A 57,671-nucleotide genomic window follows, 5' to 3' on the forward strand; every position below is an offset into this window, starting at 1 on the left:
AACTTAGCGAGTTAACAATTACAAAAAAAGGGAAAATTGGTTACATTTAATTTGTACTTTTTCTTGACATAGGACCAGTTTAACCGATTTGTGATGGAGGACGTATCGGATCCGTTTGATTTTTATTATTCTGAAAACTGGTTTTTCGTAAAGGAAGTATATGTTCCGCGAAAAATTGTTTTAGATATTATTGCAGTCAATAAGTCTCTCTTTTCTCCTTTTACGGTAATAGGAATTATCACCGAAAATGGAGAAGCTGTTTTTTGGCACAGGTTAAAAAAGAAGAGGCAGATCAGGTGACTATAAAGTTAAAGAAAGAATTCCCGGAGTTTCGATGTGATGTACAGATTCTGAGAGAAGCTATATATAAACGGTTTTATAAGGAAAAGAAGAGGCAGTTCGCTGATAAAATTCCGGATAAAATGGAGTTTATCAATTATTGCAGACTTTAAGAAGTTGAACATGAAAGAATAAAAAAGAGGAGATGAAAGATTCAGGGGAAATAATCGATGATCTTTGTGCAATTATTTGACACAAGAGGGGATTGTGCGCCATCCGGATTTTGATGACAGAATTGTTGCGTTTGCAGACATGCTGCATGGCAGAACGGAACTTTACGATGACAATTCGCATGGGACGCATGTTAGTTCAATCATTGGCGGCAGTGGAAGAATGTCCGGGGGCAGATATGAGGGAATGGCGCCGAAGTGTCAGCTGGTAGTTGTGAAAGTATTGGATGAGAAAGGAAATGGAAATATCGGAAATGTTCTGCATGGGATCCAGTGGGTGCTGGAAAATCGGGCTCGTTTTCAAATCCGCATTGTAAATATTTCTGTGGGGACATTGCCGAGTGTCAATGAAGAGGGGGCAGAAAAGCTGGTGCAGGCAGTGGAGGCACTTTGGGACGTGGGAATAGTAGTAGTGACTGCAGCAGGCAATTATGGACCGCGTCCAGGCAGTATTACCTCGCCGGGAATCAGCAAGAAAGTGATCACGGTCGGTTCCTGCGATGATCAGTTTTATATGGAAGAGGGAAAGAAAAAGAGAAAAAGTTATTCGGGCAGAGGTCCTACTGCGGAGTGTGTGGTGAAGCCGGATCTTCTTGCTCCGGGAAGCTACATCACATCCTGCAATGCAAGATACAGAGAAAAAGGACAGAAACCGTATACAATGAAGAGCGGAACCTCCATGTCCACGCCAGTCGTGAGTGGTGCTATCGCGCTTTTGTTATCAAAATATCCGGATATGTCTAATGTAGAAGTGAAACTACGGCTTCGGGAGAGCAGTATTGATATTGGAAGACCTCAGAATGAACAAGGATGGGGACTGCTGAATGTAGAGAAGTTGTTGAAGGAATAAGACAGCGCTGTAAAAAATCAGCGCTGTAAAAAGACGAATTCGGAGTCAGAGGAGAGGGAAGGCTCATAGAAGTAGCCGTCAGTGTCGAACTCTTTTAATTTTTCAAAATCAGAAATCCGGTTTGTGATGATATAGTGAACCATTTGACCGCGTGCCATCTTGGCGGCAGTGGCGAGTGTCTTGTACACTCCATTTTTCCGGACTTTGAAAGAGCAGGTGAGAAAACGAACCGGAGCTTTGACGTATTTTCGGATACATTTTGCATATTCCTCAGAGGCAAGATTGACGATCCGGTCATCGGATGCAGTGAGATCCTGATAGAGAAGGTCAGACCAGTATTCATAAAGGTTCTTCGTGCCGGCAACATTTAGTTTTGTGAGCATTTCCAATCGGTATTCGTAAATACTGTCGTAAGGCTTTAATATTCCATAAGCGCCGCTTAAAATGCGGATCGTCTTTTGAGCATACTCTTTGTCAGAGTCAGAAAAGGTGAGTGGTTTCATATATTTATACTGGATTCCATCATAAGTTTCGATGGCGGCAGTACCGTTCTGATCAAATTTCATTGTCTGGATCCGGTCGGCGCCATCCAGTGCCAAGGATGGATTGATCCGCATAAGAATCTCAAGATCCATCGGGGAATAGGTACGCAGCACCTTGATGATCTCCTGTGTATGGGAAAGATAAGCGGGCAGCGAACGCGGTATCGTTTCGGATTGGGCCGGTTTCATGTTCTTTGCCGGGGAAATGATGATTTTCATAGAAATAAATCCTCCATAGATATCGATTTCAAGTAATGTTTGTAAATGTTCTTCGTCTGGATTGTAGCACAAAAAAAGAGGGCGGTGCAAGAACTTCTCTGCTATGAAAGGTGCTGATTTTGCAGAAAATCATCAGTGTCAAGAAAAAATACTTGACACCACATTTTTTTTGTTATATGATACCAAAGGTGATAAAAATGAATGAGATCTTAGAACAGGCATTGCTGTATGATTTTTATGGAGAGCTTTTGACAGCACATCAGAAAAATATATATGAGCAGTTCGTGCTGGAGGATTTATCTTTGAGTGAAATCGCAGAAGATGCGGGAATCAGCAGGCAGGGCGTACACGATTTGATCAAACGGTGCAACAAGACACTGGAGGGATATGAGTCGAAGCTCCATCTTGTAGAGAGATTTCTTTCCGTTAAGGAAAAAGTTCACCGCATGAATACATTGTTAGAAGAGCAAGAAAAGATCAGTACAGAAGAGCTGATCCGAGAGATTAAAGGGATTTCTTCGGAAATCTTAGAGGAGTTGTAGTATGGCATTTGACAGTTTAACTGAAAAACTTCAAAATGTATTTAAGAACCTGAGAAGCAAGGGACGTCTGACCGAGGAGGATGTTAAGCTTGCACTGCGGGAAGTGAAGATGGCGCTTTTAGAGGCGGATGTTAACTTCAAAGTTGTCAAAGGGTTTGTGAAAGATGTGCAGGAGCGTGCAGTCGGTCAGGACGTGATGAACGGTTTGAATCCGGGACAGATGGTGATCAAGATTGTAAATGAAGAGTTGATCCGTCTGATGGGATCTGAGACGACTGAGATTCAGCTGCAGCCGGGACAGGCGACCACTGTTATTATGATGGCGGGTCTTCAGGGAGCCGGTAAGACGACGACAACAGCGAAGATTGCAGGAAAGCTGAAGCTGAAAGGGAAGAAGCCACTTCTTGTTGCGTGTGATGTATATCGTCCGGCAGCGATTAAGCAGTTACAGGTGAACGGTGAGAAGCAGGGCGTGGAAGTATTCTCGATGGGTGAGAATCATAAGCCGGTTAATATCGCCAAAGCAGCGATGGAACATGCTGCAAAAAATGGAAACAATGTCGTGATCCTCGATACGGCAGGACGTCTTCATATCGATGAGGAGATGATGGAAGAACTTCAGGAAATCAAAGAACATGTGGAAGTTCATCAGACAATCCTTGTAGTCGATGCGATGACAGGACAGGATGCGGTTAATGTGGCAAATGATTTCAATCAGAAGATTGGAATTGATGGTGTCATTGTGACAAAGCTTGACGGAGATACAAGAGGCGGTGCTGCACTTTCCATTCGTGCAGTCACAGGAAAGCCGATTCTTTATGTCGGAATGGGTGAGAAACTTTCTGATTTGGAGCAGTTTTATCCAGATCGTATGGCATCCCGTATTCTTGGTATGGGAGATGTACTCAGCCTGATCGAGAAGGTCGGAGAAGACATTGACGAAGACAAAGCAAGAGAGATGGGCAAGAAGATTAAGAAGGCCCAGTTTGATTTTGAAGATTATCTGGAAAGTATGAATCAGATGAAAAAAATGGGCGGTCTGTCCAGTATCCTCAGTATGATGCCGGGAATGAACATGGCACAGATGAAGGGATTTGATTCTGAGGAAGGCGAGAAGAAGATGGCACAGATGGAAGCGATCATTTATTCTATGACTGTGAAAGAACGCCGGAATCCAGAGATTTTAAACCCATCAAGGAAGCATAGAATTGCGAAGGGTGCGGGAGTAGATATCAGTGAAGTCAACCGCATGATCAAGCAGTTTGAACAGTCCAAGAAGATGATGAAGCAGCTTCCGAATTTAATGGGCGGCAAAGGTGGTAAAAAAGGCAGATTCAAGCTTCCTTTTTAGCACATAGATAACAAATTTTAAGAGAAAGATGAAGAGGTGAATGAAATGGCAGTAAAAATCAGATTAAAAAGAATGGGACAGAAGAAAGCACCATTTTATAGAATCGTTGTAGCAGATGCAAGATCTCCAAGAGACGGAAGATTTATCGAGGAAATCGGAACATATGATCCGAATCAGGAGCCAAGCGCTTTCAAAGTAGACGAGGAAGCAGCTAAGAAATGGTTAAACAACGGAGCTCAGCCAACAGAAGTAGTTGGAAAGATTTTCAAAGCAGCTGGAATCGAAAAATAATCTGAGCCGCGGAGGTGCGCGTGATGAAAGAATTAGTCGAAGTAATTGCGAAAGCATTAGTAGATGATCCGAGCGGTGTTGTAGTTACAGAGAAAACAGAGGGAAAGACAACTGTGATCGAGTTACATGTTTCTGATGCAGATATGGGAAAAGTAATTGGAAAGCAGGGAAGAATTGCAAAGGCGATCCGTTCTGTTGTAAAGGCAGCAGCTGCGAAGGAAGATAAGAAAGTAGTTGTAGATATCGCTCAGTAGAGCGGTATCTATTTTTTTAAAAGGATTCATTGGAAGCAGGAAAGGAGCATCTGCCGGGTGGAAATAAGAAAGCACAGGCAGAGAAAGATCTTATGGAACAACAATTTCAGGTCGGAGTGATCTCAAGCACGCACGGTGTCAGGGGAGAAGTAAAAGTATTTCCTACCACAGATGATGTGAAGCGCTTCAAGAAGCTGAAGCATGTGTTATTAGATACAGGAAAAGAGCAGTTGCCTTTGGAAGTGGAGCAGGTGAAGTTTTTTAAACAGTTTGCGATTTTGAAATTCAAAGGGATTGATAATATAAATGACATCGAGAAGTATAAGGGGAAAAGTCTTCTCGTAGACAGAAAAGATGCGGTAAAATTAAAAAAAGATGAATATTTTATTGCTGATATGATTGGAATGCATGTATTTACCGAAGATGGAGCTGAATTCGGAACGCTCCGTGACGTGCTGGAAACCGGGGCAAACGATGTGTATATCATCGACACGACGGATGGAAAAGAAGTCCTTGTGCCGGCAATCAAACAGTGCATTCTTAATGTGGATATCGAAGAGCAGAAGATGACAATTCATCTGTTAGAAGGGCTGGTATAAAAGATGCATTTTCATATACTGACATTATTTCCGGAGATGGTCTTAAATGGACTTGGGACAAGTATTACTGGAAGAGCAATGGCAAATAATCTGCTTTCGGTAGAGGCTGTTAATATCCGGGATTATGCGAATAATAAACATAATCGGGTGGATGATTATCCATATGGAGGCGGAGCGGGTATGCTGATGCAGGCAGAGCCGGTGTACGGCGCATACCGCGCGGTGGAAGATTCTATCCAAGAACGCACTGGAAAAGAAGGGCGTACACGTGTCGTATATCTTTCACCGCAGGGGGGGACTTTCTCCCAGAGTATGGCAGAGGAGTTTGCGAAAGAAGAAGATCTGATTCTCTTGTGCGGTCATTATGAAGGAATTGACGAGCGAGTGTTGGAAGAAATCGTGACAGATTATGTCTCCATCGGAGACTATGTACTGACCGGAGGAGAACTTCCAGCTATGGTAATTGTTGATGCGGTATCCCGTCTGATCCCGGGAGTTCTGCACAATGATACTTCGGCAGAATTTGAGAGTTTTCAGGATAATCTGTTGGAATATCCGCATTATACAAGACCAGAAATCTGGCATGACAAGCAAGTGCCGCCGATCCTTCTGTCCGGACATCATGCCAACGTGGAAAAGTGGAGAAGAGAACAGTCGATCTTGAGAACATGGCAACGAAGGCCGGATTTGCTGGATAAGGCAGAACTTACAGAAAAAGAGAAAAAAACTTGCAAAATATAATAGAGCATGATAAAATGTAACGTGTTGTGAAGTAAAGAGATGGTCCTCTGATACAAATCATGTATTAGGAACGTCCAAATAATAAGGAGGTCACACAAGATGAACGATATTATTAAGAAAATTGAAGCTGAGCAGTTAAAGGCAGAAGTACCTGAATTTAACGTAGGTGATACTGTAAAAGTATACGCAAAAATTAAAGAAGGTAACCGTGAAAGAATCCAGGTTTTTGAAGGAACAGTTCTGAAGAAACAGGGTGGAAGCACAAGAGCAACATTTACAGTTAGAAAGAATTCTAACGGAATCGGTGTTGAGAAAACTTGGCCATTACACTCACCAAACGTAGAGAGAGTAGAAGTTGTTCGCAGAGGTAAAGTAAGAAGAGCGAAACTGAACTACTTAAGAGACCGCGTTGGTAAGAAAGCAAAAGTAAAAGAATTAGTAAAATAGTAACAAGAGGAAGGGACAAAGTACGGAATGTATGTTGTCCCTTTTGTTCTATCATCAAGAAAGACAGACACAGAGGTGCGAATGAAAAGATACGGAATCAGAAGAAGCAGGAAGAGAGAATATATAAAGAAAATCCGCAATGGTCTGGTATGGAGTATGCAGATCGCGATTGTATGTATCATCGCCTTTGTGCTTGTATGGTACTGGGGACAGCGGGTCAGCAATATTGGCGATTCGATGAATCCGGTGCTGCATAATGGGGACATTGTGCTTGTCAATCGACTGATTTATGACACAAGCACACCGAAGCGGAATGATATTATTGTGTTCCGGCCAAATGGGAATGAAAATGCCCATGCTTCGATCAAGCGCATTGTAGGACTTCCCGGGGAAACGATCCAATTGAAGGATAATGCTGTTTATATTAATGGAGAGAAGTTAAAAGAGGATTTCCAGACAACAGAGATCAGAGATGCCGGGATTGCCGGGGAAGAGCTGGTGCTTGGAGGCGATGAGTATTTTGTACTTGGAGATAACCGGGCGGCGAGTGAAGATAGCAGAGAGGCGGATATCGGTACAGTGAAACGCTCTGAGATAGAAGGAAAAGCATGGTTTGTCATGTTGCCGACACAACATTTTGGATTGATAAAAGACTGATAGAAAGATAGAGGTAAAAGAGATGCATTTTCAATGGTATCCGGGTCATATGACGAAAGCAAAACGTATGATGCAGGAAAATATAAAATTGATCGATCTTGTGATCGAATTGGTTGATGCCAGAATTCCGGTGAGCAGCCGGAATCCAGACATTGATGAGCTTGGAAAAAATAAGGCGAGGCTGATTCTTTTGAATAAGTCAGACCTTGCGGAAGAAAAACAGAATGATGCCTGGGCAGAATACTTTAAGGAAAAAGGCTTTTCAGTTGTAAAAGTAAACTCGAAAAGAGGAGGCGGAATCAAGTCGATTCAAGGCGTAATTCAGGAGGCATGTAAAGAAAAAATTGAGCGTGACAGAAAGCGCGGTATCTTAAATCGTCCGGTGCGGGCAATGGTTGTCGGGATTCCAAATGTCGGAAAGTCGACATTTATCAATGCTCTTGCAGGCAAAGCATGCGCGAAGACTGGAAATAAGCCAGGCGTCACAAAAGGAAAACAGTGGATCCGTCTTAATAAAAACGTAGAACTTCTCGATACACCGGGAATTCTCTGGCCGAAATTTGAAGATCAGACAGTGGGACTTCGGCTCGCGTTTATCGGTTCGATTAAGGATGAGATTTTAAATACAGAAGAACTTGCGATGGAGATGATCACTTTTCTGACAGAGAAATATCCGGGCGTTCTGGAAGAAAAATATAGCGTAGAGATCAGTGAAGACTCCTATGAGTGCCTGAGAAGAATTGCAGAAAGCAGACATTGTCTTGTGAAAGGAAATGAACTTGACACAAATAAGGCCGCAATCCTGCTGATTGACGACTTCCGGAGTGGAAAGCTTGGAAGGATCACGCTGGAATTTCCGGAAGACTATGAGTAGAAAAAGCGGAAGGAAGAAGGCGGTAAGAAATGAAAAGCGATGAAGAAAAGTATTTAGCAGAAGAAAAAAATATTTTTAAGGAACTTCTTGGCTGGCTGGTATATATACTGATTATTTTTGGTCTGACATATCTTGTGATTACATTTGTTGGACAGCGTACGCGTGTTACCGGTTCCTCGATGGAAACGACCTTGAGTGATGGTGACAATCTCATTGTGGACAAAATCTCTTACCGGTTCCGGAATCCGGAGCGGTATGACATTATTGTCTTTCCGTATCAGTATCAGGAAAATACATACTATATTAAGCGGATTATCGGAATGCCGGGGGAAACCATACAGATTATCGATGGGGAAGTCTACATTGACGGACAGATACTCGGTGAGGAGTATGGAGCAGAAGTGATGCAGGATGCAGGGATCGCCGAAGTGCCGGTGACACTTGGAGAAGATGAATATTTTGTACTGGGCGACAACCGGAACCACAGCATGGACAGCAGAGATTCCAGAGTTGGTATTTTAAAGAGAGAAGATCTTGTTGGAAGAGCGTGGGTACGGATCTGGCCATTTTCAGAGTTTGGAGTGATAAAACATGAGTAAGAGCATTCGGGAAATACAGCAGGAATTTTCTCAGGCAGATGATTGTGAAAGAAAGGTACTGTATGAACAATATGCAGATGATCCGAGGGCAGGCGTGACTGCTCTGATCGCAAAATACAAAAAGCAGGAAGAAAAGCTTGCGGCGGAGATTGCCCGCATTGAGGCGATGAAATCTTATGAGAACAAATACCGGGACGCAGCATTTATCTGCGGGATCGATGAAGTTGGAAGAGGTCCGCTTGCAGGTCCGGTCGTGGCAGGGGCTGTAATCCTTCCAAAAGACAGCCAGATTCTTTATCTCAATGATTCCAAAAAATTGACGGAGAAACGCAGGGAAGAACTCTATGAGGTGATCATGCGGGAGGCAGTAGCTGTTGGGATTGGAATTGTAAGTCCTGCACGGATTGACGAGATCAATATTCTTCAGGCAACGTATGAGGCAATGCGGGAGGCTGTAGGGAAGCTTTGTGTGGAGCCGAATGTCCTTCTAAATGATGCAGTTACAATTCCGATGATTCCTCCGCATATTGTCCAGGTGCCGATCATCAAAGGAGATGCCAAAAGTGTTTCGATTGCCGCGGCAAGTATTGTGGCGAAGGTGACAAGAGACCGGCTGATGACAGAATATGAGGAGGTACTTCCTGGATATGGATTTGCATCGAACAAAGGGTATGGCTCGTCAGAGCATATCGCAGCATTGAAAAAATATGGACCGACACCGATCCATCGTCGTAGTTTTATCCACAATTTCATCTAAAGAGAGGAAAGCATTTTATGGGGAATCAGCGACAGATCGGAAGGGAGTATGAGAAAATGGCAGCAGAGTATCTGGAAGCATGTGGCTTTCAGATACTTTCCTGTAATTATCGGTGCAGATACGGGGAGATTGACCTAATTGCGAAAGACGGAGAGGTGCTTGTATTCTGTGAGGTTAAGTATCGCTCGGATACGAGAAAAGGAGAACCGGCGGAGGCAGTCGGAATCAAGAAGCAGCAAACAATCTACAAATGTGCGGCAGCATACTTGCAGGAGTATGGGATAGGAGAAATGCCTTGTCGCTTCGATGTGATTAGTATTTTAGGACGGGAGATCTGTCTGATCCGGGATGCATTTTGAGAACCAGGATAAATATGGTGCACAGATGTTTAACAAAAAATAAAGGGAGGAGAGAGCATTGGAGAATCGTTGGAAGAAAACAGACGAAAGAAATGTATTGGAAGTAAAAGAAAAAGCGGGCGTAACCTATCTGTCCTACCCGCTTTTAGAACATACGAAGTGTGTGAGACACGCATTTTCTACAAGACTTGGAGGAGTCAGTGAGGGAATCTATGCCTCGATGAACTTAAGTTTTTCCCGGGGAGATGATCCGGAAGCAGTGCGGGAGAATTTTTACCGGATGGCAGAAGTGCTTGAGATTTCGCCAGAGCAGTATGTCTTTTCTGCGCAGACACATACAACGAATGTTCGGAAAGTAACAAAAGACGATGCAGGAAAAGGATTTTTATTTCCGCAGGCATGTATTACGGGATGCGCGGGAGGGCTTAAGGATGTGGATGGGCTTGTGACAAATGAGCCCGGACTTTGCCTTGCTACTTTTTATGCAGACTGTGTGCCGCTTTTTTTCGTGGATCCGGTAAAAAAAGCGATTGGGCTCAGCCATTCTGGATGGAGGGGCACGGTTGGAAAGATCGGAAAAGTGACGGTGGAGAAAATGACAGAACTGTATGGAACAGATCCAAAGGATGTTGTCGCGGCAGTCGGACCGTCGATTTGTCAGGATTGCTATGAGGTCAGCAAAGATGTTGTTGAGCAGTTTTGGGAAAACTATGATGAGAAATACTGGGAAAAATTATTTTATGAAAAAGAAAACGGCAAATACCAGTTAAATCTCTGGGAGGCAAATCGCATTGTGCTGCAGGAGGCAGGAATCCCGAAGGAGCAGATTGCAGTGACAAATATCTGTACTTGCTGCAACAGTGAACTCCTGTTTTCGCATCGGGCATCACAGGGGAAGAGAGGAAACCTTGGGGCATTTCTTATGTTAGAATAAACAGTGGAAGATAAACTAAATTTACAGCGCGAAAGAGGAGGTCATCTATGGATATGGAAACAGCAGCAGAAAATGTAGAAGAAGCAGCAAAAGATGTAAACCGGTTGGTCGAATATGTCAATTCTCAGATTCCGAACATCATTAATTTTGGTCTGAAAGTAGTGTTGTCATTGATCTGCTTTTTTATCGGAAGAAAGCTGATCCGGTGGGTACAGAAATTAGTCAGAGCATCTTTAAATCGGGCAAACGTAGATAAAGGGGTAGAGCAGTTTGTAGATTCAATGTTAAAAGTGGTGCTTTATTGTATTCTGATCTTTAGTCTTGTGGCAAATTTCGGAGTAGATACGACATCGATCGCAGCGCTCTTTGCTTCCGGAGGTGTTGCTATCGGTCTGGCGCTCCAAGGAAGTCTTTCAAACTTTGCGGGAGGAGTTTTGATCCTTCTTTTGAAACCGTTTGTAGTGGGAGATTATATTATTGAAAGTGGAACTGGAAATGAAGGAACGGTAAAGGAAATTCAAATTTTCTATACAAAGTTATCAACGGTTGACAATCGGATGATCGTTATTCCAAACGGTGCGCTGTCTAATAATAGTCTGACAAATGTGACAGCAAAAGAGAAGAGGCGCTTGGAGATTAAAGTAGGGATTTCCTACGAGTCAGATTTGCGGAAGGCAAAGGAAGTGATCGAATCTCTTCTTCTTGAAGATGAGAGTATTTTAAAAGATGAAGAAATCATAGTGTATGTTGATGAACTGGCAGAAAGTTCTGTTGTGATCGGGTCAAAGTCCTGGGTGAAAACCGATGATTATTGGCCGACCAGATGGAGATTGTTGGAGGAAATCAAACTGACGATGGATGAACAGGGGATCAACATTCCTTATCCGCAAATGGATGTTCATATTCAAAAAGAAAGCTAATAGAAAAGCAGTATAAGAAAGGCGGCAAAAAGTTCCCAATCTCTTCCACTTTTTGCCGTTTTTTAATAAAAAAACTTGACTTTTCAGAAAATTTTTATTATACTATAGTTCGTAGCAACTTGCAGAGAAAAGTAAGTTTGCAGAAAATAAATACAATATATCATATCGTGCTGAAATAGCTCAGTCGGTAGAGCACTTCACTCGTAATGAAGGGGTCGTCGGTTCAAGTCCGATTTTCAGCTGAATGGCAGGCAGATATAGGTGAGAGTCTATATCTGCTTTTTTATTACAGAACAAAACGAAAGAGGGAGTGAGGGAAATGAAACAAATGTGGAAAAAATTGTTTACACCGACAGACATGACAGAAGGAACACCATGGAAAAAGATTGTCCTGTTTACGATTCCGATGTTGATCGGAAATATTGCGCAGCAATTATACAATACGGTGGATAGTATTATTGTGGGACGCTATGTCGGAGATAATGCTCTGGCAGCCGTGGGAAGTGCCAGCCCGATTTTGAACTTGCTGATCGTACTGTTTATTGGAATTTCAGTTGGGGTGAGTATTATGGTTGCCCAGTATTTTGGGGCGAAAGAAAGGGAAGAATTATCATCTACAATCGGAGGATGTGTGACGCTGACAGCGATTGTTGCAATAGCTCTGATGATTGTTTCTCCATTTGTCGTGCGACCGATGTTGGAAATGCTCCACACACCGGCAAGCATTATCGACTGGTGTACTTCCTATCTGATCATTATGATGGTCGGGATTGCAGGCATGGCTTATTATAATATATTAAGTGGTGTGCTGAGGGGTCTTGGAGATTCTGTGTCGGCACTCGTTTATCTGCTTGTTGCAACGGTATTGAATATTGGTCTGGATCTTTTATTTGTTGCAGTGTTTGATATGGGAGTAGCGGGGGTTGCCCTCGCGACAGTGATCGCTCAGTTTGTCTCTGCGGTGCTTTGTTTATGGAAATTAATGCATATGAAGGAAATTTTTGAGTTTAGAAAACATCACTTAAAAATGAGCAGAGAACATACGGCACAGATTATCCGCCTGGGACTTCCTTCCGGCTTGACACAGGCAATTTTTTCAATGGCAATGATTATTGTGCAGTCATTGACAAATAGTTTCGGGGAGATGTTCATTGCAGCAAATGTAATCATTATGCGCGTTGATGGGTTTGCGATGATGCCAAACTTTTCTTTTGGAACAGCGATGACGACTTATGCCGGACAGAATGCAGGAGCAAAACAATATGATAGAATCAACCGGGGAGCAAAGCAGGGAACTCTGATTGCAATGGGAGTATCGGCGACTATTACCGGGCTGATTTTGATCTTTGGGAAATATCTGATGGGAATTTTTACAGAGACTGAGGAGCTTGTTGATCTCAGCATGCGGATGATGCGTATTCTTGCGGTTGGATATATTGCGATGGGGGCAACTCAGTGCTTGTCCGGAGTGATGCGTGGGGCAGGTGATACGATGACGCCGATGTGGATCTCGCTTGTGACGACAGTGCTAATCCGTGTACCGGTTGCCTATGGAATTTCCTGGATCACAAGAACACCAGAATTGCCAAATGGACGGTCTGAGTGCGTTTTCATTTCGTTGCTTTGCTCTTGGGTGCTGGGTGCGTTGATTACATTTTACTTTTACAAACGTGGAAAATGGAAGAAAAAAGCATTGGGAAGTATGGAGAAATAACAAAAATATCCAATGATGTTTGAAAAAAAGAGGGAACTTTCTCGAAAGGCGAGAGGTTCCCTCTTTTTCGTATTGAAAAGGGGCTCTTTGCAATAGTAGTGATCAAGAGTGGCGTTTTCCGAGGTATAGCTTTTCAAGCAGGTTGATGCAGGCATATAGGAACATTGCGAGAATGCAAAGGAGGACGATAGCCATCAGGAGCCAGTCGAGCTTAAAGACCTGGCTGGAGTAAATGATCAAGTAACCAAGCCCGTTTCGTGCTGCAAGGAATTCTCCGATGATCACTCCGACGAGGCAGAGTCCGATGTTGACCTTCATATTGCTGATGATTGCCGGAATGGAATGAGGGATTACAACTTTTGTGAGAGCGTGGAATCTGGTACCGTGCAGCGTATAGATGAGTTTGATTTTCTCTTGATCGACAGTATGAAAGCTTGTATATAGGCTTAAAATACTTCCAAAGATTGCAACAGACATTCCAGAGACAATGATCGTTGTTTGAGTGGCGCCGAGCCATACGATCAGAAGGGGTGCCAGTGCAGATTTTGGAAGGCTGTTCAGCACGACAAGGTAAGGTTCCATAATCTCGGAAAGCTTCGGACTGAACCAGAGAAGAACGGCACAGAGCAGAGCAATGAAGATAACAAGAAGGAAGCTTACGATTGTCTCATATACGGTGACACCAACGTGGAGGAAGATGCTTCGATCGCACACCATATTCCAGAAGCAGCGGACAATTTTTGAAGGACTGCTGAAGATAAACGAGTCGATCAGTCCAGTTGCAGAGGAAATCTCCCAGAGGATAAAAAAGAGAAGCAAGATCAGAACCCGGAAGACAGAGACGATGGTCCGGTGCTTCTGTCTGCCTTTTAAAAATTCCTGTTGTTTTACGGACATCTCATTCACTTCCATTTAGTTCCCTCCAGACAAGATTGAAATATGTTTTAAATTCCGGTGTATTTCTGCGAAGAAGAGGAGTATCTTCCTGCATATCAAAGTGAAGCGGGATCGTCTGTTGAATAGAGGCGGGACGGGCAGAAAGGACGATGACGCGATCTCCAAGGCTGACTGCTTCTGATAAGTCGTGAGTGACAAGAATCGCTGTCTTTTTTTCTTTTCGGATAATTTGTCCGATATCATCTCCAACCGTCAGACGAGTCTGATAATCCAGAGCAGAGAATGGTTCGTCGAGAAGGAGAAGATCTGGATCAAGGACCAGTGTGCGGATAAGGGCAGCGCGCTGCCGCATACCTCCGGAGAGCTCAGAAGGTTTTGCTTTGGCAAAGTTTTGCAGTCCATAAGTGGCTAGCAGTTCGTTTGCTTTCTCTTTTGTCTGGCTGTTCAATTTGTGCTGGATCTCCAGGCCAAGGATGATATTCCGATAGATGGAGCGCCACTCAAACAGGTGATCTTTCTGAAGCATATACCCAATGTTGGCATTGCGCAGCTCTACGGATTTTCCATGGATCAGAATCTGCCCTTCCTCCGGTTGGAGCAGCCCTGCGATCAGTGATAAGAGTGTGGATTTTCCGCAGCCAGATGGACCGACGATAGCAATAAATTCTCCCTTTTTTACCGAAAAGGAGATGTGGCTTAAAGCAGGTGTCTCGCCATCCAGCGTGTGGTAGGCATAACTGACATTTTGAAATTCTAATATAGTTTCCATAAAAGCCTCCAGTCTGTTTCTATCCAATTTATGCAAAAGAAAGAAAATGGTGCGGCGATAGAGCAATCAGAAAAACGCGGATTGTTTTTTTTGATCAGTTGTGTATAATATCAGCAGGAGAAATAAAAGAAAAAGGGCAAAGGGTGAAGAAAATGAAAGAAAGAACAGATGGTGGGAGGATGAATCAAAAGGAAGAAAACCGGAAGATATCGGGACAGCCAAAGAGAAATTATCAGAAAGAGTTGGAGAACTTGTTAAAACAGTTTGAAAAAGATGGCAGAGTCCCATCTTTGTTACTTCATAGCTGTTGTGCACCTTGCAGTAGTTATGTGCTGGAGTATTTGTCTCAGTATTTTCATATTACAGTGTTCTATTACAATCCGAATATTTATCCGGATACCGAATATGACAAGCGGGTACAGGAACAAAAGGAACTGATTGAGAAACTCCCGGCGAAATATCCAATCTCTTTTCTGGCGGGAGAATATGATAAACAGCTGTTTTATGATGCGGTAAAAGGGATGGAGAGAGAAAAAGAAGGCGGCAGGCGATGTTTTCGCTGCTATGAACTGAGACTTTTGGAGGCGGCAAGGGAAGCGAAAAAGGGCAATTTTGATTATTTTACAACGACACTTAGTATCAGCCCGATGAAAAATGCTGCAAAGTTAAATGAAATTGGAGAGCGGATCGGAGAAGAGATAGGGGTTCCTTATCTTCTGTCTGATTTTAAGAAGAAGAATGGATACCGTCGCTCGGTGGAATTATCGGGATTGTATGGACTTTACCGGCAGGATTACTGTGGCTGTATCTTCTCAAAACAAGAGCGAGAAGCTCAGAAGAAAGAAATGCTAAAAAGTGAAAATATGTAAAAAAATCCTAAAAGAGAAAGAAAAAATATGTAAAAAGAGAAGATAATATTGGAAAATTATACAAAAATATGATAGACTATGAAAAATAAGCAACAGAAAAGAGGAACAAATATGGCACAATTGTGGGGAGGACGATTTACAAAAGAAACAGATCAGATGGTATATCAGTTCAATGCATCGATTTCTTTTGACAAAAGGTTTTATGCACAGGATATTAGAGGCAGCATCGCGCATGTGATGATGTTGGCAAAGCAAGGGATTCTGACAGAAGAAGAACAACGGAAAATGATTTCCGGTCTGGAAGGAATTTTGAGGGATATAGAAGACGGTTCTCTTGCGATTTCAGAGAAATATGAAGATATTCATAGTTTTGTGGAGGCGACTTTGATCGAGCGGATCGGAGAACCTGGCAAGAAATTACATACTGGAAGAAGCAGAAATGATCAGGTTGCCCTCGATATGAAGCTTTATATCAGAGATGAAGTGTATGCGACGGATCATCTTTTGAAGGAGTTGTTAGAGGTACTGCTTGGAATCATGGAAGAACATATCGATACGTTCATGCCGGGATTTACTCATCTGCAGAAAGCACAGCCAATCACATTGGCACACCATATGGGTGCTTATTTTGAAATGTTTAAGCGAGATCGAGCCCGTATGAAGGATGTTTACCGGAGAATGAATTACTGTCCGCTTGGCTCTGGAGCTCTGGCTGGTACCACATATCCGTTGGATAGAGAGTATACAGCGGAACTGTTAGGGTTTGCAGGTGCCACATGGAACAGTATGGATTCTGTGGCAGACAGAGATTATCTGATTGAATTTTTAGCCGCACTGTCTACGGTTATGATGCATTTAAGCCGCTTTTCAGAGGAGGTTATTATCTGGAACAGCAATGAGTACCAGTTTGTTGAAATTGATGATGCATACAGTACCGGAAGCAGCATTATGCCGCAGAAGAAGAATCCGGATATTGCAGAACTTGTTCGTGGAAAGACAGGACGTGTTTACGGAGCGTTGATGTCACTTCTTGTGACAATGAAAGGATTGCCGCTTGCTTATAATAAGGACATGCAGGAAGACAAAGAGCTTGCTTTTGATGCGATCGATACGGCAAAGGGATGTCTGATGTTGTTTACAGATATGCTCCGCACGATGAGATTTCAGAAGGAACAGATGGAAAGAAGCGCGAAAAACGGATTTACCAATGCGACAGATGCAGCAGATTATCTTGTAGGACATGGCGTAGCATTTCGGGATGCACATGGGATTGTCGGACAGCTTGTGTTAAGCTGCATTGAGAAGGGAATTTCATTGGAAGAGATGAGTTTGGAAGAATATCAGAGGATTTCCCCGGTATTTCAGGAAGATATTTATGATGCGATCAGTCTGAAGACTTGTGTGGAGAAGCGCAAGACATTTGGTGCACCGGGGCGGGAAGCGATGGAGCAGGTGATTTCTCTGCAGAAGCGATATTTGTCCCAGTCGGATACGTTTTCCGCACAGGATTGATAAATATAATGGTTTAGTAAAGAGAGGAAAGAAAGATGGAGAGAAAATTAAGAGTAGGAATTCTTGGAGCAACGGGGATGGTAGGACAGAGATTTATTTCTCTTTTGGAAAATCATCCATGGTTTGAAGTAGTGACAGTGGCAGCCAGCCCAAGATCAGAAGGGAAAACGTATGAGGAGGCGGTTGGAGACCGCTGGAAGATGCAGACACCGATGCCGGAATCAGTGAAAAGTTTAGTAGTCATGAATGTCAATGAAGTAGAGAAAGTTGCAGCGGGTGTTGATTTTGTATTCAGCGCAGTGGATATGTCCAAGGAAGAAATCAAGGCAATCGAGGAAGCTTATGCAAAGACTGAGACACCGGTTGTATCAAATAACAGTGCACACCGCTGGACAAAAGATGTGCCGATGGTGATCCCGGAGATCAATCCGGAACACTTTGAGATCATTGAAGCGCAGAAAGCACGGCTTGGAACAGAGAGAGGATTTGTGGCAGTAAAGCCAAACTGTTCTATCCAGAGTTATGCACCGGTGCTGACTGCATGGAAGGAATTTGAGCCGACAGAGGTTGTGGCGACGACTTATCAGGCGATTTCAGGTGCAGGAAAGACATTTGCAGAGTGGCTGGAGATGGTGGAGAACATCATTCCATTTATCGGTGGAGAAGAAGAAAAAAGTGAGCAGGAACCGCTTAGAATCTGGGGACAGATCAAAGATGGTGAGATTGTAAAAGCAAGCAGTCCTGTTATTACAACACAGTGCATCCGTGTTCCGGTTCTGGATGGACATACAGCTGCAGTGTTTGTGAAATTTGCAAAGAAGCCAACAAAAGAACAGTTGATTGAAAAGCTTGTAACATTCCGTGGCCTGCCGCAGGAGTTAGAACTTCCAAGTGCGCCAAAGCAGTTTATCCAGTATCTTGAGGAAGACAACCGCCCGCAGGTAAAATTGGACGTAGATTTTGAGAAGGGAATGGGAATCTCAGTTGGACGTTTAAGAGAAGATACCGTGTACGATTATAAGTTTGTCGGGCTTTCCCATAATACAGTCAGAGGTGCAGCAGGAGGCGCTGTGCTCTGTGCAGAAACACTGACTGCAAAAGGATATATCAAGGCAAAATAGAAAGGAAAAGAGAGAAGGGGAACCGCAGTTTTGCAGAACCTCTTTTTTCTCTTTCTGGAGGAGTTTGGGGCAGGGTATGGAAATGAAATAAGAAATTTGTTATACTGAAAATTGATAAAGAAAGATTGGAACTGCGAAAAGAGGAAGGTGTTCAAATGAGAAAAGAACTATTGAATTACACACAGAACAGAGAATTGTCCTGGCTCCGGTTCAATGAGCGCGTGCTTCAGGAAGCACAGGATCCGACAGTGCCGCTTTTGGAGCGGATGAAGTTTGTCGCAATCTTTACGAGCAATTTGGATGAGTTTTTTATGATCCGGGTAGGAAGTCTCTATGATATGGGAATGATGGGAGAAAATCATATTGACGATAAGACCGGATGGAGTGCAAGGCAGCAGTTGGACAAAATCTATACGGCGGTTGCACCGCTCTATAAAGAGCGGGAGAAGACATACGCGGAGATCAAGAAACAGTTAAGTCCGTATGGAATCTGTGGGTTGTCTTTCAAGGAGCTGGAACAGCAAGAGAAGAAGTTTGTAAAAAAATATTTCAGAGAGCAGATCCTTCCGCTTTTGTCACCTCAGATCGTAGATCCAAACCACCCATTTCCACATCTTTTGAACAATGAAATATATGTGACGGCAACCTTGAAGGAGAATGGCAGATCGTTACTTGGAATTGTACCGGTACCGCAGTTTATTTCTGATATCTTATATCTTCCCGGACATGACATTCGATATATTCGCATGGAAAAAGTGATCATGGAGTATTTGGAACTGATTTTTAGTCAGTATGAGATCTCAGATCGAAATTATATCTGTGTGACAAGGAATGCAGACATTTCTCCGGATGATGAAGCGTTTGATATCAATGATGATTTCCGTTACCGGATGAAAAAGACATTACATAAGCGGAGAAGAATGGCGGTTGTCCGTCTTGAAGTGGCAGAGAGTCTCAGTAAAGAGCGGGAACAGTATTTTTGCAGTAAATTTAACATTACACCGAAACAGATTTTTCGTACAAAAGTGCCGATGAAGCTCGGGTTTATGTTCTCAGTGATCGATAAGGCGCCAGATTCTATGAAGCGTGCACTGGCGTATGAGCCATTTTCTCCGCAGATGGCGAAGATGGTGGAGGAAGGCAGTATGATGAAGCAGGTTCGAAGAAAAGATATTCTGCTTTCTTATCCATATGAGAGTATGGAACCGTTTCTCCGTCTGATCAAAGAGGCGTCCGCGGATCCGAATGTCATGACGATTAAGATTACGATTTACCGCCTTGCACGAAAGACAAGGCTAGTAGAGTATCTGTGTGCAGCAGCAGAGAACGGAAAAGAAGTGACAGTGCTGATCGAACTGCGGGCAAGATTTGATGAGCAGAATAACATCGACTGGTCTGAAAGGCTTGAGGAGGCGGGATGCCGGGTGATTTATGGATTTGAGGGATACAAAGTACACTCTAAAATCTGTCTGATCACCTACCGCCATCGGAATGAGATACAGTATATCACTCAGATTGGGACGGGAAATTATAACGAGAAGACAGCGGAGATGTATACGGATGTCTCTCTGATGACATCCAGTCGGAGTATCGGGGAAGATGCAGCTGAATTCTTTAAAAATATGTCAATCAGTAATCTTGACGGAAGATATGAAGAACTGATCGTAGCGCCAACAAGTTTAAAACAGAAGATTCTCCTGTTGATCGATAGGGAGATCGCAAAGGGGACAAATGGCAGGATTGTCATGAAGATGAATTCGGTAACCGATATGGATTTCATTGAGAAAATTGCCGAGGCTTCCAGAGCGGGAGTCAGAATCGATCTGATCGTGAGGGGAATTTGCTGTATTCTACCGGGGATTGAAGGGGAAACGGAAAATTTACGAGTGATCAGTATTGTCGGGCGCTACCTGGAGCATGCCAGAATTTTTAGTTTCGGGGTCCGGGAGGAGCAAAAGATCTACATTGGTTCCGCGGACATGATGACAAGAAATACAGAAAAGCGGGTAGAAGTTGCATGTCCGGTCTATGATCCGATAGTGAAACGGCAACTAAACCATCTTTTGAAGGTCATGCTGTCGGACAATGTGAAGGCCCGTATCCTGACAAGTAACGGGACATATAAAAAGAAAGAAATAAGAGAGCGTGAGGTGAATGCGCAGGAAGTATTTATGCGGGAGGCGCTTCAGGAAAGACCGTCAGAAAAGAGGCGAGAGCCAAAAGTGATCCGAAGATTTCTTGAAATTTTTCATAAAAAATAAGCAGAGCAGAGAGGAAGAAGAACGATGAGTATAGAGAAAACAGTATTTGGAACAACAAAACAAGGGAACAGTGTTTCATTTTACACAATTTCCAATCAGCATGGGACAAAGATTGCGGTGACTGATCTTGGAGCGACGTTAGTAAAGGTGATCGTCAAAGATAAAAATGGAACTCCAAAAGATGTTGTGCTTGGATATGATACGCCACAGAAATATGAAGAGGCAAGTAAGTTTTTTGGGGCAATTGTCGGGAGATGTGCGAACCGGATCGGGGGAGCTTCTTTTGAGCTGAATGGAAAGACTTACACTCTTGCACAAAATAATAATGGTAATAATCTGCACAGTGGGATGGATTTCTTCAATGTCCGTATCTGGGATGTGATAAAAGAGGACAACAATCAACTTACATTTGCACTGGAGAGCAGAGACGGAGATCAAGGATATCCAGGAACAGTGAAAATCGAAGTGACATATACACTGACTGAAGATGACACGGTGAAAATTGAGTACTACGCTGTGCCGGATCAGGACACGATTCTGAATATGACAAACCACAGTTACTTTAATCTTGACGGGCATGAGAAAAAGGATGTGCTTGCCCAGAGTGTCTGGATTGATGCAGATACATTTACGAGAGCAGATGCAGAATCGATCCCGACCGGAGAGATCGTTCCGGTGGAAGGAACACCGATGGATTTCCGTTCCGGCAAGATGATCGGCGAAGAGATTGAAAGCGATTATGAGGCAATTCGGCTTGGAAATGGATATGATCACAACTGGGTACTGAACCATCCGGGTACTTACCGTAAGGTGGCAGAGATGGAAGGAGCAGAAAGTGGTATTGGAATGGAAGTGTGGACGGATCTTCCGGGTATGCAGTTTTACACTGCTAATTTTGTGGAACATGAAGAAGGAAAAGAGGGAATCTGCTATGGAAAGAGAAGCGGTGCATGTTTTGAGACGCAGTATTTTCCGGATGCGATCCACAAAGAGCACTTTGAAGGTCCAGTCTGCAAAGCCGGCAGCACATATCATACAACAACGGCATATCATTTTACAGTAAAGTAGGTACACATGGGAAAATCAGTATATATTGCGGAGAAGCCAAGCGTCGCACAGGAATTTGCAAAGGCATTAAAATTGAATACAAGACGAAAAGACGGATATCTGGAGGCGGACAGTGCAATCGTAACATGGTGTGTTGGACACCTTGTCACGATGAGTTATCCCGAAGTATATGATGCGAAGTTGAAGAGATGGAGGCTGGATACGCTTCCATTTCTTCCAAAGGAATTTAAGTATGAAGTCATTCCGGCGGTTGCAAAGCAGTTTCAGATTGTAAAGGAACAGCTGACAAGAGAAGATGTGGATACCATCTATGTATGTACCGACTCCGGACGAGAAGGAGAATATATTTACCGTCTGGTAGAGCAGATGGCAGGAGTGAAAGGAAAAGTGAGGAAGCGTGTCTGGATCGATTCCCAGACAGAGGAGGAAATTCTTCGTGGGATCCAGGAGGCAAAGCCACTGGAAAATTATGATAATCTGAGTGCATCTGCTTATCTGCGGGCAAAAGAAGATTATCTGATGGGGATTAATTTTTCGAGATTGCTGACACTAAAGTATGGAAACAGCATCTCGAATTACTTGCAAACCAACTATACAGTGCTTTCGGTTGGACGAGTGATGACATGTGTTCTTGGCATGATCGTCCGGAGAGAAAGGGAAATCCGCGAGTTTGTCAAGACACCGTTTTTCCGTGTAATCTCTACGGTTGATGTGGAAGGACAGACATTTGAAGGTGAGTGGAGGGCAGTCAAAGGCTCACGGTATTTTGAATCGTTTGACCTCTACAAGGAAAATGGATTTCAGAAGAGAGAGAAGGCCGAGGAGTTGATCGCTTATTTGAGTCAGCCGCTTCCGCTCACTTGTGAGATCCTCTCCATCGAGAAGAAAAAGGAGAAGAAAAATCCGCCGTTGTTGTTCAACTTGGCAGAGCTTCAAAATGAATGTTCCAAACGGTTTAAAATCAGCCCGGATGAGACACTCCGGATTGTACAGGAACTCTATGAAAAAAAACTGGTTACATATCCGAGAACTGATGCGCGTGTGCTGTCGACTGCGGTTGCAAAAGAGATTCATAAAAATCTGAATGGTCTTTCTAAATATGAGATGGCAGGACCGTTTCTATCTGATATTTTACGGTTTGGAAGTCACAAAGGGCTAGAGAAAACTCGCTATGTCAATGACAAGCAGATTACAGATCACTATGCGATCATTCCAACCGGACAAGGACTTCCTGCATTGCAGGCGGTAGCACCGACTGCCAGACAGGTATATGATCTGATTGTCAGACGATTTTTAAGCATCTTTTATCCGCCGGCAGTATATCAGAAAGTAAGTATTGTGACCAAGCGGAAGGAAGAACAGTTTTTCTCTTCTTTTAAAGTACTTGCAGAAGAAGGGTATTTGAAAGTAACAGGTGTGCCGGGGACAAAAAAAGGGGAGGATGCAGGCGAGGACAATGAAAATCAAGATGAAGATCTATTTTCTCTTGTACAGAAACTGCGGAAAGGGATGCAGTTAAATGTGCAAGGGTTTCAGATTAAAGAGGGGGAGACATCTCCTCCGAAACGATATAATTCTGGTTCGATCATCCTTGCGATGGAGAATGCCGGACAGCTGATTGAAGATGAGGAACTGCGTGCGCAGATAAAAGGAAGCGGCATTGGCACAAGTGCGACGAGGGCAGAAATTTTAAAGAAGTTGATACATATTAAGTATCTCGCGCTGAATAAGAAGACACAGATCATCACTCCGACGCTTCTCGGGGAGATGGTGTTTGATGTAGTTGGACATTCGATCCGCTCTCTTTTAAATCCTGAGTTGACAGCGAGCTGGGAGAAAGGCTTGAACTATGTGGCAGAGGGAGAGATTACCCCGGAGGAATATATGGTGAAGCTGGAACGGTTTGTACAGAATCATACAAATGGGGTATTGGGATTGAATAATCAATATCAGCTGCGCGCCTGCTATGACAGGGCTGCTGGATTTTATCAGAAACCGAAAATGACAGCAAAGAAAGATGTTCATTTCAAACAGAGACATGGGAAACCAGATTAGAAGATGGAAAGGAAAGAAGATATGGAGCAGATGACAGTAACAGAACTGTATACATTGAAAGAAACTATTGCCAGTGAGATTTTTGCGGGAGTGACATATCCGTGGGAAGTGCTTCCAAAGATTGGAGCATTTATCGTGAAACTTGGCAGCACATTGCCAGAGACGGAATATGAGAAGATAGGAGAGGATATCTGGGTTGCAAAATCAGCAAAGGTTGCAGCAACTGCAAGTATTTATGGTCCGGCGATCATCGGAAAAGAGGCGGAGATCAGACATTGTGCATTTATCCGGGGAAATGCTATCGTGGGAGAAGGAGCTGTTGTGGGAAATTCCACAGAGTTAAAAAATGTAATTTTATTCAATAAAGTACAGGTACCGCATTATAATTATGTTGGCGATTCAATTCTTGGATACAAATCTCATATGGGTGCCGGGGCAGTGACATCAAATGTAAAGTCAGATAAATCACTTGTGAAAGTGAAAGTCGGCGAGAAGACGATTGAGACTGGATTGAAAAAATTCGGGGCAATGCTGGGGGACGAGGTGGAAGTCGGCTGCGGAAGTGTGCTGAATCCAGGAAGTGTGATTGGAAGTCATACAAACATTTATCCTCTTTCCATGGTGCGCGGAGTGATTCCAGCGGGAAGTATTTACAAAAAACAAGGCGAGATTGTCGAAAAACAGTAAGGGGCTTCCTAAATAGAGAAAAATTGTGTATAATAAAGCTGAAACGCGATTGAAAAAGCTGCGGCTTGTGTAGAAGAAAGAGAAAAAGTCTAAATAAAAGGAGGACGCTTATGTTACAGGATGATTATGTTACATTTGAGATTGGAAAGGCAAAACATATTGCATTAGTTGCACATGATGGAAAGAAAAAAGAACTGGTAGAGTGGTGCGATAAGAATAAAGAGATTTTAAAAGGACATTTTCTCTGTGGAACAGGGACGACATCCCGGTTGATCGCTGAAAAAACAGGACTTCCGGTTAAGGGATATAACAGTGGACCGCTTGGCGGAGATCAGCAGATCGGTGCAAAAATTGTTGAGGGAAATATTGATTTTATGATCTTTTTGTGGGATCCGTTAGAAGCGCAGCCACATGATCCAGACGTGAAGGCACTTTTGCGTATCGCAGTCGTATATGACATTCCGATTGCAAACAATCTGGCGACGGCAGACTTTATGTTGCATTCAAAATATATGAATGAACCATATAATCGAAAAGTAGAGAATTTTAATAAGACGGTGCAGGAGAGAGTAGAGAAGCTGAAATAGCAGGGGAAATCCCTGCTATTTTAGCTATCTCATATCCTGCTTGTGGGGACTGGCAGTACAGAGAAAATCAATAAGAATGAAAGGAAGAAACATGGAACAAAACAATAAAAATTATCTAGAATATCTTGCAGAATTATATCCGACAATTGGAAAGGCATCCACAGAGATTATCAATCTCCAGTCGATTTTAAACCTTCCAAAAGGAACTGAACATTTTATATCAGATATTCACGGAGAGTTTGAGGCATTTTCACATGTGCTGCGCAATGGATCAGGAGCGGTTAGAAAGAAGATCGATGATGTGTTTGGCCATACACTGAGTACGGCAGAAAAGTGTGCGATGGCAACTTTGATCTATTATCCGGCAGAAAAGATTGCTGAGATCAAAAAAACAGAGCCAGATATGGAGAACTGGTACAAGATTACATTGTATCGATTGATTGAAATATGCAAGACAGTCTCCTCAAAATATACAAGATCAAAAGTGAGAAAAGCACTTCCGGCGGACTATGCATATGTCATTGAAGAACTGATCACAGAGAAATCAGAGGTGCTGAATAAAGGTGCGTACTATGAATCAATCGTCACAACGATACTGGAGATTGGAAAGGCAGAAGATTTTATCATTGTGATGTCAGAGCTGATCCAAAGACTTGTGATCGATCATCTGCATATTATTGGCGATATTTTTGACAGAGGACCCGCACCGGATAAAATTCTGGACTGTCTTATGACGTATCACTCGTTTGATATCCAGTGGGGAAACCATGATATCCTTTGGATGGGAGCGGCTGCGGGAAATGTAGCATGTATTGCGACGGTGATCCGAATCTGTCTCCGTTATGGCAATCTAGATCTTCTGGAAGATGGATATGGTATTAATTTGCTTCCGTTAGCTGCATTTGCAATGGAAATCTATGGAGAAGACCCCTGTGTATGTTTCGCTGTGAAAGGGAGAGAGGGAAAAACAGATTCCTCCTCTCTGTTAGAGAGAAGAATGCACAAAGCGATTACGATAATTCAGTTTAAACTGGAGGAAATGCTTCTGAGGGAGCATCCTGATTTTGATATGGAAGACCGATGTTTTCTTGAGACACTCGATAAGAAGAAGGGAACTGTGATCATACAGGGAAAAGAATATCGGTTAAAAGACAAGAGCTTTCCTACGATTTCTGAAGAAGCACCATATCGTTTAAGCAAAGGTGAACAGGAAATCATGGAGAAACTAAAAACAGCGTTTCAAAACTGTGAGAAACTGCAAAGACATGTTAAGCTGCTTTTAAAGAATGGAAGTCTTTACAAGGTGTATAATCACAATCTGCTCTATCATGGGTGTATTCCGCTGGAAGAAGACGGCAGCTTTGAGAAGGTCAATATTTTTGGAACATTTTATCAGGGGAGAAAGCTTTATGATGTGCTTGAAATGTATGTAAGAAAAGCTTTTGTTGCCTTGGAAGAAGGTGAGCGAAAGAAGGGACAGGATATTTTATGGTATCTCTGGAGTGGACCGAAATCTCCGTTGTTTGGAAGAAGCAAGATGGCTGCATTTGAAAGGTATCTGATTGCAGAACCGGAAGCACATTTGGAAAAGAAGAATGCATATTACCGATTTTTAGAAGAGAGCAGTACTGCTGAGCGGATTCTGGAAGCATTTGGTCTTGAGGGGGAAGATGCACATATTATCAACGGGCATGTGCCGGTGCATCAGAGCTCAGGGGAGAGCCCTGTAAAATGTGGTGGTAAGGTATTGATTATTGACGGAGGATTTTCAAGGGCATACCACAAGGAGACCGGAATTGCGGGGTATACTTTAATCTATAATTCTTATGGCATGACACTGACAGCACATGAACCGTTTGAATCGGCAGAGATGGCGATCCATGAGGAGAAAGATATCGTTTCTAGACAGGTGGCAGTAAAATATACAGACAGGCGTCAGCTTGTCGGGGATACTGACAATGGGAACAAGATGAAAGAGAGAATTGCAGAATTAAAAGAGCTGATCCGGGCTTACAGGGAAGGAGAACTCAAAGAGAAAGAACGGTAGGAACAGTCATAAATCTTTCACACAATGCTTACAATGGTAGTAGACGAAATCAAAGGGAGTTGTAAAATGAGAACAATTCTGGCAGTAGTATTGAGCGTTATTTTATGTACCGGGACTGTCTGCGCGATGCCGCCTGACGGGAAAGTATTGCAGGAAGAGGTAGAGTCAGAAAAGAAAAATGAGCTGGAACTGACAGCACAGTCCGCCGTTTTGATGGAGGCATCTACCGGAAAAATTATTTATGAGAAACAGAAGGAGGAGGAACGCCCGCCTGCAAGTGTGACGAAAGTTATGACGATGCTTTTAATCCTGGATGCAGTGGAGGATGGAAAGATAAAGTTGGAAGACGAAGTAACTGTGTCAGAGTATGCAGCATCCATGGGAGGAAGCCAGGTGTTTCTAGAACCCGGAGAAGTGCAGACGGTAGATACGATGTTAAAGTGCATTGCAGTTGCAAGTGCGAATGACGCATGTGTGGCGATGTCCGAATACATATCCGGAAGTGAGGAAGCTTTTGTAGAGCAGATGAATGCGAGGGCAAAAGGGCTGGGGATGGAGCATACTCACTTTGTAAACTGCAATGGTTTGGATGCGGATGGACATCTGACGACTGCTTACGACATTGCACTGATGTCCAGAGAATTAATCACAAAGCATCCGGAGATTGAAAAATATTCGATGATCTGGATGGAAAATATTACGCATAAAACAAACAAGGGAACAAGCGAATTTGGTTTGTCAAACACAAATAAACTGGTACGTCATTATCCATATGCCACGGGGCTTAAGACCGGATCTACAAGTAAAGCAAAATTCTGTATTTCTGCCACGGCAAGAAAGGATGGGATGGATCTGATCGCGGTGATCATGGCGGCGCCGGATTCTAAGATGCGCGTAAAGGATGCGACAACACTTTTAAACTATGGATTTGGAAAATGCACAAAGTATGTGGACAAAGAAAAAGGTGGATTAAAGGCGGTAAAAGTGGATGGGGGGACAAAGGAAAAAGTGAGGATCGAGCCGGAAGCAATATTTCAGTATGTGGATACGACCGGAGCAAATTTGTCTGAGATACAGAAAAAACTAGTGTTAAAAAAAGGGCTTTCTGCACCGCTAAAGAAGGGAACAACGGTAGGAAAACTTGTGTATACACTGCAGGAAGAAACAATTGGAACTGTGCCGGTCAGAACAACAGAGAAGATAGATAAGATTACTTATGGACATGTGCTGAAAAAGGTGCTGAAAAGCTTTTGGTTGTAAAACGCTGAGAAAAATTATATAATGGAAGACAAATCAGCATTGCTGTGAGATGAAATGAGACAGTGAAAGAGGATAAGGGAACAGATATGGAAAGAGAAATTGTAAAGGTCCTAGAGATTATTGCGGTGGTAGCAGTTCTTTGTGTATTGGAGATGATACGTGAAATCCACACATTTAAAGTCACACATTATACGGTGACAGCCCCAAAGCTTGTGGGGGAAGAGACAAAGTTTGTCCTGCTAAGTGATCTTCACAATAAAGTATATGGAAAACATAATAAAAGACTGCTGTATGCAATTACAAAGCAGAGACCAGATGCAATTCTGATCGCAGGGGATATGCTAGTGGGGAAAAAGGGGGTATATCCAAAGCCAGCGATGGAATTTGTGAAATCACTTGCAAATATCTGTCCGGTATTTTATGCGAATGGCAACCATGAGCAGCGGATGAAGGAAAATCCGGCAAATTATAGTCATGTCTATGAGCGATACAAGAAAGAGTTGAGTGCAGAACAGGTAATCTTCCTTGAAAATCGTTCGGTTGTACGAGAGTGGAATGGTGATCTGTTTACGATTTCCGGATTGGAGATTCCGTATGAGGGGTATGCAAAAAGGAAGTATCACAAAGTGACAGAAGCGGAGATTGAACAGCGGATTGGAAAGGCAAGCAGGGCAAGTTATCAGATTTTAATCGCCCACAATCCGTCACATGTGCCGGCATACAAAGAGTGGAAGGCAGATCTTGTTGTTTCAGGACATTTTCACGGAGGGCTGGTAAGGCTCCCGTTTCTTGGAGCTGTCATTACGCCACAGCTTAAGATCTTTCCGCGTTACAGTGGGGGGATTTACAGAGAAGGGCAGACAACGACGGTTGTAAGCAGAGGGATTGGAGAACATACGATACCGGTTAGGCTGTTTAACACACCAGAAGTAGTTGTGCTGCACATGAAAGGAAGACAGTAATGGGAATACCAGTAAAGCTGCAAGTGTTTGAAGGGCCACTGGATCTGCTTTTGCATTTGATTGACAAAAATAAGATTGATATTTATGATATCCCCATCGTGGAAATTACAAGACAGTACATGGAGTATATCCGTGAGATGGAACGGACAGATTTGAATATTATGAGCGAGTTTCTTCTGATGGCAGCGACTCTTTTGGATATTAAGTCGAAAATGCTTCTTCCCAAAGAGGTGAATGAAGAAGGAGAGGAGGAAGATCCTAGGCAGGAGCTGGTGGAACAGTTGCTGCAGTATAAGCTGTACAAATATATGTCTTATGAACTTCGGGATCGGGAAATGGATTCAGACAGAGTGTTATTTAAGGAGGCTGCCATCCCACAGGAAGTGCAGGAGTATACCGAACCGGTAAATCTGGATGAACTTCTGGGAGATTTGGATCTTCGCAGGTTGAATCAGATTTTTCAGGAAGTGATGCGGAAAAAGGCAGATAAGATGGATCCGGTGCGCAGTAAATTTGGAACGATTGAGAAAGAAGAAGTGACGCTCTCTGATAAGATGTCCTATGTGGAAGAGTATGCAATGTTGAATGGGTACTTTAGTTTCCGTCAGCTTCTGGCAAGACAGCGCAGCAAGATGCATGTGATTGTCACGTTTCTCGCGGTACTGGAATTGATGAAAGTAGGCAAGATACAGATTACACAAGAAAAAACATTTGCGGAGATTATGATCACTTCTATGATGTAGCATGGCAAAAGAGAAGTGAAGCATTAAAAAGGAAAAATTGTACGATAACAAGAAAGGAACAGATAGTGTGGAAAAGAAAACTGAGAAGGAACTGCTAGGGGCTGTGGAGGCGATCCTTTTTGCAATGGGGGAGTCCGTGAGCCTTTCAAAAATTGCATCTGCGATCGGGAAAGATGAGACAGAAGCAAAAAGACTTTTGGAAGAACTGAAAAAACAGTATCAAAAGAAAGAGCGGGGAATCCAGTTGATCGAACTGGAGGATTCTTATCAGCTCTGTACAAAGCCAGAGTTATATGACTATCTGATTCAAGTTGCGAAACAGCCGAAGAAACATGTGCTGACAGATGTCCTGCTGGAGACACTCGCAATCGTGGCATATAAGCAGCCGGTTACAAAAATTGAGATCGAGAAGATCCGGGGAGTGAAGTCAGACCATGCGGTGAATAAACTTGTGGAATATGATCTGGTGTGTGAAGTGGGGAGGCTGGATGCGCCGGGAAAACCGCTGCTATTTGGCACAACCGAAGAATTTTTGCGACGATTTGGAGTGCAGTCGGTGGAGGAGCTTCCAAGCATTGCACCAGAGCAGCTGGAAGATTTTAAAGAAGAGGCAGAGCGGGAGATCAAAGATCGACTGGATGTCTGATCAAAAGAGATTCAGATGGACATATTCGGGAACTTCTAATCATACAATGAACTAACAGAACAACAGGTGTATGCTTATGAAGAAAGTTTTGATCGGAATTTTGACAGGAGTTTTGCTGGTCAGTTCCCCTGTCAGTGCGAAAGAAGAGATAGAACAGTTATACGCCCAGTCAGCGGTTTTAATGGACGCGGACAATGGGCGTGTTTTATTTGAAAAGAACGGTTCAGAAAAAAAGCCGATGGCGAGCACGACAAAGATCATGACATGTATTCTGGCATTGGAGGAAGGAAATCTTACAGATGTTGTGAATGTGTCAGAAAATGCGGCGAGACAGCCGAAAGTACATCTGGGGATGCAGATGGATGAAAAGTTTTATCTGAGAGATCTTCTATATTCCTTGATGTTGGAATCGCACAATGACAGTGCGGTAGCAATCGCGGAACATATTGGGGGGAGTGTGCAGGCATTCGCGGATAAAATGAATGCGAAGGCAAAAGAAATCGGATGCGGGGATACATATTTTATTACACCTAATGGGCTGGATGCTTCGGATGACAACGGAGAACATTCAACGACAGCGGAAGATTTGGCCAGGATCATGAGTTACTGTATTTTGAAATCTCCGAAGAAGGAGAGCTTTCTTTCAATTACTCAGAAGGGAAGCTATCATTTTATGGATGTAGATTGCCATCGTTCGTTTTCCTGCCAGAATCACAATGCGTTTTTGACAATGATGGATGGAGCGTTATCCGGAAAGACAGGATTTACCGGGAAGGCGGGGTATTGCTATGTCGGCGCGCTTGAAAGCCGGGGAAGAACATTTGTGGTTGCCTTGCTTGGATGCGGATGGCCGAACAATAAAGGATATAAATGGGCAGATACCAAGCGATTGATGACATATGGGATGGAAAATTATGAGCTACGGGAGGCATTTTCCGGGAAAGAACCCCTCCGTGATGTAACTGTGAAGGCGGGAATTCCTACCAGCGGAAATCTTTTTGAGAAAGCACATGTTCCGGTAAAGATTGAGAAGATTCAAAACAGTCCGGTGGAAGTTCTTTTGCACCGAGAAGAAGAAATTGAAACTGTTGTAGAATTGCAGGAAGAAGTGCAAGCGCCGATTGAAAGATATGAGAAGCTTGGAACGGTTTGCTATATTCTGGACGGGGAAGTACTTCAGCAATACCCGATCGTAGCCCAGGAGAACGTCGAAAAAATAAATTTTCGATGGATCTTTCAAAAAATCAGCGGATACTATTTTTTGAATGAAGACGGAAGATTGTAAAAAAGAAAGAAGACTGAAAGAGGGCACCTAAGATCAGCAAAAAAGATCTTAGGTGCCCTTTGACTATGGCAACCTGCTGTGCTTAGCTCCGGCAGGAATCTATGATAGTTAGATTTCCCTTGTGTATACTTTGAGCCATTCGTTTTCTTCCTCTGTCATATAAGGAGAAAGTGTCTCGTATACAAATTTGTGATAGCTGTTCAGATAATTGCGTTCGTCTTTATTCAGATCTTCCGGTACGATCGCATCTAAGTCAATCGGAACGACTGTAACATTTTCCAGTCCCATGAATTGGCCAAATTCATTTTTTTCACCTTTGCGCACAACGAGTTCATTTTCCAGACGGATTCCGTGGGAATCTTCAATGTAGATTCCAGGTTCATCGGTGATGACCATACCCTCCTCGAGCACTGCTGGTGGCAGGCCTGAAGGGGATAGCTGCCAACGGAAAGAAGCAGGTTCTTCGTGAATGTTTAGAAGGTAACCGACTCCATGTCCGGTGCCACACTTGTAGTCAATATTCAGAGACCACATAGGTTCTCTTGCGAGGATATCAAGGTTCACACCCCGGCAGCCATATAGAAATCTTGCTCTTGCGAGGTTCATCATACCGCGGGCAACAGCCGTAAAGTGTGTCTTCAGTTCGTCGCTGACCGGTCCAAGAGCAACTGTACGAGTCAAGTCTGTGGTACCTTCATAATAATTTCCGCCGGTATCTGCAAGGAGGAAGTGCTCCGGTTTCAATTCATAATCAGATTCCGGAGTAGCGCTGTAATGCATCATGGCAGCATGTTCTTTGTATGCGACGATCGGAGAAAAACTTGGACTGATAAATCCCGCCTGCTGGCTGCGGAACTCTTCTAGTTTGTCAGAGGCGCTGCGCTCTGTGATCGGCATCTTTCCTACATTTTTCTTAAGCCAATACATAAATTTTGTGAAAGCAACCCCGTCTTTGATATGGCTTGCGCGGATATTTTTCAATTCTGTCTCATTTTTGATTGCCTTAAATGCTGTTGTTGGATTTGGCTTCTCCACTTTTTCTGTTGCGTCAGGGAGATTTTTATAGATCGCATAATTGATCCGGGAAGGATCTAAAAGCACATGAGAAGTTTCATCTAACGTCTTTACAAATGTGTAGATTTCTTCATAAGGATGTAAGATGACAGAAAGCCCGTTCCAGCTATCTAAAATTTCCTGATTTAATTTGGATTCGTTGATAAACAGATGTACGTCCTCCATCGTGATCACAGCATAGCTCAGCACAAGAGGAGTATACATTACATCTCCGCCTCGAATATTGAGCAGCCATGCGATATCGTCAAGAGAAGAAAGAATATGGACTGTCGTGTCAGCTTCTTGCATTTTTTCACGGAGACGTTCCAGTTTGGAGGCGGTACTTTCTCCTGCGTATGCAAGATCCAATAAAAATGCCGGAGCATTTGAAAGAGCCGGGCGATCTTCCCAGATATAGGAAATCAGATCTTCGTCATAGGAAATGGAGACTGCTTTTTCTTTTAATACTTCTTCATAATTCTGACCTTCGGAAGCGCCGATGACTTTTCCGTCAAATCCGAGCACTCCGTGATCTGGAAGAACCGATTCCAAATATTCTTCTTTTGTAGGGACATCAGGTTCTGCCATACGGAAAAGTCTGATTCCACTTCCTTCTAATTGTTTTTCTGCCTGAATGAAATAGCGTCCATCTGTCCAGAGACCTGCATCATCTTTTGTGATGATCACTGTTCCGGCAGAACCGGTAAATCCGGAGATAAACGCTCTGGCTTTAAAATGTTCTCCTACATATTCGCTTTGATGATTGTCAGCGGATGGGATAATATAGGCATCCATCTTTCTCTCTTCCATGAGTTTTCTGAGTTTTGCAATTCTGTCTGTTACACTCATTTCTATTTCCTCCTTAGATACATTTTATAATGTGCGGGAACAAAAAGATGTCCCCGTTTCATGCCTTTTCTATTGTATCATAATCGTGAGTGGAATCAAACAAAATATACAAAAACAAAGAAAGAAGAAGTGAAAAAATCAGCATGATGGAAGAGGATATTTTGAGGGAGGACGTCTCAGTTGAATATGTGAAAAAAATATCAAAAAGCAATTGCTATTTTTTAAGCAGTATTATATAATATAATAGGCAGAAAATTTGGCTAAACTTTATGAAATTTTAGAAATTGGAGGGCTAAAAGATATGAGTTACGAAACAACAGAGAACCGCGCAAGCGAAAGAATTGCCGCTTTGCTTGACGAGGGAAGTTTTGTTGAAATCGGTGCTGCTGTTAAAGCGAGAACGACTGATTTCAACATGCAGACAAAAGAAACTCCGGGAGACGGTGTTGTGACTGGATACGGGGTGATTGATGGGAACCTCGTGTATGTATACAGCCAGAATGCCTCTGTATTGCAGGGGGCGATCGGTGAGATGCATGCAAAGAAGATCGCCGCAATCTATGATCTTGCGATGAAGATGGGAGCTCCGGTAATCGGTCTTGTAGATTGTGCGGGACTTCGACTTCAGGAAGCAACGGATGCGCTCCATGCATTTGGAACTCTGTATATGAAACAGACACTGGCATCGGGTGTAATTCCACAGATCACAGCAATTTTCGGAACATGTGGGGGAGGACTTGCAGTGATCCCTTCTCTGACAGACTTTACGTTTATGGAGAAAGAACATGCAAAATTATTTGTGAATTCTCCAAATGCACTGGAAGGAAATGTTATTACAAAGTGTGATACATCTTCTGCAAAATTCCAGAGTGAGGAAGCGGGTCTGGTAGATGGAACCGGAACAGAAGAGGAAATCTTAGAAGAAATCCGTTCGCTTGTATGTCTTTTGCCGGCAAATAATGAAGACGATAACTCTTATGACGAATGTACAGATGATCTGAATCGTCTCTGTGATGCGATCGAAAATGCAGCGGAAGATACAGCAGTCGTGCTCTCCACTCTTTCAGATAATCATGTATTTTTTGAGACAAAAAGAGACTATGCAAAAGAAATGGTAACAGGATTTATCCGTCTCAACGGTGTGACGACCGGTGCAGTGGCAAACCGCTGCAAGGTCTATGATGAAGATGGAAATGTGGAAGCAGAATTTGACGGTGGCTTAAGTGTACGTGGATGTAGAAAAGCAGCAGATTTTGTAAATTTCTGTGACGCATTCAATATTCCGGTATTGTCTCTTACTAATGTAGAAGGATATCATGCAACAATGTGTTCGGAGAGAAATATTGCCTCTTCTGTGGCAAAGCTTACATATGCGTTTGCAAATGCGACTGTACCGAAAGTGAATGTCATCATCGGAAAAGCATACGGAAGTGCCTATATAACAATGAACAGCAAGGCGTTGGGAGCAGATTTGGTATATGCATGGCCACAGGCAGAGATTGGAATGATGGATGCGAATCTTGCTGCCAAGATCATGTATGCAGAAGAGAGTGCAGAAGTGATCCGACAGAAGGCGGCAGAATATGAAGCGATGCAGACAAGTCCTTTGGCTGCGGCAGGAAGAGGATATGTAGATGCGGTGATCGATCCGAAAGATACAAGAAAATATCTGGTCGGTGCATTTGAAATGTTATTTACAAAGAGAGAAGATCGCCCGGCAAAAAAACATGGAACAGTGTAGAGAGGTGAAGCAAAGTGAAAAAAAGAATCAGCTTATTAATCGGTGCATTGGCTCTGACACTTAGTTTTACCGGATGTGGAAGTAAGAAAGAACTGGAATATGATGAAACACAGCTTACATATGTGACACAGTTTATCATTGCAAATTTTGAAGTGATGGATGAGGAAGCATTTGATAATTATCGGCAGGCATCGGAATATCAGATCAATAAGATCATGTCTGAAGCGAATGCGCCAATTGAACCAGAAGTGCTTATTTCTATGATGGATGCCTGGGAAGCGGCAGAAAAAGAATGTGGAGAATATGTAGAACATGGCGAATATCAGTTTGAAGGTTCGGATTCTGGTGTAGTTGTGTCTACAGAGGCAGTGTATGAGGAGCGGGAAGCAACGCTGGAATTTAAGTTTGACGAGAATCTCAATATAGAATCACTTGATATTGCGGCAGATTATACAACCGGAGAAATTTTAAAGAAAGCCGGAATGAATACCATTCTTGGAATGGGAACTGTATTTCTTGTTCTGATCTTCCTTGCGTTTGTAATCTCACTTTTGAAATATATACCAATGCTTCAGGAAAAGTTTACAAAGAAGACAGAAAAAAACAAAACACCGGTAAAAGAAGTGCCAAAGGCGGAAGTTCCTGTAGTGGAAGAAGAGTTAACCGATGATGAAGAACTTGTGGCCGTAATTACAGCGGCGATTGCAGCGGCAGATGAAAGTGTGTCTGACGGCTTTGTGGTAAGATCGATCCGCAGAAGAAAATCAAATAAATGGAATTAATTCAGGAGGAATTTGAAGATGAAAAGTTATACAATTACAGTAAATGGAAATGTATATGATGTGACAGTAGAGGAGAAAGCAGCAGGAGCAGCACCAGCGGCACCGGTACAGAAGAAAGCTCCAGTGGCACCAAAGGCAGCCCCGGCACCGAAGAAAGCAGCAGGGACAGGAAATGTCAAAGTGACAGCAGGTGCGGCAGGAAAAGTATTTAAATTAGAGGCAGCTGTCGGACAGCAGGTAGAAAAAGGAGCACCGATCGTTGTGATCGAGGCGATGAAAATGGAAATCCCGGTTGTAGCTCCGGAGGCGGGAACCGTAGCCAGCATTGATGTAGCAGTAGGTGATGCAGTGGAATCAGGAGCAGTACTGGCTACATTGAATTAATGATGTCCCGGACACAGACTGGAGGTTAAAATATGGAATACATTATGACTACATTGGATAACCTCATGCACCAGACGGCTTTTTTCAATCTTACAGTTGGAAATTACGTCATGATTGCGGTAGCATGCGTGTTTTTATATCTGGCGATTGCCAAAGGATTTGAGCCGCTTCTTTTGGTTCCGATCGCGTTTGGTATGCTGTTGGTAAATATTTACCCAGATATTATGTTATCCATTGAGGATTCTTCAAATGGAGTCGGAGGACTTCTTCACTATTTCTACTTGCTTGATGAGTGGGCAATCTTACCGTCACTGATTTTCCTCGGTGTCGGAGCAATGACCGATTTTGGACCATTGATTGCGAATCCGAAGAGTTTCCTCCTTGGAGCGGCAGCACAGTTCGGTATTTTTGCCGCTTATTTAGGGGCGATGGCAATGGGATTCAGTGATAAGGCAGCAGCAGCGATCTCTATTATCGGAGGAGCTGACGGACCTACATCGATCTTCCTTGCAGGAAAACTGCAGCAGACAGCAATTTTAGGACCGATTGCGGTAGCGGCATATTCTTATATGTCACTGGTTCCAATCATCCAGCCGCCGATCATGAAGCTTCTCACAACGGAAGAAGAAAGAAAAATCAAGATGGAACAGCTTCGTCCGGTATCTAAACTGGAGAGAATTCTATTCCCGATCATCATTACGATCGTCGTATCGCTGATCCTTCCAACAACAGCGCCGTTAGTCGGCATGCTGATGCTCGGTAACTTATTCAAAGAGTGTGGAGTTGTAAGACAGCTTACAGATACGGCATCGAATGCATTGATGTATATTGTTGTGATCCTGCTTGGAACTTCTGTCGGTGCAACGACAAGTGCAGAAGCATTTTTAAACTGGGATACGATCAAGATTGTTGTGCTTGGACTGGTAGCGTTTGCGTTTGGAACAGCTGCAGGTGTATTGTTCGGTAAACTGATGTGCAAGGTGACTGGAGGAAAAGTAAATCCGCTGATTGGTTCTGCCGGAGTATCTGCAGTGCCTATGGCAGCCAGAGTATCACAGAAAGTCGGGGCAGAGGCAGATCCTACAAACTTCCTGTTGATGCATGCGATGGGACCAAATGTCGCCGGAGTCATCGGTACGGCTGTTGCAGCAGGTACCTTTATGGCAATCTTCGGTGTAATGTAAGTTGAAAAAGTGAAATGTTAGGAGGAAGTAACATGGCAGATATAGCAAAAAAACCAATTAAAATTACAGAGACGATTCTGCGTGATGCACATCAGTCGCTGATCGCAACGAGAATGACGACAGAGCAGATGCTGCCGATCATCGATAAAATGGATAAGGTGGGATATCATTCCGTAGAGTGTTGGGGTGGCGCTACCTTTGACGCATCACTCCGTTTCCTGAAGGAAGATCCATGGGAGAGACTCCGGAAATTCCGTGATGGATTTAAAAATACAAAATTGCAGATGTTATTCCGCGGACAGAATATTTTAGGATATCGTCCGTATGGAGATGATGTAGTAGAATATTTTGTTCAGAAATCAATCGCCAATGGAATCGATATCATTCGTATTTTTGACTGTTTAAACGATCTTCGAAATCTGCAGACAGCAGTCACGGCAGCAAATAAGGAGAAGGGACATGCACAGGTAGCGTTGTCCTATACGCTGGGAGATGCATATACTCACGAATATTGGATTGATATCGCTAAGAGGATTGAGGATATGGGAGCAAATTCTATCTGCTTGAAAGATATGGCAGGTCTTCTCCTTCCATATGAGGCGACAGAGTTGATTGGTGCGTTGAAAGAAAATGTCAGCATTCCGATCCAGTTACATACACACTATACTTCGGGTGTGGCTTCCATGACATACTTAAAAGCAGTGGAAGCAGGTGTTGATGTGATCGATACAGCGATCTCTCCATTTGCGCTTGGAACCTCCCAGCCTGCAACAGAAGTTATGGTAGAGACATTTAAAGGAACACCGTACGATACTGGATTTGACCAGAACCTGCTTGCAGAGATTGCAGATTACTTCCGCCCAATCCGCGATGAAGCATTAGAATCAGGACTTCTGAATCCGAAGAACCTTGGTGTAAATATTAAGACATTACTGTATCAGGTGCCAGGTGGTATGTTGTCGAACTTGACTTCTCAGTTAAAAGAGCAGGGAGCAGAAGATCGATATTACGAAGTGCTTGAGGAAGTGCCGAGAGTTCGTAAAGATCTGGGAGAGCCGCCGCTTGTCACACCATCTTCTCAGATTGTCGGAACACAGGCAGTATTCAATGTCCTGATGGGAGAACGCTACAAAATGGCAACCAAGGAGACAAAAGATCTTCTGAGTGGAAAGTACGGGAAAACAGTCAAACCGTTTAACGAAGAAGTGCAGAAGAAATGTATCGGAGATGCAGAAGTTATCACATGCCGTCCGGCAGACTTGATCCCGGATGAGTTAGATACACTGCGAAGTGAAATGGAACAGTGGTCACAACAGGACGAAGATGTGCTTTCCTATGCATTGTTCCCACAAGTGGCAACAGATTTCTTTAAATATAGAGAAGCGCAGCAGACGAAAGTAGATCAGACAGTTGCCGACACAAAGAACGGATCTTATCCGGTATAGAAAAATAAGACAGAGCCGACAAAGGACAGGGGAGCAAGCAGCCTGTCTTTGTCGATCATAAACCGACCCTGTGGGAGAGCAGCCAGAGAATAAAGCCTCCACAGGGTCGCTTTTATTTTGCAAATCCGCAGGTGTGTATGGAACGCATGTGGGGGTTGACAAACGCGCAATCTTCGCTATGATAAATGAAGACAGAAAAGAAAAAGGAGATACAAGATGAGGCAATCAATCTTATTTTTTGACATTGATGGAACACTTTTAAGCGATAAAACAGGGAAAATTCCGGACAGTGCGTTGGAAGCACTTGCAGAAGCAAAGAAAAATGGGCATTTACTCTTTATTAATACGGGGAGAACGGTCTGTGCGCTTCCGAAAGAGCTTTATCAATTTGAATTTGATGGATACTTGTGTGGGTGCGGATCGTATCTTCTCTTTCATGATGAAGTATTACTGGAAAGTCATATTGAGGAAGCCTGTGGACAAAAATATATTGAGCAGATGCGGGAATGCGGGCTAGATGGTGTTTTGGAAGGAACGGAAGATCTTTATTTTCCGAAAAAAGTCTCGCGGTTTGAAAAATTGGAGCAGGGAAGACACTATTTCGGACAATTGGGTCTGGGAAAGAAGAAGCATATAGAAGAAGGTGGATTTCTTTACGACAAAATTTTTGTGTATGCAGATGAACAAAGTGAAAAGGAGCGTTTTTTTCGTCTGATGGAAGATGCGTTTGCGGTGATCGACCGGGGAGAAAATACATATGAGCTGACACAGAAAGCATTTTCGAAGGCGACGGTATGCGAATTCCTGGTAAAGAAATTCGGTCTGAATAAAGATCAGGTCTATGTATTTGGAGATAGTATGAACGATTTGTCGATGTTTGAATATGCATCACATACGATCGCAATGGGAAATCATGCGCCGGGGCTTGAGCCGTATACAGAATTTGTGACAAAGACAGTGGAAGATGGCGGAATTGCCTGGGCAATGAAGCATTATGGACTGATTTAGAATCCTTCCTTTACTTCAAGGAAGTAGTTGTGTATAATAAGTGAAGACTTAGAGGAAATGGTGGGGAAATTATGAAACATACAGGTGGAACAAGTGGGAATGAGTTCTTAAAGAGAATGGAGACACAGTATGAAAAGTTCAGCAAAGGACAGCGGCTTTTGGCTGATTACATTATAGAGAACTATGACAAGGCTGTTTTTTTGACAGCGGCAAAGCTTGGTGAAGTTGTCGGCGTCAGTGAGTCCACAGTTGTTCGCTTTGCCACGCAGCTTGGGTACAGTGGATATCCGGGCTTCCAGAAAGCGTTGGAAGAACTTGTGAGAAATAAGCTGAATTCGATTCAGCGTATGGAAGTGACTTATGGGAGAATCAGTCAGTCAGAAATTTTAGAGACCGTACTCCAGTCGGATATTGAGAAAATTAAAGTCACACTGACGAATATTGATCAAAGCGCATTTGACCGGGCGGTGGATATTATCCTTCAGGCACGAAAAATTTATGTCATCGGAATCCGAAGTTGTGCACCACTTGCTAATTTCCTGCAGTTTTATTTGAATTTTCTGTTTGATAATGTGATTCTTGTCAATACGAATTGTTCCAGTGAGATTTTTGAACAGCTAATTCGAATCGGACAGGAAGATGCGATCATCGGTATCAGTTTTCCAAGATATTCACAACTGACCCGGAAGGCGCTTTCTTTTTCCAAAAAGCGAGAGGCAAAAGTGATCACACTGACGGATAGTGAACGCTCACCGATGACAGAATATTCAGACTGTAATTTGATTGCGAGAAGTGATATGGCATCGATTGCGGATTCACTTGTAGCGCCGCTCAGCGTGATCAATGCGCTTGTTGTAGCGCTCTGCATGAAGAAACAAAAGGAAATGCGGCGCACACTGGCATTTCTGGAAGAGATCTGGGATGAGAATCAAGTCTACGGAAACGATGAGATCGAGGAGGAAACAACCTTGGGAATAGGAGAAAAATAAGATGAGTAAAGTGTTGATTGTAGGCGGAGGAGCGGCTGGAATGTTTGCTTCTATTTTTGCGGCGCGAAATGGGAATGAAGTACATGTCTTTGAGAAAAATGAAAAACTCGGAAAAAAATTATTCATTACCGGGAAAGGACGCTGTAATATTACAAATGCCGGGGATATGGAAAATCTGTTTGAAAACGTTGTGAGCAACCGGAAATTTTTATATAGTAGCTTTTATAGTTATACAAATGAGGATGTCATTTCATTTTTTGAAACGCTTGGAGTTCCTACCAAAATTGAGCGCGGCAATCGTGTATTTCCGGTGTCAGATCATTCCTCGGATGTAATCGGAGCGCTTTCCGGCGAAATGAAGCGCGCTGGTGTCAAAGTGCATCTTTATACAAAGGTGTCAAAAATTTTAACAGAGAATGGCAGATTTTCCGGGTTAGAGTTTGCAGATGGCGCGTGCGTTCAGGGAGATGCCTGCGTGATTGCGACAGGAGGATTTTCTTATCAGACGACGGGATCTAACGGAGATGGATATCGATTCGCAGAGGAGCTGGGGCATACAGTGACTGATATCTACCCATCCTTAGTTCCTCTGGCAATTGAGGAAGAATTTGTAAAGGAGCTGCAGGGGTTGTCACTGAAAAATGTAGAGGCGGCAATTTATGATGGGAAAAAGAAATTGTATCAGGATTTCGGAGAAATGCTGTTTACCCACTATGGGGTAAGCGGTCCGCTGATTTTAAGCGGCAGCAGCCATATTGCAAAGAAAGCAGGAGAGAAGAAACTGAAGCTTGTCATCGATCTCAAACCAGCATTGACGGAAGAGCAGCTCGACCAACGTGTGCTTAGGGATTTTGAGCAAAATATTAACAAACAGTTTAAAAATGCAGTGGCAAGGCTGTTTCCGGCAAAACTGATACCGGTGATGATCGAACGGAGTAAGATCAATCCGGAAAAAAAGGTACATGATATTTCGAGGGAAGAGCGGCAGAATTTTGTAAAGCTGATGAAACATTTTGAGATGACAATCTTAGGACTGCGTGGTTACAATGAGGCGATCATTACAAAAGGTGGCGTGAAAGTAAAAGAGGTCGATCCGGGAACAATGGAGTCTAAACTGGTGCCGGGAGTTTATTTCGCAGGAGAAGTGTTAGATCTTGATGCATTGACAGGCGGATATAATCTGCAGATTGCGTGGTCAACTGCATATGCGGCGGGAAGCAGTATAAAATAGCAGGGATAGATGTTGCAAAATTAGTGACGTTGGAAAATAAAAGAGAAAAATTGGCGGGAGACTGCCGGGAAAAGAGGAAATATGGGATATAATATTGCGATAGATGGACCGGCGGGTGCCGGAAAAAGTACGATTGCCAGGAGGGTGGCCAGAAAACTAGGATACATTTATGTGGATACTGGAGCAATGTATCGGGCAATGGCGGTTTATTTTCAGGAGCAGGGGCTTACTCCGGAAGATTTGGAACATATGAAGAAAATATGCGGCGGAGCAGAAATTGTGATTCGCTATGAGAATGAAAGTCAGCAGGTATATTTAAATGGAAAGAACGTTACTGGAAGACTCAGAGAGGAAGCAGTAGGCAGATTCGCATCTGTCGGATCGGCACTTCCGGAGGTGAGGGCGCACCTGCTGGAACTTCAGCGAAAACTGGCAAGAGATTATGACGTTGTGATGGATGGACGTGATATCGGAACGAATATTCTTCCGCATGCAGATGTCAAAATCTATCTTACAGCAAGTGTCAGGACGAGAGCGGAAAGAAGATTCAAAGAACTTCAGGAAGCTGGTCAGACATGCGTTCTTGAAGAGATTGAGAAAGATATTCAGGAGCGTGATGAACGTGATATGACAAGGGAAACCGCTCCGTTGAAGCAGGCGGAGGATGCAGTGCTGATCGACTCTTCTGAGATGACGATCGGAGAAGTCGTGCAGGCAATTTTATCGGTGTGTAAGTAGGAATTGGAAAAGTAATGGAAAGTGAGGCGGCAGATGGAGGTAAATGTTGCAAAGACCGCAGGTTTCTGCTTTGGTGTAAAGCGGGCAGTAGACCAGGTGTATGAGCAGACGGAAAAGGAAAATGGGAAGAAAATCTATACATATGGGCCGATCATTCACAATGAGGAAGTGGTGAAGGATCTCAGGAGTCGAGGAGTGGAAGTGATTCATTCAGAAGAAGAGTTGGCAGCGCTGACAGAGGGGATCGTGATCATCCGTTCTCATGGGGTGCCAAAGAGGATCTATGATCTGCTGGAGGAGAGAAAGCTGCAGTATGTAGATGCAACCTGCCCGTTTGTAAAGAAGATACATAATATTGTAAAGAAGGCAAGTGAGGAAGGAAGTCATGTGATCATCATTGGGAATCCGGAACATCCCGAAGTGCAGGGAATTATGGGTTGGTCACTTTTGCCGGTGACTGTAATTCAAGATGCGGAGGAAGCAGAGCAACTGTCTTTGCCGGAGGAACAAAAGATATGTATTGTATCACAGACGACATTTAATTACAATAAATTCAAAGATTTAGTTGAAATTATCTCCAAAAAGAGGTATGATATAAGTGTTTTAAATACGATTTGTAATGCGACAAAAGAGCGCCAGACAGAAGCAAAAAGCATTGCAAAGGGTGTTGATGCTATGATCGTGATCGGCGATAAGCATAGTTCAAATACCCAGAAATTATTTGAAATATGTAAAAAAGCATGTAACAATACGTACTATATACAGACACTTGACGATTTGGATATGAATCAATTAAGGTCCGTGGAAACAGTAGGTATTACAGCAGGGGCATCCACGCCCAATAAAATAATTGAGGAGGTTCAAAAAAATGTCAGAATTAACTTTTGAACAAATGTTGGAAGAATCATTTAAAACAATACGAAATGGAGAGGTTGTTGAGGGTACTGTAATCGATGTGAAACCGGACGAGATCATCCTGAATATCGGATGTAAAGCAGACGGAATCATTACACGCAGCGAGTATACAAACGAACCAAATGTTGATTTAACAACAGTTGTTTCCGTTGGTGATCCGATGACTGTAAAAGTGCTGAAGGTAAATGACGGAGAAGGTCAAGTGCTGTTGACTTATAAGAGACTTGCAGCAGAAAAAGGAAACGAGAGATTAAGAGAAGCTTACGAGAATAAAGAAGTGTTAAAAGCAACAGTAGCACAGATTTTAGGTGGAGGATTAAGTGTTGTTGTTGACGAAGCAAGAGTATTTATTCCTGCAAGCCTTGTATCAGATTCTTATGAAAAAGATTTGAGCAAATACGAAGGACAGGAAATTGAATTTGTAATCAGCGAATTCAATCCAAGAAGAAATCGTGTGATCGGCGATAGAAGACAGCTTCTCGTAGCAGAGAAAGCAGAGCTTCAGAAAGAGTTGTTTGCTAAATTAAAAGTAGGCGATACAGTAGAAGGAACTGTGAAAAATGTAACAGATTTTGGTGCATTTATCGATCTTGGAGGAGTAGATGGTCTTCTTCATATCTCAGAGATGTCTTGGGGAAGAGTAGAAAATCCAAAGAAAGTATTCCAGGTAGGAGATCAGGTGAAAGTTCTTGTAAAAGATATCAACGATACAAAGATTGCACTCAGCCTGAAATTCCCAGAATCTAATCCATGGGCAAATGCTTCTGAAAAATATGCTGTAGGAGCAGATGTAACAGGAAAAGTTGCAAGAATGACAGATTTTGGAGCATTCGTTGAACTTGCACCAGGTGTAGATGCACTTCTTCATGTATCTCAGATTTCAAAAGCTCATGTAGAAAAACCTTCTGATGTATTATCTGTTGGACAGGAGATTGTTGCAAGAGTTGTTGACTTAAATGAAGCTGAGAAGAAAATCAGCCTTAGCATGAAAGCATTAGAGCCAGAGACAGAGGCAGCAGAAACTACAGAAGAATAATCAAAAGCTGAATAGTAATATTAAATCATTGCCACATTAGGAGAGTTCTCCTAATGTGGTTTTTTGTGTTTTCCCCCTGCCAATCATTTGTCTTCACTTTCACAAAGATGTTAAAAAAACGACAAGCTGTTTGCAAAAATATACAAGAAAAATGGGAAATTCAATAGAAAAATCTTTGGTTTTTTTGTATGATATATATAAATTATAAGAAAGAAGGAGAAAAAATGGGATTGTTGACGTTTAAAGGCGGGATTCACCCGGACGATGGCAAGAAGCTGTCGAAAGACAAACCGATCGTGGAAGCCAAACCGGGCAAAGAACTGGTCTATCCGCTTTCACAGCATATCGGAGCACCGGCGAATCCAATCGTAGAAATAGGGGCAAGAGTACTCCGGGGAGAAAAAATTGCTGAGGCAGGTGGATTTGTATCTGCGCCAATTTATTCTTCCGTGTCGGGAACGGTCAAGGCGATCGCTCCAAATTTTACATCTACGGGTGCAAAAGTGAACAGTATCATAATTGAAAATGATGAACAGTATGAAGAGGCGAAGTGGAGAGAAGTGATTCCACTTGAGCAGATGAAAAAAGAAGAAATCTTAAATTGTATTGCGGAGGCAGGAATTGTCGGCATGGGAGGAGCAGGCTTTCCTACCAGAGTAAAATTGTCACCGAAAGAACCGGAGAAAATAGAATATATTATCGCAAACTGTGCAGAGTGTGAGCCATATATCACAGCAGATTATCGCCGGATGCTTGAGACACCAGAGAAGTTAGTTGGCGGGATGAAAGTTGTTCTGCAGTTGTTTGAGAATGCAAAAGGTATCTTTGGAATCGAGGATAATAAGCCGGACTGCATTGAAAAGTTAAAAGAACTGACGAAAGATGAACCGAGGATGGAAGTGAAAGTTCTCCAGACAAAATACCCGCAGGGAGCAGAACGACAATTGATCTATGCGACGACAAAGCGTGCGATCAATTCTTCTATGTTGCCGGCAGATGCAGGCTGTATTGTGGATAATGTGGAGACATTGATTGCGATTTACGAGGCGGTTATTTCCGGAAAGCCACTCTATGAAAGAGTTGTCACTGTCAGCGGAGATGCGGTCAAAGAACCTGGCAATTTTCTTGCTCCTTGCGGCATGAGCCAGATGGAACTTATCGAGATGGCAGGTGGATTTGAAGGCGTGCCGGAGAAAGTGATCTCAGGTGGACCGATGATGGGGTTTGCAATGTTTTCCACAGAAGTACCTGTGACAAAAACTTCTTCTGCAATCCTTGGATTTTCTAAGGATGAAGTGAAAAAGCATGAGCCAAGTGCGTGTATCAACTGCGGACGCTGTGTGGATGCCTGTCCAAGCAGGATCGTTCCGTCGCGACTGGCAGATTTTGCTGAACGGCATGACGAAGAGTCGTTCCTGAAATGGGAGGGGCTGGAGTGTGTGGAATGTGGTTCCTGCAGTTATGTCTGTCCGGCAAAGAGACACTTGAAGCAGGCAATTGGTTCTATGAGGAAGATTGCTCTGGCAAATAAGAAGAAATAGGGAGAGACATATGAACGAGACATTTAATATATCATCTTCGCCGCATATACGCGCAAAGGTCACGACAGGAAATATTATGTTCCTTGTCCTGATCGCGTTAATGCCGACGACACTTTTTGGAATTTATAATTTTGGCGTACAGGCACTTGGAATCGTGTTTCTGACAGTTGCTTCTGCAGTAGCAACAGAGTATCTTTTTGAGCGGTTCATGGGGAAGAAGATCACGATTGCTGATGGAAGTGCAGCGGTCACAGGTCTGCTTCTGGCATTAAACCTTCCGCCGACAGCGCCGTGGTGGATGTGCGTGCTTGGGGCAGTGTTTGCGATTTTAGTAGTCAAGCAGCTGTTTGGTGGACTTGGACAGAATTTTATGAATCCGGCACTTGCTGCGAGGTGCTTTCTTTTGATTTCCTTTACAGGGAGAATGACAACATTTGTCTATGACGGGGTGTCAGGCGCCACACCGCTTGCCCAGCTAAAAACAGGTGAGAGTGTCAATACCATGGACATGCTGATTGGAAATATTGCGGGAACGATCGGTGAAACATCTGTGATCGCAATTATGATCGGTGCGATGTTCCTTCTGTTTATGGGAGTGATCGATCTTCGGATTCCGGGGACATATCTGATCACTTTTATTGTGATGATCGTATTGTTTAGTGGAAAAGGATTCGACTTGAACTACCTTACAGCACAGTTGTGTGGAGGTGGTTTGATGCTTGGTGCATGGTTCATGGCGACAGATTATGTGACGGCACCGATCACAAAGAAAGGGCAGATTTTGTATGGTGTCTGTCTGGGAGTGCTGACGGGGTTATTCCGTCTGCTTGGAAGATCTGCAGAGGGAGTTTCTTATGCAATCATTATCAGTAATCTGCTTGTCCCATTGATTGAAAGAGTAACCCGCCCACGTCCATTCGGGAAGGGAGGAGAGAGATAATGAATCAGAAGATTATAAAAAATACATTGATCCTGACTGCGATCACATTGATATCCGGTCTGCTTCTCGGATTTGTCTATGAGATTACAAAAGAGCCGATTGCTGCCAGCAGAGAAAATCGAAAGCAGGAGGCATATCATACTGTGTTTCAAGAGGCAGAAACCTTTCAGACATTTGAAGCATTTGAGGAAAAAGAGGCAGAAGAAATTTTAAGAAATGCAGGGGTTAGTGGCTGCTATGTCAATGAAGCGGCATTGGCCCTTGACAGCGGGGAAAATGCAATTGGCAGTGTGGTAACAGCTACATCCAAAGAAGGATATGGCGGAGAAATCAAAGTGTCTGTCGGGATTACACTGGATGGCACTGTGACAGGAATCGAACTGTTATCAATCAGTGAAACTGCCGGTCTTGGAATGAATGCACAGGAACCGGAATTTAAGGAACAGTTTCAAGATGTCAATACAGATCATTTTGAGGTTGTAAAAGGAGATGGTGGCAAAGAGGGTAAGATCGATGCATTAAGCGGAGCAACGATCACAACCGATGCGGTTACCAATGCGGTCAATGCCGCAGTTGCCTATTACCATGGAGCAATGGAAGGAGGAAGTGTCAATGAATAAGTGTACGGAACGACTTTTTAACGGACTGATCAAGGAGAACCCGACATTTGTGCTGATGCTTGGAATGTGTCCGACACTTGCGGTGACGACTTCTGCAATCAACGGACTCGGGATGGGACTGACAACAACGGTTGTCCTTGTAATGTCAAACATGTTGATCTCCATGCTGCGAAAGATTATCCCGGACAGTGCGCGTGTACCGTCTTTTATTGTGATCGTGGCATCGTTTGTCACAATGGTGCAGTTTTTGTTGGAAGGGTTTATTCCAAGTCTTTACGATTCGCTTGGACTTTATATTCCGCTGATTGTTGTAAACTGTATTATTCTTGGACGTGCTGAGAGCTATGCTTCCAAAAATCCGGTGCTTCCGTCTATCTTTGATGGACTTGGGATGGGACTTGGCTTTACAGTAGGTCTGACAGCAATCGGAATGGTCCGTGAGATTATCGGAAGCGGGAAGATTTTTGGATGGAAGATCATGCCGGCCTCGTATGAACCAATCACGATCTTTGTGCTTGCTCCAGGGGCATTTTTTGTGCTTGCCTGTCTTGTGGCGGTTCAGAACAAAGTGAAAGCGGCAAAGGCGAAAGGCGGACAGCAGGAGGCGGCTAGTGGCTGTGATGGCAGCTGTGCATCCTGTGGAAACGGAAGTTGTGGAAAAGCAGTGTTTTCGGTAGAGAAGCAGGAGGGAAAGTAAATGGAAGAACTATTATTGATTGCAGTCGGTGCAGCGCTTGTAAATAATGTTGTTCTCAGCCAGTTTTTAGGTCTTTGTCCGTTCCTCGGCGTATCTAAAAAGGTGGAGACGGCAGCAGGAATGGGAGGAGCAGTTATTTTCGTGTTGACGATCTCTTCCTTTATCACAAGCCTGATTTACAAATTTATTCTTGCAAACGATGCAATTTTAAATGGAAGACTTGTCTATCTTCAGACGATTGTGTTTATTCTTGTCATCGCTGCACTTGTGCAGTTTGTGGAGATGTTGTTAAAGAAAATGATGCCTCCGCTTTACAACGCGCTTGGGGTGTACTTGCCATTGATTACGACAAACTGTGCGGTACTTGGAGTTGCTCTGAAAAACGTGCAGAAGGATTATGGAATTTTAGCCAGTGTTGTGAATGGGTTTGCAACGGCGGTAGGATTTACGATCGCCATTGTCATCATGGCAGGAATTCGGGAGAAGACAGAACATAATGATGTGCCGGAATCTTTTCGGGGAATGCCGATTGTGCTTGTGACAGCAGGCTTGATGGCGATTGCATTCTTTGGATTTTCCGGACTGAATTTATAGGCAGGAGGAAAGACGATGAGTATTACAGGAATTATATTTGCTGCCCTGATCGTGGGAGGAGTCGGCCTGTTCATTGGTGTATTCCTCGGAGTTGCGGGACAGAAATTTGCAGTGGAAGTTGATGAGCGTGAAACAAAAGTATGTGATGCGCTTCCGGGCAATAATTGCGGCGGCTGCGGATATGCAGGATGCTCCGGACTTGCTGCCGCGATCGTAAAAGGAGAGGCGGAAATCTCTGCCTGTCCAGTCGGCGGCGCTCCGGTAGCGGAAAAAATCGGAGAGATTATGGGAGTTGCAGCAGGAGAACAGAAGCGGATGACTGCATTTGTCAAATGTGCGGGGACTTGTGGGAAAGCAAAGCAGGATTATGCGTACACGGGAATCGAGGACTGCGTGATGATGGCGCATATGCAGAATGGTGGTCCAAAATCCTGTGATTACGGATGTTGTGGATTTGGCACTTGTGTAAAAGCCTGTCCGTTTGATGCGATTCACATTGTAGACGGAGTTGCGGTAGTAGATAAAGAAGCATGCAAAGCATGTGGAAAATGTATCAAAGCATGTCCGAAAAATCTGATCGAGCTTGTACCGTATGAGGCAAAGCATCTTGTACAGTGCAGTTCTAAGGAAAAGGGAAAAGACGTGATGGCTGTATGCAGCACGGGATGCATTGGCTGTCGGATGTGTCAGAAAGTCTGCCCGGCAGATGCAATCGTTGTGGAGAATAATCTTGCGTGGATCGACCCGGAGAAGTGTACGAACTGTGGAGCATGTGCTGAAAAATGTCCGAAAAAGATCATTCTGTAAAAGAGTTTGTGAAAAAGATAGCTGCACGGATCAGGAAGGATTTGTTCCAGTACCGGACAGCATTGTTTGCAGTAGCAGGATATTTTCTTTTTATGCATGTAGGCTGCAATGCGGGCTGTCCGAGTGTCTGTCTGACGGGATTTCCGTGTCCTGCCTGTGGTCTGACACGAGCTGCCAGGCTCTTGTTTTGCGCAAAGTTTGCTGAGGCATATCGGATGAATCCGATGATTTATCCGATGATCCTTTTTCTGTGTGCGTTTTTCTTTTATCGCTATATTCTTGGAAGAAAACTGCCGCATGTGGCAGCATGGGGTGCAGTTCTCCTTATTGCATGTATTGTAATTTATATTTACCGGATGCTGACACAATTTCCGGGAGAAGCTCCGATGGGATATTATCGAGAGAATCTTTTATACAAAATATTGGACAGAATATATAGAAGATAGAAAAATGCAAAAAAATAATTGTGCAAAACATAAAAATATGCTAGAATCAAAAAATAGAAATGTACTTGAATTTCAGATTAGAAGGATATAGCGTATGTTCAAAATAATTTGAAAGAGAGAACGAGGAGGATTTTAGTATGGATGAAAAATTCAGTAATATGCCAGAGCAGGATCAGAATGCAGAGGCAGCAGACAATTCTTATCAGCAGACGATGAACTATGGATATTATAGTGATGGTTCTCAGAATGGTTCTGGCGAGAACAATGGAGCATATCAGCAGAACTATAATCAGAATTATAATATGAACTATAATCAAGGATACCAGCAGAATTATAGTGGGAATTCCGGAAAGAAACCCTTAGATGCACCATTATCTATGGGTGAGTGGTTGCTTACTATTCTGGCAGGATTAGTTCCTTGCGTAGGAATTGTTCTCTATTTTATTTGGGCATTTGGTGCCAATACAAATATCAACCGGAAAAATTATAGCCGCGCGATGTTGATCGTGATGGCAGTTGTCATTGTACTTTATACATTATTCTTTGTTGTGTTCGGAATTGCAATGTCAAATGCACTTTATTATTAATTAGCGTCAGATCTCTCAGACATAGACGAATTTTTGAAGTCTATGTCTGGGAGATTTTTTATATAGGGAACATCTATGGAATCCTGTGCAGTAGAAAACACGTTTCGCATGAGAATACGATATTGCAGACTGATACAATTCACATGAAATCGAACATGTGGTTGCATCCGATCATTGGTTGTGATAGAATGAGTAGTACCGAAATGAATGGACAGAAAAGATCAGAGAGGAATCGTGATAGGATGAAAAAGAATGACTGGATCCTGGCAGGAACTGTTTTGATCGCTGCACTTTTCTTTCTGGTGGGGAATTGTTTCACGGAAAGAAGAGGAAAGGATGCAGAAAAATATTTGAGAATAAAAGTAGACGGAGAAGTTTTTCGGGAAGTCAGTCTGGAGGAAGATGCGGAGATTACAATTGGAGAACATAACCGGGTAAAAATTCAGGATGGGCAAGTGGAGATGATCTGGGCAGATTGTCCGGATCAGATTTGTGCTGCACATCCGAAGATTTCAAAGAATCGTGAGAGTATTATCTGTCTTCCGAACAAGGTGATTTTGGAGATTGTAGACAGAGCGGATGAAGGAAGTAAGGAAAATGATGCAGTTGCAGGATAGAAATCAGAAGCATCGGAAGGACTGGGGCAGACAATCAGCTTATTTTGGGATGTTTCTGGCGTTGTCATTGATTTTTAGTTATGTGGAAACTTTGATTCCGATTTCTTTCGGAATCCCGGGCATCAAGCTTGGACTGGCGAATATTGTCACAGTGACAGCGCTTTACTATGCCGGGACGAAGGAGGCCTTTGTGTTGGCGATTCTTCGAAATATTTTGACAGGCTTTCTGTTTGGGAATCTGTTTGCTATTTTTTATAGTATTGCCGGAAGTTGTTTTAGTATTTTAATTATGCATCTTTTGAAGAAGAGAGGAAGCTTCAGTGTGATAGGTGTCAGTATTGCCGGTGGAGTGTTTCATAATATCGGACAGCTTCTTGTTGCAATGCTGGTGGTGGAAAGTTTGAGTATTTCCTATTATATGCCGGTGCTGTTGACAGCCGGAATACTCACCGGAGCAGTGATCGGGCTACTCGTACAGAGATTACAGCGATATTTACAGAAAGGACAGACGAGATGATTTCATATATTAAAGGAGAACTGGCTGCGGTCGGTGAAGAACAGGTCGTAGTAGAAGTGCAGGGGATTGGATATGGGATCTTCATGCCGGGGCAGGCAATGACGATGTTGCCTCCGATAGGGAGTGAAGTAAAGATCCATACTTATCTGAACGTGCGTGAGGATGCCATGCAGTTGTTTGGGTTTCTGACAAAAGATGATTTAAAAGTTTTTCGGCTTTTGATCGGAGTGAATGGAATTGGGCCGAAAGGAGGCTTGAATATTTTATCGAAGATGACACCAGATGACTTGCGGTTTGCGGTGCTGGCAGGGGATGTTAAAGCAATCTCAGCGGCTCCGGGAATCGGAAAGAAGACGGCTGAGAAGCTGATCATCGAACTAAAAGACAAGCTGAACATTGATGATGTATTGACAAAAGAAGAGGAAGTGATGTCAGTCCCATCAGGAGGAGCGGATATGCAGTCGGAAGCGGTGCAGGCGCTTGTGGCACTTGGCTATGGCAGTGCAGAAAGCCTGAAGGCGGTCAAGAAAGTTCCGATGACAAAGACGATGACTGTAGAAGAACTATTGAAACAATCGTTAAAATTTATGGTATTTTAAAGGACAAGGACAGATATGGCAAAGAGAATTATTACAACAGAGAATCTGGAAGAAGATGTAAAGATTGAAAGTCATTTAAGACCGACTCTCCTAAAAGATTATATTGGGCAGGAGAAGGCGAAAGAGACGCTGAAGATTTATATTGAGGCTGCAAAGGCAAGAGGAGAATCTCTGGATCATGTGTTGTTCTATGGTCCTCCGGGACTTGGGAAGACGACTCTTGCCGGAATCATTGCAAATGAGATGGAAGTCAATGTAAAGATCACGTCTGGTCCGGCGATTGAAAAACCCGGGGAGATGGCAGCAATTTTAAATAATCTCCAAGAAGGAGATGTTTTGTTTGTGGATGAGATCCATCGTCTGAACAGACAGGTAGAGGAGGTACTCTACCCGGCGATGGAAGATTATGTGATCGACATTATGATCGGAAAAGGGGCGGGGGCACGTTCCATCCGCCTAGATCTTCCTCATTTTACATTGGTTGGAGCGACAACGCGGGCAGGGATGCTTACGGCGCCGCTGCGGGATCGTTTTGGAGTTGTACAAAGATTGGAATTTTACACAGAAGAAGAGTTGCGGACGATCATCATGCGCTCGGCGGATGTACTTGGCGTGGAGATTGATGCAAAAGGTGCATTAGAGCTTGCAAAGCGTTCCAGGGGAACCCCGCGTCTGGCGAATCGTCTGTTAAAGCGGGTGAGAGATTTCGCGCAGGTCAAGTACGATGGACGGATTACGGAAGAAGTGGCAAATTATGCGCTGGATCTTTTGGATGTGGATCGTTATGGGCTTGATCATGTGGATCGGAATCTTTTGCTTGCAATGATCGAGAAGTTTCAGGGAGGACCGGTTGGACTGGAAACACTTGCGGCATCGATCGGTGAGGATTCGGGTACTATCGAGGATGTCTGCGAGCCATACCTTTTAAAAAATGGATTCATCCAGAGAACACCGAGAGGAAGGATTGTCACGGACAAGGCATATGCACATTTGGGAATTTCCTATAAAAATCAGTAAAAATAGTTGTTTTTCTGGAAATATGGTTTATAATGGAGAAGAAGATTGTAAAGCATAAGGAGGTTTTCCATGGCTTCGGGAAAGAATTATACAGAAGTTTTGATAGGTGGAAAAGTTTTCACACTCGGCGGATTTGAGAGTGAAGAATATCTTCAGAAAGTATCCACTTATTTGAATCATAAAATTGCAGAATGTACCAGCAGCGAGAACTATCGCAGACAAAGCGCAGAACTTAGAAGTATTCTTCTGTCGTTGAACATTGCGGACGATTACTTTAAGGCGAAGCAGCTGGGCAATACATTTGAAGAAGATATTGAAAAGAAGAACAAAGAGATGTACGATCTGAAGCATGAGCTGATCACGGAGCAGATCAAGCTTGAGAATCTACAGAAAGTGATGGAAGATCTGAAGGAAGAGAATAGAGCCTTGCAGATGAAGATTGTTAAACTGGAAACTGAAATGAACACAAGAAACAAATAGGCTGTCATCTGACAGCCTTTTTTAAAGGATAGAAAAATGAAAAAAATAGAAATATTGGCACCGGCAGGATCCTATGAAAGTTTGGAGGCAGCTGTTTTAGCAGGAGCAGATGCGGTCTATGTCGGAGGAAATAAATTTGGTGCGCGGGCATTCGCAAATAATTTTTCAGAGGAGCAGATGTTGGAGGCGATTGATTTTGTCCACCTGCACGACCGAAAGATTTATATGACTGTGAATACGCTTTTAAAAGAAAAAGAAATTGAAAATGAACTGTATCAGTATATTGAGCCGTATTACAGGCAGGGGCTGGATGCAGTAATCGTACAGGATTTGGGTGTGCTGTCATTTCTGCGGCAGCATTTCCCGGATTTGCCTATTCATGCAAGCACGCAGATGACTGTGACAAATGTGCTTGGAGCAAAATTTCTCGAGGAGCAGGGGGTGGAGCGGGTTGTCACTTCCAGGGAACTCCAGCTTGAGGAAGTGAGGGAGATTACGGAACAGACAAATCTGGAAGTGGAAAGTTTCGTACATGGAGCACTCTGCTATTGCTATTCAGGGCAGTGTCTGTACAGCAGTATGATCGGAGGAAGGAGCGGGAACAGGGGGCAGTGTGCCCAGCCTTGCCGTCTGCCTTATAAGGTTGGCAAAAGTGGGAAAGAGTCTTATGTTCTGAGCCTTAAAGATATCTGTACGCTTGATTACATTCCGGAGTTGTGTGAGGCGGGAATTTATTCTTTTAAAATTGAAGGAAGAATGAAAAAACCAGAATATGTGGCGGCTGTTACTGCGATGTACCGCAAATATGCGGATCTTTATCTGACACAGGGAAAGAAAAGGTTTGCTGTATCCCGCAAGGATAAAGAGATGCTGATGGATATTTATAACCGCGGAGGGTTTCACGGGGGATATTATCACACGAGAAATGGAAGAGAAATGATCTCGCTGTCCAGACCGAATCATGCAGGTGTGGAAGCTGTGAAAGTGTTAAAACAGCAAGGAAAACAAGTGACTGCCAAAGCACTTCGTCCATTGGAAAAAGGAGATGTTCTGGAGATGCCAGACAAAAAAGAGACGTATACAGTTGGACAGGCGGTGGCAGAAGGACAGAAAATTTCCTTTGTGACACATAAGCATCAGAGAATCAGTGACGGGATGTCATTGTATCGTACGCGGAATGAAAAATTGCTCTCACAGATAAAAAACGACATTTTTAGAGAAAAAGTGCAGGAAAAAATTAAGGGGAATTTAATTCTTTCTCCGGGAAAATCTGCTATACTACAATTACAGTGGAAACAGATTGCTGTGGAAGTCGAAGGAGCTGTGGCAGAAATCCCGCAGAATTCTCCGTTGGATGTTTCGCGGATTGAAAAGCAGATGAAAAAGACAGGAAATACGCCATTTCAATTTGAAGAGATTCAGGTTTGTGTGAAAGAAGAGGTCTTTCTTCCAATGCAGCAGTTAAATGAGCTGCGAAGAAAAGGGCTGGAGGCTTTGGAAGCAAAGATTGTGTCACAGTATAGAAGAAGCGGTTCAGAAGAAGTGGAGAAAGAAAAAAGGGGAAGAGAAGCAAAGATACTGGATACTGGAAGAAGTCTGCATTTGCAACCAGAAGCAGCAACAGCAGAGATGTATGCATATGCGGAACAGGGATGTCAGCTGGAGCCGATTGCCGAGGCTTCCTGGATTTCCAGGGTATATATTGACTGTAACATGTTTCCGGGAATCTTACAATCTGCCAAGATGAATGAGGCTATTAGTTTTTTGCACGAAAAAGGGAAAACAGTATTTCTTGCAATGCCTCATATTTTCAGAGATAGGACAAGAAAGCGCTATGAGAAAAATTATGGGAAGCTTGAGGAGCAGTTTGACGGTGTGCTCGTTCGAAATATGGAATCCGTTCAGTTTTTACGAGAGCATTCTTATGAAAAGACAATTGTGGCGGATCATCATATCTATCAGTTTAATCACTATGCAAAGGAATTTTGGGAAAAATATGTGTCAGAACTTTCGGCACCGTTGGAATTAAATTGCCATGAACTCTCGGAGCTGGGATGCGAAGGGATGGAACTGTTGATTTATGGATATCTGCCGATGATGGTGTCTGCCCAGTGCGTGCAGAAGACAACGGCGGGCTGTGTACATCAGACGGGATTTCTTACTATGAAAGACCGCTGTCAGAAGTCATTCCAGGTAAAAAACTGTTGCGAAGAGTGTTACAATATCATTTATAACACTGCGCCGGTTGTATTGATTGACCAAAAGAGGGAGATTGAAAGGCTGTCCCCGGCAGCACTTAGACTTGCATTTACTTTGGAAGATGAGCAAAGGACAAGGCAGATGCTTGCACTTTATCAGGAAGTATTTCTGAACAAAGCAGAAATTGGAGAACTTCCGTTTGAATTTACAAGAGGACATTTTAAAAGGGGTATAAAGTAGGTGAAACATTGGTAAATATTATAGTTGAATTTTCAAAATATCTGTTGATTGTTCTGATGACAGTATATACGTATTCTTGTTTTTCTGTATTTCGTTATGAATACGAGGAGGACAGGCAGCAGATTCTATTAAGACAGAATAAGCTGATGTTTTCCATTCAGTTGATTGCATATGGGGTCATGTATCTGAAGACCGGAAAGACAGAGATTATATTTTTCTATTTGGCGCAGGTGATTTTGTTTCTTGCGGTGATCGCGCTGTATACGATTCTTTATCCGAACGTATCAAGAGTCGTAATCAACAACATGTGTATGCTTTTATCAATCGGTTTTATTATGATTTTGCGCTTGAATACAGAGAAGGCAATCAAACAGTTTATTTTTGTTGGAATCTCGATGATAATAAGTCTGATCGTTCCGGTTGTCATACGAAAGATGAAGTCGTTGGCGGAATGGACTTATATTTATGCAGGTGTAGGTCTTGCGGC

General features: G+C 43.3%; 61 protein-coding genes and 1 tRNA gene (1 of these 62 running past the window's edge). 58 read left to right on the plus strand and 4 right to left on the minus strand.

What is annotated here, in order from left to right; translation table 11 throughout:
• Positions 1-263: 263 nt before the first annotated feature.
• Positions 264-452 carry a hypothetical protein gene (locus ACESPO_RS00005; protein ID WP_016438514.1) on the plus strand — a complete coding sequence of 63 codons (189 nt, stop codon included), beginning with the start codon at positions 264-266 and terminating at the stop codon, positions 450-452.
• A gap of 94 nt (positions 453-546) precedes the next feature.
• Positions 547-1,359 carry a S8 family peptidase gene (locus tag ACESPO_RS00010; protein ID WP_009262124.1) on the plus strand — a complete coding sequence of 271 codons (813 nt, stop codon included), beginning with the start codon at positions 547-549 and terminating at the stop codon, positions 1,357-1,359.
• A 17-nt stretch (positions 1,360-1,376) separates the two neighbouring features.
• Here ACESPO_RS00010 and yaaA read toward each other — a convergent pair whose 3' ends face one another.
• Positions 1,377-2,120 (minus strand): peroxide stress protein YaaA, encoded by a 744-nt coding sequence (yaaA, locus tag ACESPO_RS00015; protein ID WP_336305286.1) that lies wholly within the window; start codon positions 2,118-2,120, stop codon positions 1,377-1,379.
• 197 nt (positions 2,121-2,317) lie between these two features.
• On the opposite strand from yaaA, the gene ylxM reads away from it, so the two are divergent.
• From ylxM to ACESPO_RS00095, 16 genes are all read left to right on the plus strand, one after another.
• Positions 2,318-2,662 (plus strand): YlxM family DNA-binding protein, encoded by a 345-nt coding sequence (gene ylxM / locus ACESPO_RS00020; protein ID WP_009262122.1) that lies wholly within the window; start codon positions 2,318-2,320, stop codon positions 2,660-2,662.
• Position 2,663: 1 nt separating this feature from the next.
• Positions 2,664-4,013 (plus strand): signal recognition particle protein, encoded by a 1,350-nt coding sequence (ffh, locus tag ACESPO_RS00025; RefSeq protein WP_008975238.1) that lies wholly within the window; start codon positions 2,664-2,666, stop codon positions 4,011-4,013.
• A 45-nt stretch (positions 4,014-4,058) separates the two neighbouring features.
• Complete coding sequence (gene rpsP, locus ACESPO_RS00030) at positions 4,059-4,304, plus strand: 30S ribosomal protein S16 (protein WP_008975239.1); 246 nt, start codon at positions 4,059-4,061, stop codon at positions 4,302-4,304.
• A 23-nt stretch (positions 4,305-4,327) separates the two neighbouring features.
• The gene (locus tag ACESPO_RS00035) at positions 4,328-4,558 is read left to right on the plus strand and encodes a KH domain-containing protein (RefSeq protein ID WP_008975240.1); all 231 of its coding nucleotides are present in this window, start codon (positions 4,328-4,330) and stop codon (positions 4,556-4,558) included.
• Positions 4,559-4,650: 92 nt separating this feature from the next.
• Positions 4,651-5,157, plus strand: coding sequence for a ribosome maturation factor RimM (rimM, locus tag ACESPO_RS00040; protein ID WP_174704864.1), 507 nt, complete (start codon positions 4,651-4,653; stop codon positions 5,155-5,157).
• A gap of 3 nt (positions 5,158-5,160) precedes the next feature.
• On the plus strand, positions 5,161-5,898 hold the full coding sequence (trmD, locus tag ACESPO_RS00045) for a tRNA (guanosine(37)-N1)-methyltransferase TrmD (RefSeq protein ID WP_499788309.1): 738 nt from the start codon (positions 5,161-5,163) through the stop codon (positions 5,896-5,898).
• A 99-nt stretch (positions 5,899-5,997) separates the two neighbouring features.
• A complete protein-coding gene (gene rplS / locus ACESPO_RS00050) occupies positions 5,998-6,345 on the plus strand; it encodes a 50S ribosomal protein L19 (protein ID WP_008975244.1) in 348 nt (115 codons plus the stop codon).
• A gap of 27 nt (positions 6,346-6,372) precedes the next feature.
• Positions 6,373-7,002: a signal peptidase I gene (lepB, locus tag ACESPO_RS00055; RefSeq protein WP_009262120.1), complete on the plus strand. Its 630-nt coding sequence runs from the start codon at positions 6,373-6,375 to the stop codon at positions 7,000-7,002.
• Positions 7,003-7,024: 22 nt separating this feature from the next.
• A complete protein-coding gene (ylqF, locus tag ACESPO_RS00060) occupies positions 7,025-7,876 on the plus strand; it encodes a ribosome biogenesis GTPase YlqF (RefSeq protein WP_009262119.1) in 852 nt (283 codons plus the stop codon).
• Between the two features lie 29 nt (positions 7,877-7,905).
• Positions 7,906-8,475 (plus strand): signal peptidase I, encoded by a 570-nt coding sequence (gene lepB, locus ACESPO_RS00065; protein WP_016438517.1) that lies wholly within the window; start codon positions 7,906-7,908, stop codon positions 8,473-8,475.
• On the plus strand, positions 8,468-9,232 hold the full coding sequence (gene rnhB, locus ACESPO_RS00070; RefSeq protein WP_016438518.1) for a ribonuclease HII: 765 nt from the start codon (positions 8,468-8,470) through the stop codon (positions 9,230-9,232). The genes lepB (ACESPO_RS00065) and rnhB overlap by 8 nt, the downstream gene beginning before the upstream one ends.
• A gap of 17 nt (positions 9,233-9,249) precedes the next feature.
• Complete coding sequence (locus ACESPO_RS00075) at positions 9,250-9,591, plus strand: YraN family protein (RefSeq protein ID WP_016438519.1); 342 nt, start codon at positions 9,250-9,252, stop codon at positions 9,589-9,591.
• A gap of 58 nt (positions 9,592-9,649) precedes the next feature.
• Positions 9,650-10,525: a peptidoglycan editing factor PgeF gene (gene pgeF, locus ACESPO_RS00080; RefSeq protein ID WP_336305287.1), complete on the plus strand. Its 876-nt coding sequence runs from the start codon at positions 9,650-9,652 to the stop codon at positions 10,523-10,525.
• Positions 10,526-10,572: 47 nt separating this feature from the next.
• Positions 10,573-11,445 carry a mechanosensitive ion channel family protein gene (locus ACESPO_RS00085; protein WP_008975251.1) on the plus strand — a complete coding sequence of 291 codons (873 nt, stop codon included), beginning with the start codon at positions 10,573-10,575 and terminating at the stop codon, positions 11,443-11,445.
• 169 nt (positions 11,446-11,614) lie between these two features.
• A tRNA-Thr gene (locus tag ACESPO_RS00090) sits at positions 11,615-11,687 on the plus strand.
• Positions 11,688-11,764: 77 nt separating this feature from the next.
• Positions 11,765-13,159: an MATE family efflux transporter gene (locus tag ACESPO_RS00095; protein ID WP_016438522.1), complete on the plus strand. Its 1,395-nt coding sequence runs from the start codon at positions 11,765-11,767 to the stop codon at positions 13,157-13,159.
• Between the two features lie 102 nt (positions 13,160-13,261).
• Here the strand turns inward: ACESPO_RS00095 and ACESPO_RS00100 are convergent, their stop codons facing one another.
• On the minus strand, positions 13,262-14,071 hold the full coding sequence (locus tag ACESPO_RS00100) for an ABC transporter permease (RefSeq protein ID WP_008975253.1): 810 nt from the start codon (positions 14,069-14,071) through the stop codon (positions 13,262-13,264).
• Positions 14,058-14,825, minus strand: coding sequence for an ABC transporter ATP-binding protein (locus tag ACESPO_RS00105; RefSeq protein ID WP_008975254.1), 768 nt, complete (start codon positions 14,823-14,825; stop codon positions 14,058-14,060). Before ACESPO_RS00105 ends, ACESPO_RS00100 begins: the two co-directional genes overlap by 14 nt.
• Positions 14,826-15,004: 179 nt before the next feature.
• Here ACESPO_RS00105 and ACESPO_RS00110 point away from each other — a divergent pair, with 179 nt between their 5' ends.
• From ACESPO_RS00110 to ACESPO_RS00175, 14 genes are all read left to right on the plus strand, one after another.
• Complete coding sequence (locus tag ACESPO_RS00110) at positions 15,005-15,694, plus strand: epoxyqueuosine reductase QueH (RefSeq protein ID WP_207637121.1); 690 nt, start codon at positions 15,005-15,007, stop codon at positions 15,692-15,694.
• Positions 15,695-15,805: 111 nt separating this feature from the next.
• A complete protein-coding gene (argH, locus tag ACESPO_RS00115) occupies positions 15,806-17,206 on the plus strand; it encodes an argininosuccinate lyase (protein ID WP_009262082.1) in 1,401 nt (466 codons plus the stop codon).
• Between the two features lie 35 nt (positions 17,207-17,241).
• A complete protein-coding gene (gene asd / locus ACESPO_RS00120; protein WP_016438524.1) occupies positions 17,242-18,327 on the plus strand; it encodes an aspartate-semialdehyde dehydrogenase in 1,086 nt (361 codons plus the stop codon).
• Positions 18,328-18,482: 155 nt separating this feature from the next.
• Entirely contained in the window at positions 18,483-20,588 is a 2,106-nt protein-coding gene (ppk1, locus tag ACESPO_RS00125) for a polyphosphate kinase 1 (RefSeq protein WP_499788310.1), read from the plus strand.
• 24 nt (positions 20,589-20,612) lie between these two features.
• Positions 20,613-21,656, plus strand: coding sequence for an aldose epimerase family protein (locus ACESPO_RS00130; protein ID WP_499788311.1), 1,044 nt, complete (start codon positions 20,613-20,615; stop codon positions 21,654-21,656).
• Positions 21,657-21,662: 6 nt separating this feature from the next.
• A complete protein-coding gene (locus ACESPO_RS00135; protein ID WP_499788312.1) occupies positions 21,663-23,711 on the plus strand; it encodes a DNA topoisomerase in 2,049 nt (682 codons plus the stop codon).
• 21 nt (positions 23,712-23,732) lie between these two features.
• Positions 23,733-24,398: an LbetaH domain-containing protein gene (locus ACESPO_RS00140; protein ID WP_499788430.1), complete on the plus strand. Its 666-nt coding sequence runs from the start codon at positions 23,733-23,735 to the stop codon at positions 24,396-24,398.
• 110 nt (positions 24,399-24,508) lie between these two features.
• Entirely contained in the window at positions 24,509-24,985 is a 477-nt protein-coding gene (locus ACESPO_RS00145; protein WP_009262076.1) for a methylglyoxal synthase, read from the plus strand.
• A gap of 91 nt (positions 24,986-25,076) precedes the next feature.
• Positions 25,077-27,032, plus strand: coding sequence for a fructose-1,6-bisphosphatase (locus ACESPO_RS00150; protein ID WP_120105392.1), 1,956 nt, complete (start codon positions 25,077-25,079; stop codon positions 27,030-27,032).
• A 66-nt stretch (positions 27,033-27,098) separates the two neighbouring features.
• Positions 27,099-28,292 carry a D-alanyl-D-alanine carboxypeptidase family protein gene (locus ACESPO_RS00155; RefSeq protein ID WP_016440645.1) on the plus strand — a complete coding sequence of 398 codons (1,194 nt, stop codon included), beginning with the start codon at positions 27,099-27,101 and terminating at the stop codon, positions 28,290-28,292.
• An 86-nt stretch (positions 28,293-28,378) separates the two neighbouring features.
• Complete coding sequence (locus tag ACESPO_RS00160; RefSeq protein WP_120090891.1) at positions 28,379-29,254, plus strand: metallophosphoesterase; 876 nt, start codon at positions 28,379-28,381, stop codon at positions 29,252-29,254.
• The gene (locus tag ACESPO_RS00165) at positions 29,254-29,997 is read left to right on the plus strand and encodes a segregation and condensation protein A (protein ID WP_009262072.1); all 744 of its coding nucleotides are present in this window, start codon (positions 29,254-29,256) and stop codon (positions 29,995-29,997) included. Before ACESPO_RS00160 ends, ACESPO_RS00165 begins: the two co-directional genes overlap by 1 nt.
• A gap of 67 nt (positions 29,998-30,064) precedes the next feature.
• Positions 30,065-30,643 carry an SMC-Scp complex subunit ScpB gene (gene scpB / locus ACESPO_RS00170; RefSeq protein ID WP_009262071.1) on the plus strand — a complete coding sequence of 193 codons (579 nt, stop codon included), beginning with the start codon at positions 30,065-30,067 and terminating at the stop codon, positions 30,641-30,643.
• Between the two features lie 76 nt (positions 30,644-30,719).
• Positions 30,720-31,928, plus strand: coding sequence for a serine hydrolase (locus tag ACESPO_RS00175; protein WP_336305289.1), 1,209 nt, complete (start codon positions 30,720-30,722; stop codon positions 31,926-31,928).
• 108 nt (positions 31,929-32,036) lie between these two features.
• Here the strand turns inward: ACESPO_RS00175 and ACESPO_RS00180 are convergent, their stop codons facing one another.
• A complete protein-coding gene (locus ACESPO_RS00180) occupies positions 32,037-33,830 on the minus strand; it encodes an aminopeptidase P family protein (protein WP_336305290.1) in 1,794 nt (597 codons plus the stop codon).
• 301 nt (positions 33,831-34,131) lie between these two features.
• Between ACESPO_RS00180 and ACESPO_RS00185 the strand changes: the two genes are divergently transcribed.
• The 26 genes from ACESPO_RS00185 to ACESPO_RS00310 all read left to right on the plus strand — a co-directional run.
• Positions 34,132-35,571: an acyl-CoA carboxylase subunit beta gene (locus ACESPO_RS00185; RefSeq protein WP_336305291.1), complete on the plus strand. Its 1,440-nt coding sequence runs from the start codon at positions 34,132-34,134 to the stop codon at positions 35,569-35,571.
• 14 nt (positions 35,572-35,585) lie between these two features.
• A complete protein-coding gene (locus ACESPO_RS00190; protein WP_009262067.1) occupies positions 35,586-36,353 on the plus strand; it encodes an OadG family transporter subunit in 768 nt (255 codons plus the stop codon).
• Positions 36,354-36,371: 18 nt separating this feature from the next.
• Positions 36,372-36,737: a biotin/lipoyl-containing protein gene (locus ACESPO_RS00195; protein ID WP_008975274.1), complete on the plus strand. Its 366-nt coding sequence runs from the start codon at positions 36,372-36,374 to the stop codon at positions 36,735-36,737.
• A gap of 32 nt (positions 36,738-36,769) precedes the next feature.
• Positions 36,770-37,921, plus strand: coding sequence for a sodium ion-translocating decarboxylase subunit beta (locus ACESPO_RS00200; RefSeq protein WP_008975275.1), 1,152 nt, complete (start codon positions 36,770-36,772; stop codon positions 37,919-37,921).
• Between the two features lie 32 nt (positions 37,922-37,953).
• The gene (locus ACESPO_RS00205; protein ID WP_009262065.1) at positions 37,954-39,366 is read left to right on the plus strand and encodes an oxaloacetate decarboxylase subunit alpha; all 1,413 of its coding nucleotides are present in this window, start codon (positions 37,954-37,956) and stop codon (positions 39,364-39,366) included.
• Positions 39,367-39,582: 216 nt separating this feature from the next.
• The gene (locus tag ACESPO_RS00210; RefSeq protein ID WP_499788313.1) at positions 39,583-40,374 is read left to right on the plus strand and encodes a Cof-type HAD-IIB family hydrolase; all 792 of its coding nucleotides are present in this window, start codon (positions 39,583-39,585) and stop codon (positions 40,372-40,374) included.
• A gap of 71 nt (positions 40,375-40,445) precedes the next feature.
• Positions 40,446-41,363 (plus strand): MurR/RpiR family transcriptional regulator, encoded by a 918-nt coding sequence (locus tag ACESPO_RS00215; RefSeq protein WP_008975279.1) that lies wholly within the window; start codon positions 40,446-40,448, stop codon positions 41,361-41,363.
• Position 41,364: 1 nt separating this feature from the next.
• Positions 41,365-42,594 (plus strand): BaiN/RdsA family NAD(P)/FAD-dependent oxidoreductase, encoded by a 1,230-nt coding sequence (locus tag ACESPO_RS00220; protein ID WP_119987298.1) that lies wholly within the window; start codon positions 41,365-41,367, stop codon positions 42,592-42,594.
• 81 nt (positions 42,595-42,675) lie between these two features.
• On the plus strand, positions 42,676-43,332 hold the full coding sequence (gene cmk / locus ACESPO_RS00225; protein ID WP_119987295.1) for a (d)CMP kinase: 657 nt from the start codon (positions 42,676-42,678) through the stop codon (positions 43,330-43,332).
• Positions 43,333-43,365: 33 nt separating this feature from the next.
• Positions 43,366-44,220, plus strand: a complete 855-nt coding sequence (gene ispH / locus ACESPO_RS00230; protein WP_009262061.1) for a 4-hydroxy-3-methylbut-2-enyl diphosphate reductase — start codon at positions 43,366-43,368, stop codon at positions 44,218-44,220.
• Positions 44,201-45,283, plus strand: coding sequence for a 30S ribosomal protein S1 (rpsA, locus tag ACESPO_RS00235; protein ID WP_008975283.1), 1,083 nt, complete (start codon positions 44,201-44,203; stop codon positions 45,281-45,283). Before ispH ends, rpsA begins: the two co-directional genes overlap by 20 nt.
• 224 nt (positions 45,284-45,507) lie before the next feature.
• Positions 45,508-46,824 (plus strand): electron transport complex subunit RsxC, encoded by a 1,317-nt coding sequence (gene rsxC / locus ACESPO_RS00240; protein ID WP_117576664.1) that lies wholly within the window; start codon positions 45,508-45,510, stop codon positions 46,822-46,824.
• 10 nt (positions 46,825-46,834) lie between these two features.
• A complete protein-coding gene (locus tag ACESPO_RS00245; RefSeq protein ID WP_009262059.1) occupies positions 46,835-47,764 on the plus strand; it encodes an RnfABCDGE type electron transport complex subunit D in 930 nt (309 codons plus the stop codon).
• Entirely contained in the window at positions 47,764-48,384 is a 621-nt protein-coding gene (locus ACESPO_RS00250; protein ID WP_016438540.1) for an RnfABCDGE type electron transport complex subunit G, read from the plus strand. Before ACESPO_RS00245 ends, ACESPO_RS00250 begins: the two co-directional genes overlap by 1 nt.
• Positions 48,377-49,081, plus strand: coding sequence for an electron transport complex subunit RsxE (rsxE, locus tag ACESPO_RS00255; protein WP_116442309.1), 705 nt, complete (start codon positions 48,377-48,379; stop codon positions 49,079-49,081). The genes ACESPO_RS00250 and rsxE overlap by 8 nt, the downstream gene beginning before the upstream one ends.
• Complete coding sequence (locus ACESPO_RS00260; protein WP_008975288.1) at positions 49,082-49,675, plus strand: electron transport complex protein RnfA; 594 nt, start codon at positions 49,082-49,084, stop codon at positions 49,673-49,675.
• Positions 49,676-49,690: 15 nt separating this feature from the next.
• The gene (rnfB, locus tag ACESPO_RS00265; protein ID WP_016438541.1) at positions 49,691-50,482 is read left to right on the plus strand and encodes an RnfABCDGE type electron transport complex subunit B; all 792 of its coding nucleotides are present in this window, start codon (positions 49,691-49,693) and stop codon (positions 50,480-50,482) included.
• Positions 50,458-50,928 carry a DUF2752 domain-containing protein gene (locus tag ACESPO_RS00270; protein WP_119987280.1) on the plus strand — a complete coding sequence of 157 codons (471 nt, stop codon included), beginning with the start codon at positions 50,458-50,460 and terminating at the stop codon, positions 50,926-50,928. The genes rnfB and ACESPO_RS00270 overlap by 25 nt, the downstream gene beginning before the upstream one ends.
• Before the next feature lie 137 nt (positions 50,929-51,065).
• Positions 51,066-51,515 carry a hypothetical protein gene (locus tag ACESPO_RS00275; RefSeq protein ID WP_009262053.1) on the plus strand — a complete coding sequence of 150 codons (450 nt, stop codon included), beginning with the start codon at positions 51,066-51,068 and terminating at the stop codon, positions 51,513-51,515.
• 242 nt (positions 51,516-51,757) lie between these two features.
• The gene (locus ACESPO_RS00280; protein ID WP_009262050.1) at positions 51,758-52,132 is read left to right on the plus strand and encodes a NusG domain II-containing protein; all 375 of its coding nucleotides are present in this window, start codon (positions 51,758-51,760) and stop codon (positions 52,130-52,132) included.
• Positions 52,113-52,649: a Gx transporter family protein gene (locus ACESPO_RS00285; protein ID WP_016438544.1), complete on the plus strand. Its 537-nt coding sequence runs from the start codon at positions 52,113-52,115 to the stop codon at positions 52,647-52,649. The genes ACESPO_RS00280 and ACESPO_RS00285 overlap by 20 nt, the downstream gene beginning before the upstream one ends.
• Positions 52,646-53,248, plus strand: coding sequence for a Holliday junction branch migration protein RuvA (gene ruvA, locus ACESPO_RS00290; protein ID WP_009262048.1), 603 nt, complete (start codon positions 52,646-52,648; stop codon positions 53,246-53,248). The genes ACESPO_RS00285 and ruvA overlap by 4 nt, the downstream gene beginning before the upstream one ends.
• Positions 53,249-53,263: 15 nt before the next feature.
• The gene (gene ruvB, locus ACESPO_RS00295; RefSeq protein ID WP_009262047.1) at positions 53,264-54,265 is read left to right on the plus strand and encodes a Holliday junction branch migration DNA helicase RuvB; all 1,002 of its coding nucleotides are present in this window, start codon (positions 53,264-53,266) and stop codon (positions 54,263-54,265) included.
• A gap of 69 nt (positions 54,266-54,334) precedes the next feature.
• Complete coding sequence (locus ACESPO_RS00300; protein ID WP_008975296.1) at positions 54,335-54,745, plus strand: cell division protein ZapA; 411 nt, start codon at positions 54,335-54,337, stop codon at positions 54,743-54,745.
• A 36-nt stretch (positions 54,746-54,781) separates the two neighbouring features.
• Positions 54,782-57,184 carry a U32 family peptidase gene (locus tag ACESPO_RS00305; protein ID WP_120090806.1) on the plus strand — a complete coding sequence of 801 codons (2,403 nt, stop codon included), beginning with the start codon at positions 54,782-54,784 and terminating at the stop codon, positions 57,182-57,184.
• An 8-nt stretch (positions 57,185-57,192) separates the two neighbouring features.
• Positions 57,193-57,671, plus strand: the beginning of a protein-coding gene (locus tag ACESPO_RS00310; RefSeq protein ID WP_016440629.1) for an FtsW/RodA/SpoVE family cell cycle protein. The gene runs 946 nt beyond the window's last position; 479 of the gene's 1,425 nt are visible here — the first part of the coding sequence; its start codon is at positions 57,193-57,195; its stop codon lies beyond the right edge, outside the window.

Origin of the sequence: Coprococcus sp. HPP0074 (assembly GCF_964238105.1) — a bacterium.
Taxonomy (GTDB): Bacteria; Bacillota; Clostridia; order Lachnospirales; family Lachnospiraceae; genus Faecalimonas; species Faecalimonas umbilicata.

Bases quoted from the DNA above. Each gene is read 5' to 3' on its own strand.
- ACESPO_RS00285 (WP_016438544.1), top strand. From the start codon at position 52,113: ATGATGCAGTTGCAGGATAGAAATCAGAAGCATCGGAAGGACTGGGGC.
- lepB (WP_009262120.1), top strand. From the start codon at position 6,373: ATGTATGTTGTCCCTTTTGTTCTATCATCAAGAAAGACAGACACAGAG.
- argH (WP_009262082.1), top strand. From the start codon at position 15,806: ATGGCACAATTGTGGGGAGGACGATTTACAAAAGAAACAGATCAGATG.
- ffh (WP_008975238.1), top strand. From the start codon at position 2,664: ATGGCATTTGACAGTTTAACTGAAAAACTTCAAAATGTATTTAAGAAC.
- rsxC (WP_117576664.1), top strand. From the start codon at position 45,508: ATGGGATTGTTGACGTTTAAAGGCGGGATTCACCCGGACGATGGCAAG.
- ACESPO_RS00215 (WP_008975279.1), top strand. From the start codon at position 40,446: ATGAAACATACAGGTGGAACAAGTGGGAATGAGTTCTTAAAGAGAATG.
- cmk (WP_119987295.1), top strand. From the start codon at position 42,676: ATGGGATATAATATTGCGATAGATGGACCGGCGGGTGCCGGAAAAAGT.
- ruvB (WP_009262047.1), top strand. From the start codon at position 53,264: ATGGCAAAGAGAATTATTACAACAGAGAATCTGGAAGAAGATGTAAAG.
- ACESPO_RS00140 (WP_499788430.1), top strand. From the start codon at position 23,733: ATGGAGCAGATGACAGTAACAGAACTGTATACATTGAAAGAAACTATT.
- ACESPO_RS00160 (WP_120090891.1), top strand. From the start codon at position 28,379: ATGGAAAGAGAAATTGTAAAGGTCCTAGAGATTATTGCGGTGGTAGCA.
- ACESPO_RS00185 (WP_336305291.1), top strand. From the start codon at position 34,132: ATGAGTTACGAAACAACAGAGAACCGCGCAAGCGAAAGAATTGCCGCT.
- ACESPO_RS00210 (WP_499788313.1), top strand. From the start codon at position 39,583: ATGAGGCAATCAATCTTATTTTTTGACATTGATGGAACACTTTTAAGC.
- ylxM (WP_009262122.1), top strand. From the start codon at position 2,318: ATGAATGAGATCTTAGAACAGGCATTGCTGTATGATTTTTATGGAGAG.
- ACESPO_RS00280 (WP_009262050.1), top strand. From the start codon at position 51,758: ATGAAAAAGAATGACTGGATCCTGGCAGGAACTGTTTTGATCGCTGCA.
- ACESPO_RS00220 (WP_119987298.1), top strand. From the start codon at position 41,365: ATGAGTAAAGTGTTGATTGTAGGCGGAGGAGCGGCTGGAATGTTTGCT.
- ACESPO_RS00205 (WP_009262065.1), top strand. From the start codon at position 37,954: ATGGCAGATATAGCAAAAAAACCAATTAAAATTACAGAGACGATTCTG.
- ACESPO_RS00105 (WP_008975254.1), bottom strand. From the start codon at position 14,825: ATGGAAACTATATTAGAATTTCAAAATGTCAGTTATGCCTACCACACG.
- yaaA (WP_336305286.1), bottom strand. From the start codon at position 2,120: ATGAAAATCATCATTTCCCCGGCAAAGAACATGAAACCGGCCCAATCC.
- ACESPO_RS00075 (WP_016438519.1), top strand. From the start codon at position 9,250: ATGGGGAATCAGCGACAGATCGGAAGGGAGTATGAGAAAATGGCAGCA.
- ylqF (WP_009262119.1), top strand. From the start codon at position 7,025: ATGCATTTTCAATGGTATCCGGGTCATATGACGAAAGCAAAACGTATG.
- rnfB (WP_016438541.1), top strand. From the start codon at position 49,691: ATGAGTATTACAGGAATTATATTTGCTGCCCTGATCGTGGGAGGAGTC.
- rpsA (WP_008975283.1), top strand. From the start codon at position 44,201: ATGTCAGAATTAACTTTTGAACAAATGTTGGAAGAATCATTTAAAACA.
- rpsP (WP_008975239.1), top strand. From the start codon at position 4,059: ATGGCAGTAAAAATCAGATTAAAAAGAATGGGACAGAAGAAAGCACCA.
- ACESPO_RS00250 (WP_016438540.1), top strand. From the start codon at position 47,764: ATGAATCAGAAGATTATAAAAAATACATTGATCCTGACTGCGATCACA.
- rimM (WP_174704864.1), top strand. From the start codon at position 4,651: ATGGAACAACAATTTCAGGTCGGAGTGATCTCAAGCACGCACGGTGTC.
- lepB (WP_016438517.1), top strand. From the start codon at position 7,906: ATGAAAAGCGATGAAGAAAAGTATTTAGCAGAAGAAAAAAATATTTTT.
- ACESPO_RS00135 (WP_499788312.1), top strand. From the start codon at position 21,663: ATGGGAAAATCAGTATATATTGCGGAGAAGCCAAGCGTCGCACAGGAA.
- asd (WP_016438524.1), top strand. From the start codon at position 17,242: ATGGAGAGAAAATTAAGAGTAGGAATTCTTGGAGCAACGGGGATGGTA.
- ACESPO_RS00195 (WP_008975274.1), top strand. From the start codon at position 36,372: ATGAAAAGTTATACAATTACAGTAAATGGAAATGTATATGATGTGACA.
- rsxE (WP_116442309.1), top strand. From the start codon at position 48,377: ATGAATAAGTGTACGGAACGACTTTTTAACGGACTGATCAAGGAGAAC.
- ACESPO_RS00300 (WP_008975296.1), top strand. From the start codon at position 54,335: ATGGCTTCGGGAAAGAATTATACAGAAGTTTTGATAGGTGGAAAAGTT.
- ACESPO_RS00305 (WP_120090806.1), top strand. From the start codon at position 54,782: ATGAAAAAAATAGAAATATTGGCACCGGCAGGATCCTATGAAAGTTTG.
- ACESPO_RS00095 (WP_016438522.1), top strand. From the start codon at position 11,765: ATGAAACAAATGTGGAAAAAATTGTTTACACCGACAGACATGACAGAA.
- ruvA (WP_009262048.1), top strand. From the start codon at position 52,646: ATGATTTCATATATTAAAGGAGAACTGGCTGCGGTCGGTGAAGAACAG.
- ACESPO_RS00145 (WP_009262076.1), top strand. From the start codon at position 24,509: ATGTTACAGGATGATTATGTTACATTTGAGATTGGAAAGGCAAAACAT.
- ACESPO_RS00100 (WP_008975253.1), bottom strand. From the start codon at position 14,071: ATGGAAGTGAATGAGATGTCCGTAAAACAACAGGAATTTTTAAAAGGC.
- ACESPO_RS00165 (WP_009262072.1), top strand. From the start codon at position 29,254: ATGGGAATACCAGTAAAGCTGCAAGTGTTTGAAGGGCCACTGGATCTG.
- ACESPO_RS00150 (WP_120105392.1), top strand. From the start codon at position 25,077: ATGGAACAAAACAATAAAAATTATCTAGAATATCTTGCAGAATTATAT.
- ACESPO_RS00260 (WP_008975288.1), top strand. From the start codon at position 49,082: ATGGAAGAACTATTATTGATTGCAGTCGGTGCAGCGCTTGTAAATAAT.
- ACESPO_RS00175 (WP_336305289.1), top strand. From the start codon at position 30,720: ATGAAGAAAGTTTTGATCGGAATTTTGACAGGAGTTTTGCTGGTCAGT.
- rplS (WP_008975244.1), top strand. From the start codon at position 5,998: ATGAACGATATTATTAAGAAAATTGAAGCTGAGCAGTTAAAGGCAGAA.
- ACESPO_RS00200 (WP_008975275.1), top strand. From the start codon at position 36,770: ATGGAATACATTATGACTACATTGGATAACCTCATGCACCAGACGGCT.
- ACESPO_RS00275 (WP_009262053.1), top strand. From the start codon at position 51,066: ATGGATGAAAAATTCAGTAATATGCCAGAGCAGGATCAGAATGCAGAG.
- ACESPO_RS00155 (WP_016440645.1), top strand. From the start codon at position 27,099: ATGAGAACAATTCTGGCAGTAGTATTGAGCGTTATTTTATGTACCGGG.
- ppk1 (WP_499788310.1), top strand. From the start codon at position 18,483: ATGAGAAAAGAACTATTGAATTACACACAGAACAGAGAATTGTCCTGG.
- ACESPO_RS00130 (WP_499788311.1), top strand. From the start codon at position 20,613: ATGAGTATAGAGAAAACAGTATTTGGAACAACAAAACAAGGGAACAGT.
- ACESPO_RS00110 (WP_207637121.1), top strand. From the start codon at position 15,005: ATGAATCAAAAGGAAGAAAACCGGAAGATATCGGGACAGCCAAAGAGA.
- rnhB (WP_016438518.1), top strand. From the start codon at position 8,468: ATGAGTAAGAGCATTCGGGAAATACAGCAGGAATTTTCTCAGGCAGAT.
- trmD (WP_499788309.1), top strand. From the start codon at position 5,161: ATGCATTTTCATATACTGACATTATTTCCGGAGATGGTCTTAAATGGA.
- ACESPO_RS00085 (WP_008975251.1), top strand. From the start codon at position 10,573: ATGGATATGGAAACAGCAGCAGAAAATGTAGAAGAAGCAGCAAAAGAT.
- ACESPO_RS00180 (WP_336305290.1), bottom strand. From the start codon at position 33,830: ATGAGTGTAACAGACAGAATTGCAAAACTCAGAAAACTCATGGAAGAG.
- ACESPO_RS00035 (WP_008975240.1), top strand. From the start codon at position 4,328: ATGAAAGAATTAGTCGAAGTAATTGCGAAAGCATTAGTAGATGATCCG.
- ACESPO_RS00245 (WP_009262059.1), top strand. From the start codon at position 46,835: ATGAACGAGACATTTAATATATCATCTTCGCCGCATATACGCGCAAAG.
- ACESPO_RS00270 (WP_119987280.1), top strand. From the start codon at position 50,458: ATGTCCGAAAAAGATCATTCTGTAAAAGAGTTTGTGAAAAAGATAGCT.
- ispH (WP_009262061.1), top strand. From the start codon at position 43,366: ATGGAGGTAAATGTTGCAAAGACCGCAGGTTTCTGCTTTGGTGTAAAG.